Origin of the sequence: Phenylobacterium sp., from assembly GCF_004799515.1 — a bacterium.
Lineage (GTDB): Bacteria > Pseudomonadota > Alphaproteobacteria > Caulobacterales > Caulobacteraceae > Phenylobacterium.
The window spans coordinates 1-48,940 of record NZ_SSMX01000025.1 but is presented as its reverse complement, the minus strand read 5'-3'; the positions used below and the strand labels follow the sequence as shown (position 1 = coordinate 48,940).

Annotated in this window: 51 protein-coding genes; 35 read left to right on the top strand and 16 right to left on the bottom strand. The window is 69.6% G+C overall.

Annotated features, from left to right (window positions below):
- Window positions 1-794: aldehyde dehydrogenase family protein (locus E8A49_RS09550; RefSeq protein WP_293379690.1), on the top strand; the 794-nt coding region annotated here is incomplete at its 5' end.
- A gap of 44 nt (window positions 795-838) precedes the next feature.
- Here the strand turns inward: E8A49_RS09550 and E8A49_RS09545 are convergent.
- Window positions 839-1,126: a hypothetical protein gene (locus tag E8A49_RS09545; protein ID WP_293379687.1), complete on the bottom strand. Its 288-nt coding sequence runs from the start codon at window positions 1,124-1,126 to the stop codon at window positions 839-841.
- A 100-nt stretch (window positions 1,127-1,226) separates the two neighbouring features.
- On the opposite strand from E8A49_RS09545, the gene zapE reads away from it, so the two are divergent.
- The gene (zapE, locus tag E8A49_RS09540) at window positions 1,227-2,360 is read left to right on the top strand and encodes a cell division protein ZapE (RefSeq protein WP_293379684.1); all 1,134 of its coding nucleotides are present in this window, start codon (window positions 1,227-1,229) and stop codon (window positions 2,358-2,360) included.
- A gap of 191 nt (window positions 2,361-2,551) precedes the next feature.
- Window positions 2,552-3,811 (top strand): hypothetical protein, encoded by a 1,260-nt coding sequence (locus E8A49_RS09535; protein ID WP_293379681.1) that lies wholly within the window; start codon window positions 2,552-2,554, stop codon window positions 3,809-3,811.
- 13 nt (window positions 3,812-3,824) lie between these two features.
- Here E8A49_RS09535 and E8A49_RS09530 read toward each other — a convergent pair whose 3' ends face one another.
- Complete coding sequence (locus tag E8A49_RS09530) at window positions 3,825-4,706, bottom strand: LysR substrate-binding domain-containing protein (RefSeq protein WP_293379678.1); 882 nt, start codon at window positions 4,704-4,706, stop codon at window positions 3,825-3,827.
- 199 nt (window positions 4,707-4,905) lie between these two features.
- Here E8A49_RS09530 and sdhC point away from each other — a divergent pair, with 199 nt between their 5' ends.
- The 10 genes from sdhC (at window position 4,906) to E8A49_RS09480 (ending at window position 15,504) form a co-directional block, all read left to right on the top strand.
- Window positions 4,906-5,337, top strand: coding sequence for a succinate dehydrogenase, cytochrome b556 subunit (sdhC, locus tag E8A49_RS09525; protein ID WP_293379675.1), 432 nt, complete (start codon window positions 4,906-4,908; stop codon window positions 5,335-5,337).
- Window positions 5,337-5,735, top strand: coding sequence for a succinate dehydrogenase, hydrophobic membrane anchor protein (gene sdhD, locus E8A49_RS09520; protein WP_293379672.1), 399 nt, complete (start codon window positions 5,337-5,339; stop codon window positions 5,733-5,735). The genes sdhC and sdhD overlap by 1 nt, the downstream gene beginning before the upstream one ends.
- A gap of 8 nt (window positions 5,736-5,743) precedes the next feature.
- On the top strand, window positions 5,744-7,531 hold the full coding sequence (sdhA, locus tag E8A49_RS09515) for a succinate dehydrogenase flavoprotein subunit (RefSeq protein ID WP_293379669.1): 1,788 nt from the start codon (window positions 5,744-5,746) through the stop codon (window positions 7,529-7,531).
- An 18-nt stretch (window positions 7,532-7,549) separates the two neighbouring features.
- The gene (locus E8A49_RS09510) at window positions 7,550-8,263 is read left to right on the top strand and encodes a methyltransferase domain-containing protein (RefSeq protein WP_293379666.1); all 714 of its coding nucleotides are present in this window, start codon (window positions 7,550-7,552) and stop codon (window positions 8,261-8,263) included.
- Window positions 8,250-9,002 (top strand): bifunctional 2-polyprenyl-6-hydroxyphenol methylase/3-demethylubiquinol 3-O-methyltransferase UbiG, encoded by a 753-nt coding sequence (locus tag E8A49_RS09505; RefSeq protein ID WP_293379663.1) that lies wholly within the window; start codon window positions 8,250-8,252, stop codon window positions 9,000-9,002. Before E8A49_RS09510 ends, E8A49_RS09505 begins: the two co-directional genes overlap by 14 nt.
- 6 nt (window positions 9,003-9,008) lie before the next feature.
- A complete protein-coding gene (locus E8A49_RS09500) occupies window positions 9,009-9,791 on the top strand; it encodes a succinate dehydrogenase iron-sulfur subunit (protein ID WP_293379660.1) in 783 nt (260 codons plus the stop codon).
- A gap of 212 nt (window positions 9,792-10,003) precedes the next feature.
- Complete coding sequence (locus E8A49_RS09495) at window positions 10,004-11,860, top strand: DUF885 family protein (RefSeq protein ID WP_293379657.1); 1,857 nt, start codon at window positions 10,004-10,006, stop codon at window positions 11,858-11,860.
- Between the two features lie 25 nt (window positions 11,861-11,885).
- Window positions 11,886-13,724 (top strand): DUF885 family protein, encoded by a 1,839-nt coding sequence (locus E8A49_RS09490; protein ID WP_293379654.1) that lies wholly within the window; start codon window positions 11,886-11,888, stop codon window positions 13,722-13,724.
- 175 nt (window positions 13,725-13,899) lie between these two features.
- The gene (locus E8A49_RS09485) at window positions 13,900-15,123 is read left to right on the top strand and encodes an FAD-dependent oxidoreductase (protein WP_293379651.1); all 1,224 of its coding nucleotides are present in this window, start codon (window positions 13,900-13,902) and stop codon (window positions 15,121-15,123) included.
- Window positions 15,124-15,183: 60 nt separating this feature from the next.
- The gene (locus E8A49_RS09480) at window positions 15,184-15,504 is read left to right on the top strand and encodes a 2Fe-2S iron-sulfur cluster-binding protein (protein ID WP_293379648.1); all 321 of its coding nucleotides are present in this window, start codon (window positions 15,184-15,186) and stop codon (window positions 15,502-15,504) included.
- A gap of 629 nt (window positions 15,505-16,133) precedes the next feature.
- On the opposite strand, the gene E8A49_RS09475 is transcribed toward E8A49_RS09480, so the two are convergent.
- Both E8A49_RS09475 and E8A49_RS09470 read right to left on the bottom strand, forming a co-directional pair.
- The gene (locus E8A49_RS09475) at window positions 16,134-16,856 is read right to left on the bottom strand and encodes a hypothetical protein (protein ID WP_293379645.1); all 723 of its coding nucleotides are present in this window, start codon (window positions 16,854-16,856) and stop codon (window positions 16,134-16,136) included.
- 132 nt (window positions 16,857-16,988) lie between these two features.
- Entirely contained in the window at window positions 16,989-17,759 is a 771-nt protein-coding gene (locus E8A49_RS09470; RefSeq protein ID WP_293379642.1) for an SDR family oxidoreductase, read from the bottom strand.
- 53 nt (window positions 17,760-17,812) lie between these two features.
- On the opposite strand from E8A49_RS09470, the gene E8A49_RS09465 reads away from it, so the two are divergent.
- The 3 genes from E8A49_RS09465 (at window position 17,813) to E8A49_RS09455 (ending at window position 19,636) form a co-directional block, all read left to right on the top strand.
- The gene (locus E8A49_RS09465) at window positions 17,813-18,607 is read left to right on the top strand and encodes a fumarylacetoacetate hydrolase family protein (protein WP_293379639.1); all 795 of its coding nucleotides are present in this window, start codon (window positions 17,813-17,815) and stop codon (window positions 18,605-18,607) included.
- Between the two features lie 87 nt (window positions 18,608-18,694).
- Entirely contained in the window at window positions 18,695-18,862 is a 168-nt protein-coding gene (locus tag E8A49_RS09460) for a Flp family type IVb pilin (protein WP_293379636.1), read from the top strand.
- A gap of 54 nt (window positions 18,863-18,916) precedes the next feature.
- Entirely contained in the window at window positions 18,917-19,636 is a 720-nt protein-coding gene (locus E8A49_RS09455; RefSeq protein ID WP_293379634.1) for a hypothetical protein, read from the top strand.
- On the opposite strand, the gene E8A49_RS09450 is transcribed toward E8A49_RS09455, so the two are convergent.
- From E8A49_RS09450 to E8A49_RS09425, 6 genes are all read right to left on the bottom strand, one after another.
- Window positions 19,633-20,688 (bottom strand): hypothetical protein, encoded by a 1,056-nt coding sequence (locus tag E8A49_RS09450; protein WP_293379631.1) that lies wholly within the window; start codon window positions 20,686-20,688, stop codon window positions 19,633-19,635. The genes E8A49_RS09455 and E8A49_RS09450 overlap by 4 nt on opposite strands.
- Window positions 20,685-21,440 (bottom strand): hypothetical protein, encoded by a 756-nt coding sequence (locus tag E8A49_RS09445; protein ID WP_293379571.1) that lies wholly within the window; start codon window positions 21,438-21,440, stop codon window positions 20,685-20,687. Before E8A49_RS09445 ends, E8A49_RS09450 begins: the two co-directional genes overlap by 4 nt.
- 60 nt (window positions 21,441-21,500) lie before the next feature.
- The gene (locus tag E8A49_RS09440; protein ID WP_293379568.1) at window positions 21,501-22,439 is read right to left on the bottom strand and encodes a hypothetical protein; all 939 of its coding nucleotides are present in this window, start codon (window positions 22,437-22,439) and stop codon (window positions 21,501-21,503) included.
- Window positions 22,436-23,299, bottom strand: coding sequence for an ABC transporter ATP-binding protein (locus E8A49_RS09435; RefSeq protein WP_293379565.1), 864 nt, complete (start codon window positions 23,297-23,299; stop codon window positions 22,436-22,438). Before E8A49_RS09435 ends, E8A49_RS09440 begins: the two co-directional genes overlap by 4 nt.
- 4 nt (window positions 23,300-23,303) lie before the next feature.
- Window positions 23,304-23,669 (bottom strand): GntR family transcriptional regulator, encoded by a 366-nt coding sequence (locus tag E8A49_RS09430; protein WP_293379563.1) that lies wholly within the window; start codon window positions 23,667-23,669, stop codon window positions 23,304-23,306.
- A gap of 230 nt (window positions 23,670-23,899) precedes the next feature.
- Window positions 23,900-26,224 (bottom strand): PAS domain-containing sensor histidine kinase, encoded by a 2,325-nt coding sequence (locus tag E8A49_RS09425; protein ID WP_293379560.1) that lies wholly within the window; start codon window positions 26,222-26,224, stop codon window positions 23,900-23,902.
- Between the two features lie 133 nt (window positions 26,225-26,357).
- Here E8A49_RS09425 and E8A49_RS09420 point away from each other — a divergent pair, with 133 nt between their 5' ends.
- The 7 genes from E8A49_RS09420 to E8A49_RS09390 all read left to right on the top strand — a co-directional run bounded on the left by E8A49_RS09420 (window position 26,358) and on the right by E8A49_RS09390 (window position 31,364).
- Complete coding sequence (locus tag E8A49_RS09420) at window positions 26,358-26,891, top strand: hypothetical protein (RefSeq protein WP_293379557.1); 534 nt, start codon at window positions 26,358-26,360, stop codon at window positions 26,889-26,891.
- Window positions 26,884-27,309 (top strand): metallopeptidase family protein, encoded by a 426-nt coding sequence (locus tag E8A49_RS09415; RefSeq protein ID WP_293379554.1) that lies wholly within the window; start codon window positions 26,884-26,886, stop codon window positions 27,307-27,309. Before E8A49_RS09420 ends, E8A49_RS09415 begins: the two co-directional genes overlap by 8 nt.
- 142 nt (window positions 27,310-27,451) lie before the next feature.
- Window positions 27,452-28,582 (top strand): ferritin-like domain-containing protein, encoded by a 1,131-nt coding sequence (locus E8A49_RS09410; RefSeq protein ID WP_293379693.1) that lies wholly within the window; start codon window positions 27,452-27,454, stop codon window positions 28,580-28,582.
- A 170-nt stretch (window positions 28,583-28,752) separates the two neighbouring features.
- Entirely contained in the window at window positions 28,753-29,889 is a 1,137-nt protein-coding gene (locus tag E8A49_RS09405; protein WP_293379551.1) for a ferritin-like domain-containing protein, read from the top strand.
- Window positions 29,890-30,017: 128 nt separating this feature from the next.
- A complete protein-coding gene (locus tag E8A49_RS09400) occupies window positions 30,018-30,545 on the top strand; it encodes a lipocalin family protein (protein WP_293379548.1) in 528 nt (175 codons plus the stop codon).
- Window positions 30,546-30,602: 57 nt separating this feature from the next.
- Complete coding sequence (gene mmcB / locus E8A49_RS09395) at window positions 30,603-31,061, top strand: DNA repair putative endonuclease MmcB (RefSeq protein WP_293379545.1); 459 nt, start codon at window positions 30,603-30,605, stop codon at window positions 31,059-31,061.
- A gap of 3 nt (window positions 31,062-31,064) precedes the next feature.
- Complete coding sequence (locus E8A49_RS09390) at window positions 31,065-31,364, top strand: GIY-YIG nuclease family protein (RefSeq protein WP_293379542.1); 300 nt, start codon at window positions 31,065-31,067, stop codon at window positions 31,362-31,364.
- A gap of 170 nt (window positions 31,365-31,534) precedes the next feature.
- Here the strand turns inward: E8A49_RS09390 and E8A49_RS09385 are convergent, their stop codons facing one another.
- Window positions 31,535-32,332 (bottom strand): LytTR family DNA-binding domain-containing protein, encoded by a 798-nt coding sequence (locus E8A49_RS09385; protein ID WP_293379539.1) that lies wholly within the window; start codon window positions 32,330-32,332, stop codon window positions 31,535-31,537.
- Window positions 32,333-33,445 (bottom strand): histidine kinase, encoded by a 1,113-nt coding sequence (locus tag E8A49_RS09380; RefSeq protein ID WP_293379536.1) that lies wholly within the window; start codon window positions 33,443-33,445, stop codon window positions 32,333-32,335.
- Between the two features lie 201 nt (window positions 33,446-33,646).
- Here E8A49_RS09380 and E8A49_RS09375 point away from each other — a divergent pair, with 201 nt between their 5' ends.
- Together E8A49_RS09375 and E8A49_RS09370 are read left to right on the top strand one after the other, a co-directional pair.
- The gene (locus tag E8A49_RS09375) at window positions 33,647-33,862 is read left to right on the top strand and encodes a hypothetical protein (protein ID WP_293379533.1); all 216 of its coding nucleotides are present in this window, start codon (window positions 33,647-33,649) and stop codon (window positions 33,860-33,862) included.
- A 7-nt stretch (window positions 33,863-33,869) separates the two neighbouring features.
- Complete coding sequence (locus E8A49_RS09370; protein ID WP_293379530.1) at window positions 33,870-34,241, top strand: MarR family winged helix-turn-helix transcriptional regulator; 372 nt, start codon at window positions 33,870-33,872, stop codon at window positions 34,239-34,241.
- Between the two features lie 33 nt (window positions 34,242-34,274).
- On the opposite strand, the gene E8A49_RS09365 is transcribed toward E8A49_RS09370, so the two are convergent.
- Entirely contained in the window at window positions 34,275-34,832 is a 558-nt protein-coding gene (locus tag E8A49_RS09365; RefSeq protein ID WP_293379527.1) for an ActR/PrrA/RegA family redox response regulator transcription factor, read from the bottom strand.
- A gap of 99 nt (window positions 34,833-34,931) precedes the next feature.
- On the bottom strand, window positions 34,932-36,380 hold the full coding sequence (locus tag E8A49_RS09360; RefSeq protein ID WP_293379524.1) for an ActS/PrrB/RegB family redox-sensitive histidine kinase: 1,449 nt from the start codon (window positions 36,378-36,380) through the stop codon (window positions 34,932-34,934).
- 70 nt (window positions 36,381-36,450) lie between these two features.
- On the opposite strand from E8A49_RS09360, the gene E8A49_RS09355 reads away from it, so the two are divergent.
- From E8A49_RS09355 to E8A49_RS09345, 3 genes are all read left to right on the top strand, one after another.
- Entirely contained in the window at window positions 36,451-37,068 is a 618-nt protein-coding gene (locus E8A49_RS09355) for an SCO family protein (protein WP_293379521.1), read from the top strand.
- Window positions 37,069-37,163: 95 nt separating this feature from the next.
- Window positions 37,164-38,462, top strand: a complete 1,299-nt coding sequence (gene phaZ, locus E8A49_RS09350) for a polyhydroxyalkanoate depolymerase (RefSeq protein WP_293379518.1) — start codon at window positions 37,164-37,166, stop codon at window positions 38,460-38,462.
- Window positions 38,463-38,534: 72 nt separating this feature from the next.
- Window positions 38,535-39,290: a SprT family zinc-dependent metalloprotease gene (locus tag E8A49_RS09345; protein ID WP_293379515.1), complete on the top strand. Its 756-nt coding sequence runs from the start codon at window positions 38,535-38,537 to the stop codon at window positions 39,288-39,290.
- Here E8A49_RS09345 and E8A49_RS09340 read toward each other — a convergent pair.
- The gene (locus E8A49_RS09340) at window positions 39,287-39,925 is read right to left on the bottom strand and encodes a methyltransferase domain-containing protein (protein WP_293379512.1); all 639 of its coding nucleotides are present in this window, start codon (window positions 39,923-39,925) and stop codon (window positions 39,287-39,289) included. The genes E8A49_RS09345 and E8A49_RS09340 overlap by 4 nt on opposite strands.
- Before the next feature lie 39 nt (window positions 39,926-39,964).
- Window positions 39,965-41,959: a transglycosylase domain-containing protein gene (locus tag E8A49_RS09335; protein ID WP_293379509.1), complete on the bottom strand. Its 1,995-nt coding sequence runs from the start codon at window positions 41,957-41,959 to the stop codon at window positions 39,965-39,967.
- Between the two features lie 217 nt (window positions 41,960-42,176).
- On the opposite strand from E8A49_RS09335, the gene E8A49_RS09330 reads away from it, so the two are divergent.
- From E8A49_RS09330 to E8A49_RS09300, 7 genes are all read left to right on the top strand, one after another.
- The gene (locus E8A49_RS09330; protein WP_293379507.1) at window positions 42,177-42,788 is read left to right on the top strand and encodes a thioredoxin domain-containing protein; all 612 of its coding nucleotides are present in this window, start codon (window positions 42,177-42,179) and stop codon (window positions 42,786-42,788) included.
- Window positions 42,789-43,186: 398 nt separating this feature from the next.
- The gene (locus tag E8A49_RS09325; protein WP_293379504.1) at window positions 43,187-43,531 is read left to right on the top strand and encodes a hypothetical protein; all 345 of its coding nucleotides are present in this window, start codon (window positions 43,187-43,189) and stop codon (window positions 43,529-43,531) included.
- 320 nt (window positions 43,532-43,851) lie between these two features.
- Window positions 43,852-44,406, top strand: coding sequence for a F0F1 ATP synthase subunit delta (locus E8A49_RS09320; RefSeq protein ID WP_293379501.1), 555 nt, complete (start codon window positions 43,852-43,854; stop codon window positions 44,404-44,406).
- 5 nt (window positions 44,407-44,411) lie between these two features.
- A complete protein-coding gene (gene atpA / locus E8A49_RS09315) occupies window positions 44,412-45,941 on the top strand; it encodes a F0F1 ATP synthase subunit alpha (RefSeq protein WP_293379498.1) in 1,530 nt (509 codons plus the stop codon).
- Window positions 45,942-45,973: 32 nt separating this feature from the next.
- Complete coding sequence (locus tag E8A49_RS09310) at window positions 45,974-46,840, top strand: F0F1 ATP synthase subunit gamma (protein WP_293379495.1); 867 nt, start codon at window positions 45,974-45,976, stop codon at window positions 46,838-46,840.
- A gap of 21 nt (window positions 46,841-46,861) precedes the next feature.
- Window positions 46,862-48,421, top strand: a complete 1,560-nt coding sequence (gene atpD, locus E8A49_RS09305; RefSeq protein WP_293379492.1) for a F0F1 ATP synthase subunit beta — start codon at window positions 46,862-46,864, stop codon at window positions 48,419-48,421.
- A 5-nt stretch (window positions 48,422-48,426) separates the two neighbouring features.
- Entirely contained in the window at window positions 48,427-48,690 is a 264-nt protein-coding gene (locus tag E8A49_RS09300; RefSeq protein ID WP_293379489.1) for an ATP synthase F1 subunit epsilon, read from the top strand.
- Window positions 48,691-48,940: the final 250 nt, after the last annotated feature.

Sequence of the window (48,940 nt, the reverse complement as noted above, 5' to 3'; positions counted from 1 at the left end):
CGCGCGGCACGGCGGCGGGCAAGCGCGTCCAGGCCATGGGCGGCGCCAAGAACCACGGCATCGTCATGCCCGACGCCGACCTCGACCAGGCGGTGAAGGACATCTCCGGCGCGGCTTTCGGCTCGGCGGGCGAGCGCTGCATGGCGCTGCCGGTGGTGGTGCCGGTGGGCGCCAAGACCGCCGAGGCCTTCCGCGAGAAGATGCTGGCCGAAATCGAGACCCTGAAGGTCGGCATCTCCACCGACGCCTCGGCCCAATACGGCCCGGTGGTCACCGCCGTCCATCGCCGCCGCGTCAGCGACTACATCCAGCTGGGTGTCGAAGAGGGCGCCGAGCTGGTGGTCGATGGCCGCGACTTCAGCCTGCAGGGCTATGACCAGGGCTTCTTCATCGGCCCGTCGATGTTCGACCAGGTGAAGCCGGACATGCGCACCTACAAGGAAGAGATCTTCGGCCCCGTGCTGCAGATCGTGCGCGCCGAGACCTTCGAGGAGGCCGTCGCGCTGCCGTCGCAACACCAGTACGGCAATGGCGTGGCGATCTTCACCCGCAACGGCCGCGCCGCGCGCGAGTTCGCGGCCCAGGTCAACGTCGGCATGGTCGGCATCAACGTGCCGATCCCGGTGCCGGTGGCCTACCACACCTTTGGCGGCTGGAAGCGCTCGGCCTTCGGCGACACCAACCAGCACGGCATGGAAGGTGTGCGGTTCTACACCAAGGTGAAGACCATCACCGCCCGCTGGCCGGAAGGCGCCGTCGAGGACAGCGCCTTCGTTATCCCGACGATGAAGTGAGCGCGTAGCGGCTCATCCCGGCGCAGGCCGGGATCCACCCACGGTCAGCTCCTACGGCTGATCTGGTCCTTGCTGGCCTGGCGGGTCTTGGGGCCGGAGGAGCGGTCGGGCTTGGCGCCGCGGTTGGCGTGGTTGGCGTTCAGCACCGCGCCCTCGTCGCCCGGCTCGCTGCGCAGCGGCTCGTCGTCGTTGTCGAGCTCCAGCGGCGTCTGCGGCAGCTGATCGGGATCGCGCTGCGCGTCGAGGTCGCGTTGGCCCACGCCCAGGCCCTGTTCGCGTCCGCGGTTCGCCTCGATCGAGTCGGGATCGTAGCTGCGGGGTTCGTCGGCCATGGTCGGTCTCCTTCAAGCAGACAACATCAACCCGTGGCGCTGGCGGCTGTTCCTCACGCCCCTTGCTTGCGCGCGCCGCCGCCGCCCGCTAGGCGGGGCCATGGCCTCCGCCCTGCAAGCCGCCTACGACGAGCGCCTCGCCGCGGGCGAGATCCGGCCGGACCCGGCCCAGGCCGCGGGCCTTGCAGCCCTGGCGCGGCTGGAGGGCGACCTGGCCGAGGCCGGCTCCGGCGGCGGGGGCTTGAAGGGCCTGTTCCGCAAGCCGCAGGCCGAGCGCGGCGTCTACCTCTGGGGCCCGGTGGGCCGCGGCAAGTCGATGCTGATGGACCTGTTCTTCGCCACGGTCCCGGTCGAGAAGAAGCGCCGCACCCACTTCCACGTCTTCATGGGCGAGGTCCACCGGCTGATCGGCGCCTGGCGCACGGGCGACGCGGCGGCGCGCAAGGCGAAGTTCGGCCAACATAAGGGGGACGATCCGATCCCACCCGTCGCCGACGTGGTCGCGGACGGCGCACGCCTGCTGTGCTTCGACGAGTTCCAGGTCACCGACATCGCCGACGCCATGATCCTTGGGCGGCTGTTCGAAGCCCTGTTCGCCCGCGGCGTCACCCTGGTCGCCACCTCCAACCGCGAGCCCGACGCCCTCTACAAGGACGGCATCAACCGCCAGCTTTTCCTGCCGTTCATCGACCTCTTGAAGGAGCGCCTGGAGGTGGTGACGGTGGCGGGCGGCCACGACTACCGGCTGGAGCGCCTGCGGGCGGCGGGGACCTGGTTCTCGCCCATCGACCCGGACAACGAGCGGTCCTTCGACGCCCTGTGGCGCGACATGCTGGACGGCGTGGAGGAGACCGGCGCGACCCTGGAGGTGCTGGGCCGCAAGATCGCCCTGCCGCACGCCCTGGGCGGCCAGGTCCGCGCCAGCTTCGCCAGCCTGTGCGCGGTGGCGCTGGGGCCGAACGACTATGTCGCCCTGGCCGAGCGCTTCCACACCGTCTTCCTGGAGGACGTGCCGAAGCTGGACCCCAGCCGGCGCGAGGAGGCGCGGCGGTTCGTGATCCTGATCGACGCCCTCTACGAGGCGCACGCCAAGCTGATCGTCCTGGCCGAGGCGCAGCCGTCCCAGCTCTATCCCACCGGCGACGGCGCCTTCGAGTTCGAGCGCACCGCCTCGCGGCTGGAGGAGATGCGCTCGGCCGACTGGCTGGCGGAGGAGGCCGCCCAGCCGGCCTGAGATTCATGGCCTACCAGTCACGGTTGAGTGACGAAGCGGCCTCGCGGCGCGGTTTCGAGCCTTTCCGGCGCGGCTGTTAACGAAGCGACAATCCCGAGGCCGCTCTCTAAGAGGCCGGCGTCTGTCCTACGCCCGCGAGCCCAGAACGGGCTGTCCCACCAGTCTTCCGTTCGCTCGCCTAAGGATCACCCATGTTGCAAGACGTCGCCGCCACCGCGTCGGGATCGGCGGAGCCGAAGAGGGTCCGGCTGGCTGCGAGCCAGGGCCTGGCCTTCCTGGGCCGCACGGTCTTCGAGGGCGTCCGGCTGCAGGCGGTCTGGGATGAGCTCAGCGCCCGCTTCATGGCCGACGCCAATGACGTGGGCGCGCTCATGGACCTGTCCACCCTGGTGCAGATGAGCGGCGACCGCGCCAAGGGCCTGGAGCTGCAGGCCGCGGCCATCGAGCAATGCCGGTTCTACCGCACCGTCCACGGGACGGGCGCAGGCCCGAAGATCCTGGCCTTCATGACTCCCGGCGACCTGATGGCCAACACCCCCATCGACTTCCTGCTGGAAGGCTCCGACGCCGAGCTCACCGTCTGCTACGTCGACGCTGGCCTGCCGGCGCCGTCCGAGGTCCCGGAGCATGACGTGGCCTTCCTGGCGATCGGCCAGTCCGACGACGGCTCCCGCGCGCTTTCGCACCTACGCGCCGCCTTCGACGCCTGGCCGCGCCCGGTGGTCAACGGCCATCCCGAACGGATCGCCGAGCTCAGCCGCGACGGGGTCGCCGACCGCTTCGCCGGCCACCCGAACGTGCTCTGCCCCGCCACGCGCCGGGTCGACCGCGCGACGCTGGCCGCAGCCGCCAGCGGCGAGACCCCGCTCGAGGCCCTGCACCTGGGCCTGCGCTTCCCGGTGATCGTGCGGCCCATCGGCTCGCACGCCGGCAATGGGCTGGAGAAGATCGAGACCCGCGAGGCGCTGGCGGTCTACCTGGTCACCCATCTGGCGGACGAGTTCTTCGTCGCCGCCTTCCTCGACTACAGCGGCCCCGACGGCCTGTTCCGCAAGCTGCGGGTGGTGTTCGTCGACGGCCGGCCCTTCGTCTCCCACATGGCGGTCTCCGGCCGCTGGATGGTGCACTACCTGAACGCCGACATGGGCGAGGTGGACAACCGCAACGCCGAGGCGGAGATGATGGCGAGCTTCGACGCGGGCTTCGCCCAGCGCCACGCAAGCGCCTTCCAGGCGCTGGTCGACGGTTTCGGCCTCGACTACTTCGGCATCGACTGCGCGGAGACCCAGGACGGCCGGCTGGTGGTGTTCGAGGTCGATGTGGCGATGATCGTCCACGCCATGGATCCGGCGGACCTCTATCCCTACAAGAAGCCCGCGATGGCCAAGCTGTTCGACGCGGTGGTCGGCGCCTTCTCGAAGTCCGCCCAGCGCCGCCGGCTCGCGGCCTAAGGGTTTTCGCAGCCTAGGCCTTCAGGCTCTCCACCAGCGCCTTGGCATAGGGGCGCAGTTCGGCGTCGGCGCGCACAACGATGGTGAGTTCGCGGACCGCCCAGTCGTCGGCCAGCTCCACCGTCGCCAGGTCCATGGTCCTGGCCGCCCGCGCCGCCGTAGTGGCCGGGACCACGCCGACGCCGACGCCCACCTCCACCAGCCGGCAGACCGCGTCGAAGCTGCGCAGCTGCACCCGCAGGCGCAGCGGCTTGCCCTCCCGCGCGGCCTTGCCGGCCAGGAAGCGTTGCAGGGAGCTGGCCCGGTCGAGACCCACCAGGTCGTAGTCCAGCACCTGGGCGAACCGCACCCGGGGCTTGTCCGCCAGCGGATGGCCGCGCGGGGCTGCGACCACGAAGCGGTCGGAGCGGAACGGATAGGTGGCGAGCGCGCCCACGTCGACGGTGCCCGCCACGATGCCGATGTCCGCCGCGCCCTCGGCTACCAGGCCCACGATCTCGTCGGAGAGCCGTTCCTCCAGGTCGACGCTGACGTGCGGATGCGCCGCCAGGAAGGACGACAGGGCCTCGGGCAGGAATTCGGTCAGCGCATTGGTGTTGGCCAGCAGGCGCACCTCGCCCGTGAGGCCGCCGGCGAAGGCGCTGAGGTCCTCGCGCAGCCGCGCGCTCTGGGCCAGCATGGCGCGGGCGTGCTTCAGGAGGGTGCGGCCAGCCTCGGTGAGGCTGATCCCTGAGCGCGACCGGACCAGCAGCGGCGCGCCCAGCGCGTCCTCCATGCCGCGGATCCGCGTCGAGGCCGCCGCGAGCGCCAGCGCGCTGCGCTCAGCGCCGGCGGTGATCGAGCCCGCGTCGGCCACGTCGCAGAACAGCTTCAAGTCGGTGAGGTCGAACCGCATCCTTCGTCTTTCGCGAAGCATCCCTACAGCAATTACGCATTGCGGCGGGCGGATTCCAGGGGGAATCTTCGGGTCTTGCGAAGGATGCCGCGTCTTGTGGGAGCCATCCGGCAGGGCGTCTCGCGCCCTTCGTTGACACCCCCCGCGTGGCGCTTAAAAGCGGACCCATCCAGGGACAGGACATGAGCGCGGGAGAGCCATGACGGACGCCCCCAAGACACGCCGCGAGCCGCCGGTTTCGCCGCACCTGATGACCGGCGGCTTCGGCTCGCCGCTGCTCTGGCGCTGGCACATCACCATGTGGACCTCGATCCTGCACCGGGCGACCGGCTGCGCCCTCTATGCGGGCGCGCTGATCGCCGCGGCCTGGGCGATCACCCTGGCCGGCGGGCCGGAGGCCTACGCCGGCTTCAAGAGCGTGATGGGCTCGATCCCCGGCAAGGTGGTGATGTTCGGCCTGACGCTCTGCGTCTTCTACCACCTGGCCAATGGCGTCCGGCACCTGGTCTGGGACTCGGGCCATGGCCTGGACATCAAGTCCGCCAACGCCTCGGCGATGGTGGTCTTCGCCTTCGCCGCCGTCGCCACCGTGGCGATCTGGGGGCTGGCCGGCATGACGGGGGCGCTCTGATGGTCAGCTACCGCACACCGCTCGGCCGCGCCCGCGGCCTGGGCTCGGCCAAGGACGGCGTCGGCCACTGGATCGGCCAGCGGGTCTCCGCCGTGGCCCTGGCGCCGCTGGTGCTCTGGATGGTCTACGGCGTGATCCGCCTGGCCGCCGGCGACTACGGCTTCGCCGTCCACTGGGTCCAGGACCCACTGAACGCGACACTGACGGTGCTGACGCTCGCCATCGCCTTCTTCCACATGCGCACCGGCATGCAGGTGGTGATCGAGGACTACGTCGACGAGGCGCTGGGCAAGTCGGTCCTGCTGATCCTCAACCTCTTCGTCTGCGGCCTGGCCGGTGCGCTGGCGATCTTTTCGATCCTCAAGGTCGCCTTCGGCGGCGTCGTGGGAGGCGCTTGAGACCCGACATGGCGACCTACAATTTCATCGATCACAAGTACGACGTGGTGGTGGTCGGAGCCGGCGGCTCGGGCCTGCGCGCGGCGCTGGGCTGCGCGGCGGTGGGGCTGAAGACGGCCTGCGTCTCCAAGGTCTTCCCGACCCGCTCGCACACGGTGGCGGCGCAGGGCGGCATCTCGGCCAGCCTCGGCAACATGGGCCAGGATGACTGGCGCTGGCACATGTACGACACCGTCAAGGGGTCGGACTGGCTGGGCGACCAGGACGCCATCGAATACATGGTCCGGAACGCGCCGGCCGCGGTCTATGAGCTGGAGCACTGGGGCGTGCCGTTCTCGCGGACGTCCGAGGGCAAAATCTACCAGCGCGCCTTCGGCGGCATGACCCGCAACTACGGCGAGGCGCCGATCCAGCGCACCTGCGCGGCGGCCGACCGCACCGGCCACGCCATGCTGCACACCATGTACGGCCAGGCGGTGGCCAAGAAGACCGAGTTCTTCATCGAGTACTTCGCCCTCGACCTGATCATGGACGAGGGAACGTGCCGCGGTGTCACGGCGTGGAAGCTGGACGACGGCACCCTGCACCGCTTCCAGGCGCAGATGGTCATCCTGGCCACCGGCGGCTATGGCCGCGCCTACTTCTCCTGCACCTCAGCCCACACCTGCACCGGCGACGGCGGCGGCATGGTCCTGCGCGCCGGCCTGCCCTTGCAGGACATGGAGTTCGTGCAGTTCCATCCGACCGGAATCTACGGCTCCGGTTGCCTGATCACCGAGGGCGCGCGCGGCGAGGGCGGCTACCTCACCAACTCCGAGGGCGAGCGGTTCATGGAGCGCTATGCGCCCACCGTAAAGGACCTGGCCCCGCGCGACATGGTCAGCCGCGCCATGACCATCGAGATCCGCGAAGGCCGCGGGGTGGGCCCGAAGAAGGACCACATCAACCTGCACCTGGACCACCTGGACCCCAAGGTGCTGCACGAGCGCCTGCCCGGCATCTCGGAAAGCGCCCGCATCTTCGCCGGCGTCGACGTCACCAAGGAGCCGATCCCGGTGCTGCCGACCGTGCACTACAACATGGGCGGGGTGCCGACGAACTTCTATTCCGAGGTGGTCACCAAGGTCGGCAAGGAGACGGACAAGGTCGTGCCGGGGCTGATGTCGGTGGGCGAGGCGGCCTGCGTCAGCGTCCATGGCGCCAACCGCCTGGGCTCCAACTCGCTGATCGACCTGGTGGTGTTCGGCCGCTCGGCGGCGCTGCGCTGCGCCGAGACCGTTAAGGCCGGCGCGACCCAGGTGGAGCTGAAGCCTGAGATGACCGATGGCCACCTGGCCCGCTTCGACCGCTTCCGCAACGCCGCGGGCAAGACCTCGACAGCGGCGCTGCGGCTGGAGATGCAGCAGGCCATGCAGGAGGACGCCGCGGTGTTCCGCACCGGCGAGACCCTGGTCTCCGGCGTCAAGCGCCTGGAGGCGGTGCAGGCCAAGCGCGCCGACCTGTCGGTCGACGACCGCGGCCTGATGTGGAACACCGACCTGATGGAGACCCTGGAGCTCGACAACCTGATCGGCCAGGCGGTGGTGACGGTGGTGGGCGCCGATACCCGCCAGGAAAGCCGTGGGGCGCACGCCCGCGAGGACTTCCCCAACCGCGACGACAAGACCTGGATGAAGCACACCCTCAGCTGGTTCGACGACGCCAGCGGCAAGGTGAAGATCGATTACCGGCCTGTCCACGACTACACCATGACCAACGACATCGCCCCGATCCCGCCCAAGGCGCGGGTCTACTAGCGCGCGATGGACGGCGCCTTGCCCGGACTGGACATGGACCCGACGCAGGCGCAGGCGCCGGCGGGCGGCTGGTTCCATTCGCTCAGCCTGCCGGGCGGCGAAACCACGGCGGGCGTGAAGCCGGCTGAGGTCCTGCGGACCGAGGCCGAGGTGGTCTTCAAGCACCCCGTAGCCGGCAAGCGGGTGTTGGATATCGGCGCCTGGGACGGCTTCTTCGCCTTCGAGGCCGAGCGGCGCGGCGCGGCCGAGGTGCTGGCCACCGACCACTTCTGCTGGTCGGGCGAAGGCTGGGGCACCAAGGCGGGGTTCGACTACGCCCACCGCCGTCTGGGCTCGCGGGTCATGAGCCTCGATATCGATGTGCCGCAGATCGCCCCTGAGACCACCGGGGTCCACGACGTGGTGCTGTTCCTGGGCGTGCTCTACCACGTGAAGGACCCGCTGCAGGCCCTGGAGCGCGCGGCCTCGGTGGCCGGCGAGCTCCTGGTGGTCGAGACCTGCACGGCGCTGGACGTCCTCCCCTGGCCGACGATGCGCTATTACGAAGGCCGCGAGCTCGGCGACGATCCCACGAATTTCTGGGCGCCCAACCGGCGCTGCCTGGCGGCCATGGCCCGCGACCTCGGGTTCAAGCGGATCGAGATGACCGGCCATCCGGTGACCAAGCCGCACTGGCGCGCGCCGGAACTCTACTGGAAGCACAACAGGGTCTTCATGCATGCCTGGCGCTGAAGCCGACACCACCATGATGGTGCGCGACACCGACGCCGACTGGCGCGAGCTCGGCAAGAGCAACCCCTATTGGGGGGTGATCAGCCATCCGGACTATCTGACCGAGAACCTGACGCCGGAGCGGATCGAGGCCTTCTACGCCTCGGGCGCCTTCCACATCGACCCAATCGCCGCCGACCTGAAGGCGCTGACCGGCGCCTTGCCGAAGGGCCGCGCGCTGGACTTCGGCTGCGGCGTCGGCCGCTTGGCCGAGGCCATGGCCAAGTACGCCGACCAGGTGACCGGCGTCGACATCTCGCCCGGCATGCTGGAGCTGGCCCGCAAGCGCGATAAGGGGATCACCTATGTCGACGCGATCCCCGACGGGCCCTTCGACTGGGTCAACAGCTTCATCGTCTTCCAGCACATCCCGCCGCCGCGCGGCGAGGCGATCGTCGAGGAGCTGCTGTCCAAACTGGCGCCCGGCGGCATGGCCAGCCTGCAGCTCACCATCTGGCGCGACGAGGACAAGGTCTGGGCCAAGCCCACCAACCTGAAGGACATCTGGCGCCAGCGGATCTGGATGAAGAACCTGCCGGTGGGCCACATCCACATGTACGACTACGACCTGTCGCGGCTGGTGCGGCTGTTCAACCTGGCCGGCATCGACGACATCCGGCTGGTCTCCACCAACCACGACGGCCACCACGGCGTCATCATCCTTGGGCGGAAAGCCGCCCCTGCGGTCTCGAAGGACTAGGCTTCCATGGTCGAACTCGCCCTGCCGAAGAACTCCCGCGTCACCAAGGGCCGCCAGCACAAGGCGCCGGAGGGCGCCAAGAAGACCAAGAGCTTCCGCGTCTACCGCTACGACCCCGAGGGCAGCGAGAACCCGCGCTGGGACACCTATGAGGTGGACGTCGAGGCCTGCGGACCGATGGTCCTGGACGTGCTGATCCACATCAAGAACACCATGGACCCGACGCTGGCCTTCCGCCGCTCTTGCCGCGAGGGCGTCTGCGGGTCGTGCGCCATGAACATCGGCGGGCGCAACACGCTGGCCTGCACCCACGGCTGGGCGGAAGTGCCCAGTAAGGACGTGCAGATCAGCCCCCTGCCGCACATGCCGGTCCTGAAGGACCTGGTCCCCGACCTGACCATGTTCTACGCCCAGTATTCCTCCATCGAGCCCTGGCTGCAGACCGAGACGCCGCAGCCGCAGAAGGAGTGGATCCAGTCGCCGGAGGACCGCGAGAAGCTGGACGGCCTCTACGAGTGCATCCTCTGCGCCTGCTGCACGACGTCCTGCCCCAGCTACTGGTGGAACGGCGACAAGTACCTGGGCCCCGCGGCCCTGCTGCACGCCTACCGCTGGCTGATCGACAGCCGAGACGAGGCCACCGGCGAGCGGCTGGACGCGCTGGAGGACCCCTTCAAGCTCTACCGCTGCCACACGATCATGAACTGCGCCCAGGTGTGCCCCAAGGGCCTGAACCCCGCCAAGGCCATCGCCGAGGTGAAGAAGATGCTGGTGGACCGGGTGACCTAGGAGCCCCCTCCTTGGTCCTCTCCCTCTCCGCTGCGCGGGGGGAGAGGAGAAAAATGCGGCGCCTCCGCCTCCTCTCCCCCGCGAAGCGAGAGGGAGAGGGTCGGGAGAGGGCCATGCGGCGGGGCTGAAATAATCCAGACGTCTCTGTAGATTCTGGATTCGGCTTGGATCCCCCGCGTCGTGGGGGCGAGCGGCTTTGGGGGCGAGGCGGGATGAAGGGGCTTTCGATCGCGTTGGCGCTGGCCTTGGCGGGAGCGCCGGCCACGGCGCTTCTGGCGGCCACGCCGGCTGCAGCCCAGACGAGCGGGGGGCAGACGGGCGGGGCGCAGCAGGCTGAGGCGGCGCGGTTCACCGCCTTCATCGACAATGAGTTCGAGCAGGAGCTGAAGCTTCGGCCGCAGCGGGCGACCGCCTTGGGGCGCAAGCAGGACAACGACAAGTGGGACGACATCAGCGACGCCGGCCAGCTCAAGGTGCTGGAATGGCGCCGCGGCAGCGTCGCGCGCATGAAGGCGGATTTCGACCGCGCGAAGCTGCCGCCCGACGCGCGCGCCAGCTACGACATGTGGGCGCTGGAGCTGGACCGGGCCGAGCTGACCTACAAGTACCGCCGCTACCAGCCGCCCTTCTATTCCTTCCTTTATTCGATCCATTCGGAGCTGCCGAACTTCCTGATCAACACCCAGGCGGTCACCGACGCGGCGGACATGAAGGGCTACAACGCCCGGCTGAAGAGCCTGGGCGCGGTGCTGGATGTCGGCATCGCCGAGAGCCGGCAGGCGACCGCCGCCGGGATCAACGCGCCGAAGTTCGAGATCGAGCGGGTGATCGGCGGCTCGAAGGTGATGATCACCGGCCAGCCGTTCACGGCAGGCGGGACGGATTCGCCGCTCTGGGCTGACGCCAAGGCCAAGGTCGCCAGGCTGAAGGCCGCGGGAAAGGTCACCGACGCCGAGGCCGACGCCCTGCTGGCCGACGCCAGGGCCGGCGTGCTGGGGATCAAGGCGCCGTATGAGCGGGTGATCGTCTGGGCGCAGGGTGAGCTGCCCAAGGCGCCGTCCGGCCGCACGGGCGCGGTCTCTCTGCCGAACGGCCTGGAGTGGTACGCCGCGGCGCTGAAGCTCAACACGACGACCGACCTCACGCCCGACCAGGTCCACGAATTGGGGCTCAAGGAGGTCGAGCGGATCCAGAAGGAACAGGACGCGCTCGCCCAGAAGGCCGGGTTCAAGGACCGCCAGGCCTTCTATGACGACCGCGCCAGCAAGTTCCCGCCGACGCCCTGGACCGACGCCATCCGCGCCGACTACCTGCGCCAGTACAACGAGACGATCGCGCGTAACCGCAGCCTGCTGCCCTCGGTGTTCAACAACCTGCCGGTCTATCGGGCCGAGGTGGTGCGCGAGCCCTCGTTCAGCGAGGTGGCGGGCGGCGCCGCCCACGCCTCGGGCCCCAACGCGGACGGGACGCGGCCGGGCCGGGTCTACATCCACATGCTGGGCGTCACCGACGACCCGGCCAACATCACCGACCTGATGTGCCACGAGGGCATCCCCGGCCACGTCATGCAAGGCGACATCCAGGTGCGCCAGAAGGGCGTGCCGAAGTTCCGCTCGGCCTACCGCTACGTGGCCTACGGCGAGGGCTGGGCGCTCTACACCGAATACCTGTGCAAGGAGATGGGCGCCTATCAGGACTTGGCGTCGGACTTCTTCCGGCTCGACGCCGAGCTGTTCCGCGCCGCGCGCCTGGTCACCGACACGGGCATCCATGCGAAGGGTTGGACCGAGGATCAGGCCATCGACTACATGATCAAGACCGGCCGCCGTCCGCCGAACCAGGCCCGCTCGGAAGTGCGCCGCTACATCACCCTTCCGGGCCAGGCCACCGGCTACAAGATCGGCATGCTGAAGATCATGGAGCTGCGCCACAAGGCCGAGCGCGAGCTGGGCCCGAAGTTCGACGTCAAGGCCTACGACGATCTGGTGGTCGGCGAAGGCTCGCTGCCGCTCAGCGTTCTGGAACGGGCCGTCGACGAATGGATCGCCAGCCAGAAGCCGGCCGGATAATCGCAGTCTCGAAGGAACGACGCCCATGAACCGCACGCTCGCCGCCGCCCTCGGGCTCACCCTGTTGGCGGCGCCCGCCGGCGCGGCGCTGACGTTCGCCGGCCCTGCTGCGGCGCAGACGCCCGCCGCAGGCCAGGCCGCCGAGGCCGAACGGCTGCGCGTCTTCCTCGACAAGGAATACGCCGAGGCCCTGAAGTTCAGCCCGCAGCAGTCCAGCTCCTTCGGTGAGAAGGAGGGCCTCGACAAGCTGAACGACCTCAGCGAAGCCGCCGATCTGCAGCGTCTCGAATGGCGGCGTGGCAGCGTGGCGCGGCTGAAGGCGCAGTTCCAGCGGGCCAAGCTGCCGCTGGAAGGCCAGATCAGCTACGACATGTGGATCGACGAGCTGGACTCCGCCGAACTCAGCTACAAGTACCGCGCCTACGACTATGTGGCGGGCAATACCGACACCGCGCTGCCCAACTTCCTGATCGGCTCGCACCTGGTCGAGCAGCCGTCGGACATGGCGGCCTACAACGCCCGCGTCATGGCCCTGGGCCACGCCATGGACCAGGTGCTGGAGCGCGCCAAGGGCTCCGCGGCCCAGGGCATCCGCATGCCGCGCTTCCAGTACGAGCGCGCCATCCGCGAGAGCACCAAGCTGATCAGCGGCCAGCCGTTCGACGCCAGCGGCGCGGATTCCCCGCTATGGGCCGACGCCAAGGCCAAGGTCGGCAAGCTGCAGGCCGCCGGCAAGGTCTCGCCCGACGAGGCGCAGAAGCTGCTGGACGGGACCAAGACCGCGCTGCTGACCGGCATGAAGCCCGGCTATGAGCGGCTGATCGGCTGGCTGCAGAGCGACGTGGCCAACGCGCCTTCAGGCAAGGTGGGCGCGGTCACCCTGCCCAATGGCCTCGCCTGGTACGCCGCGGCGCTGAAGCTGCAGACCCGCACCGACCTCACCGCCGACCAGATCCACGCGCTCGGCCTGTCGGAGGTGAAGCGCATCCAGGGCGAGATGGACGAACTGGCCAAGAAGGCCGGCTTCCCGGACCAGAACGCCTATTTCAAGGAGCTGCAGCGGCTCGACCCTGAGCAGCCGTACAACGACCAGAACCGCGCCGAGATCCTGAAATATTCCAACGACCTGATCGCCAACAACCGCACCCACCTGGGCTCGATGTTCCACGTCCTGCCGATCTATGCGATCGAGGTGGTGCGCGAACCCAGCTTCAGCGAGGTGGCCGGCGGCGCGGCCCACACCAACGGCGCCAGCCCCGACGGGAAGCGGCCCGGCCGGGTCTATCTGCACATGCTGGGCAAGACGCCGCTGCGCGCCAGCCTGCCGGACCTGATGTGTCACGAGGGCATCCCCGGCCACGCCATGCAGGGCGACATCCGGGTGCGCATGAAGGACGTGCCGAAGTTCCGCCTGGCGGCCCGCAACGCCGCCTTCAACGAAGGCTGGGGCCTCTATTCCGAGCTGTTGTGCAAAGAGATGGGCGTCTATCCGGACATCGCGTCCGACTTCATGCGGCTGGACGGCGAGCTGTTCCGCGCCGTGCGCCTGGTCACCGACACCGGCATCCATGCGCAGGGCTGGACCGAGGAGCAGGCGGTCGACTACCTGAAGACCGTCGGCCACCGCAGCGACGACACCGCCCGCGCCGAGACCCGCCGCTATATCGTGAACCCCGGCCAGGCGACGGCCTACAAGATCGGCATGATCCGCATCGTGCAGCTGCGCGACCGGGCCGCGAAGGCGCTGGGACCGAAGTTCGACATCAAGGCGTTCAACGACATGGTCATCGCCTCGGGCTCGCTCACGCTCTCGGTGCTCGACATGCGCGTGAACGCCTGGATCGCCGAGCAGAAGGCCAAATAGTCCAGGCGCGAAAATTCCTCCCCTTCGAGGGAGGTGGCGCGAAGCGCCGGAGGGGGTCGGCTCCAGGGCTGGTGAGGACCCCCTCAGTCAGCTTTGCTGACAACTCCCCCAAAAGGGGAGCAACTTATCGGATGTTGAAGTTGACGCCTCCGTCATTTTTGGGCATCGAGGCCGGATGAGCGGGCAGCATGTGGCGATCCTCGGCGCGGGCCATGCCGGCGGCACGGCCGCAGCCCTGCTGCGCCAGTACGGCCACGAGGGGCCGATCACGCTCGTGGGCGCGGAGCCGATCCCGCCCTACCAGCGCCCGCCGCTCTCCAAGGCCTGGCTGAAGGGCGAAGCCGACGCGGACTCCCTGGCGCTGAAGCCGTTGGAGTTCTACGCCGAGCACGGCATCGACTTCCGGCCCTCGACGACGGCGACCTCGATCAACCGGGGCGCGAAGACCGTGGCGCTCTCCGACGGGTCGAACGTCGACTACGATGTCCTGATCCTCGCCACCGGCGCGCGGGCCATCGCGCTGCCGATCCCCGGCGCGGATCTGGCCGGCGTGATGTTCCTGCGCACCGCCGCCGACGCCGAGCAGCTCAAGGCCACGGTCGGGCCGGGCAAGACCCTGGCCGTGGTGGGCGGCGGCTATATCGGCCTGGAGGTCGCCGCTTCGGGCCGGGCGCTGGGCGCGGAGGTGGTGGTGCTGGAGCGCGAGCCGCGGCTCCTGGCGCGGGTGGCCTGCGAGACGCTGTCGACCTTCTTCAAGGGCTATCACGAACAGCGTGGGGTGACCTTCGAGCTGGGCGCGACGGCAGCCGCCTTCGAAGGCCGGGACGGCCGCGTCACCGGCGTGCGCCTGGCCGACGGGCGGCTGATCGCCTGCGACGCGGTGGTGGTGGGCGTGGGCGCGGCCCCCAACGACGAGATCGCCCGCGATTGCGGCCTGGAGACCGCCCGCGGCGTCGTCGTCGACCTGGAGGCGCGCACCAGCGACCCCGCGATCTTCGCCATCGGCGACGTGGCCCACCGGCCGATGCCGATCTACGGCCGCATGTTCCGCATGGAGAGCGTGCCCAACGCCCTCGAACAGGCCAAGCAGGCGGCCAACGCCATCGTGGGCCGCCCGGCGCCGGCCGGCGAGGTCCCCTGGCAGTGGTCGGACCAGTACGATCTGAAGCTGCAGATCGCCGGCTACGCCTTCGACGTGGACGAGGTGCTGCTGCGCGGCGACCCGGCCAGCGGCAAGTTCGCGGTCTTCCACCTTCAGGGCGACAAGGTCCAATCGGTGGAGGCGATCAACGCGCCGCCGGAGTTCATGATGGGCAAGCAGCTGATCGGAAACCGCCGCGCCATCGACAAGGCGAGGCTTGCAGACCCGACTATTTCCATGAAAGAGGTCGCCGTCTAAACGGTGTTAAGTCACCCCTGAGAGACAGGGGGCGGCAAGTCGAGGGACTCCCGGGATCACATGGCCAAGATCACCTACATCGAGCACGACGGGACCGAACACGCCATCGACGTGAAGAACGGCCTTTCGGTCATGGAAGGCGCGGTGAAGAACAACATCCCCGGCATCGACGCCGACTGCGGCGGCGCCTGCGCCTGCGCCACCTGCCACGTCTATGTGGACGAGGCCTGGCGCGCCAAGACCGGCGAGAAGTCGGCCATGGAGGAGTCGATGCTCGACTTCGCCGAGAACGTCGAGGACAACTCCCGCCTCTCCTGCCAGATCAAGGTGACGGACGCGCTGGACGGCCTGGTGGTGCGCATGCCGGAGAGCCAGCACTAGGGGCTAGACGAAGCTCGAAGCCTGCTAACAAGCTCTCATCGTTGCATCCAGCCGAAGAGTTGATGGCCTAGGTGCAATATATCCACGACTAGGAAGAAGAGCGTCACTGCGGTGCAAAAGCAGCCCGCGACGTAGAGTCCTTTCCTGGGAATTGGCCTGCCCATCGATCTGGCCACCATGGTGAGCCATCCCGCCATCAGGACGAATGTCAGCAGCCCCAGTCCGACAACGAAGATTGCGTCTTTCACTGTCGACCTTTGAAGGCGTCGCCTCGACGCCACCCCGCCTTAAACCTCATGGTTGATGCGAGCCTTGGGGCCTCGGCTTGTCAAGGACCGGCCCTTGGCCGGCCGCGGGGCGGCGCGCGGAGCGCGTCCTTGAGAAGCCGAGGCCCCAAGGCAAACTGGCCGGCATGAGATTTAAGCCGACGCCTGCCTGATCCGCTCCTCTCCCAGGCGCGGCAGCGCCGTGGGAGAGGTTGGGTGAGGTCGGCGCGGGCGAGCGGCTTGGCGCTGACATTGGACCCGCGTCCGCAGCCATCGGGTCCAACGAAAAGGGCGGCCCGTCTCCGGCGCCGCCCTCTCCCAGCCTCTTCCTTCGCTCCGCGAGGGAGAGGAGCAGGTCAAACCTTACTGCGGGGTCACCTTGGTGGTTGTGGTGACCTGGTCCGAAGACGTCGCCGGCGCTGCGTTGGTGGTGGTCGTGGTGCGCTTGACGACGGTGTGGGTCACCGGGTGGTGGACCACGGCGTGCTGGTTCGTGGTCGTCACCGTGGTCTCGACCTGCGGCGCGGGCGGGGGCGTGGCGGCGGCGAGGGCCGCGGCGCTGCGCGCGGCCTGCGCATCAGCCGCCGAGGCGGCGGCGGCCTGCTGGGCGGAGTCGGCGCGGGCGTTGGCGTCAGCCGCCTGCTGCTGAGCCTGCGCGGCCTGTTGCTGAGCGGCGTCCACCTGGCCGCGGGCCGCCGCCTGCGTGGCCGCGACCTGATCCTGAGCGGCCTCAGCCGTGGCGCGCTCGTTCTGCCGCGCCGAGGCCAGGGCGTCGGTCCTGCGCTGGTGCGAGATGCCGATGGCGGTGTCGGCCAGGCCGGAGGCGCGGATGCCCTCCTGGATCGCCCGGTCGCGGTGGTCGCTGTCGAAATCGTTCTTGGCGTTGGCCAGGGCCTGGTGGGCCTCGGCGAGATCGCGCGGGTCGTCGTTCGGCGCGCCAAGGCTTTCGGCGGTGTGGATCTTGGCTTCCGCGGCGGCGATGGCCTCACGGGCGCGTTCGGTGGTGCCCGCCGCAGCCGGGCTGGCGATCGCCAGGACCACGGCGCTCGAGGCGAGCAGCGAAGCAAAAAGGGTCTTGCGGTACATGGTGTTCTCCTGCCCGCGGCGAGCCTGCCGCCAACGGGTCTCTCCATTTGTTGCTCGGCGGCAACGGCTGGCGTGGAGATGAGTTGCAGCGGCGCCACGGAATGTGAGGCGCCCGACAGTGTCGGGTTGCGGTCAGAACAGCCCCGGGAAGGCGCCGCCGTCCATCAAGAGGTTCTGGCCGGTGATGTAGCCCGCGTGGACGCTGCAGAGCACCGCGCAGATGGCGCCGAACTCCTTCGGGTCGCCGACCCGGCCGGTGGGGTTGCCGGCGGCGACCTGGACGCGGACCTCGTCCACCGGCGCGCCGCGGGCCTTAGCGAGGGCCGCGTAATAGGTTTCCAGCCGGGCGGTGGCGAAGTGGCCGGGCAGCAGGTTGTTGATCGTCACCCCGTCGCAGGCGACCTCCCGGGCGATGCCGCCGACCGCGCCGGTGAGGCCCGCGCGGGCCCCGTTCGACAGCCCGAGCATCGGCAGGGGCGCCTTAACAGCCCCCGAGGTGATGTTGACGATCCGCCCCCACTGGCGGCCGCGCATGCAGGGCAACACGGCGCGGATCAACAGCAGCGGCGCCAGCATGTTCGCGCCGACCGCGGCGGCCCATTCCGCCTCGCCCCAGTCCTCGAAGCGGCCGGGGGGCGGGCCGGCGGCGTTGGTCACCAGGATGTCGGGATTCGGGCAGGCGGCCAGCAGGGCCTCGCGGCCCGCCTCCGTGGTGACGTCACAGACCACAGCCGTTGCGCCGATGGCTTCGGCGGCGGCCTTCAGGGGGCCTTCGGTGCGCGCGCAGATGGTCAACTCCGCGCCCGCGGCGGCGAGGGCTTCGGCGCAGGCGCGGCCCAGGCCTTGGCTCCCGCCGCAGACCATGGCGCGGCGGCCTTCGAGGCCCAGCGGCAGTCCCGTCACCTTGGCCGGCCTCCATGCTATCGTCGCCACGCACCCGAGCCGAAGGAGGCCCTGTGACCGACGCCCCGAACACTGACGTCGAAGTCTTTGCAAAGGCCATCGCCGAGCGCCACCGCAATCGCGAGCGGTTCACGCTGGAGGCGCCCACCGGCCGGGCGGGCGACCTCGCCTTCGGCTACGCGGCCCAGGCCGCGCTGCTGCCGCTCTTGGCCGGCGGACCGCCGCAGATCGTCGGCTGGAAGATCGGGCTCACCACCAAACGGATGCAGCAGATGTGCGGCGTGGACGAGCCCATCGTGGGGGCGGTGCTGGCCGGCCGCATCCATCCCGCGCCGGCCCGCGTGGCGGTCGCGGCCTATGTGCGCCTGGGCGTCGAGAGCGAGATCGCGCTCAGGATCGCCAGGCCCTTTCCCGATGGCGAGGTCTCGCCGGAGGAGGCTTTGGCGCATGTCGATCAGGTCTGCGCCGCCTTCGAGCTGGTCGACGACAGTGGGGCCGACTATGCACATCTGTCGGCGATGACCCTGGTGGCCGACAACGCCTGGAACGCCGGCCTGGTGCTGGGCCCGCCCGGCGACGCCGCCGGGACCGGCGGGCTGGCCGGCCGCAAGGGCGTGCTGCGCCGCGGCGGCGAGGTGGTCGACGAAGGCTCCTCCAGCGACGTGTTGGGCGACCCGGCCAGGGCCCTCGCCTGGCTGGCGGCCCACCTCGCCCGCGCCGGCCAGCCGTTGCGGCCCGGCCAATGGGTCTCGACCGGCAGCATCGTCCCCACCAAGTTCGTAGAATCCGGCCAGGCTTGGCGCTTCGAGGTGGAGGGCCTGGCGCCCGTGGAACTCGCCCTCGACTAAGGCGAACACCGCGTTAGGGACGCCGTTTCATGACGCCTTAAGCCTCCGCTGACATCGTGGCGCACTCCGAGGACGAGGAGCGGCGCCATGCTAGCCTTCGCGAAGCGCTTCACGAACGACCGCTCCGGCGCGACCGCTGTGGAATACGCCCTGATCGCGGCCTTTGTCGTCCTGGTGATCGTCAGCGCCGTGGGCGCGCTGGGGACCCAGCTGTCCACCCTGTACAACCAGGTGACGGCAGCCTTCCCGACCTAACCCTCAAAGGTCCCGCCCCATTGTGGCCACGCCCGGCGGCTTGTAGGGCGGGGCATGGGCAAGGCCGCGCGGACGATTCTCTTGGTGCTGGCGTTCGCCCTGACGGCGGCCGCGCCCGCCGCCCACGCCCAGTATGCCCGGCCCGCCGCCCAGGTGCTGGCCCGCGCCCGCGCGGCGAGCGGCGGGAACGCCTGGAACTATCTTCGCGGCTGGCATGAGACCGGAACCCTGGACGGGGCGGCCTATGAGCGCTGGCTCGACCCCCTGCGCTACGGCATGCGCGAAGAGGACCATGACGCCGCGGGCGGGGTCGCCGTGCGCGGCTTCAACGGCGCCGGCGCCTGGCGCATCGACGCCGCCGGCCAGGCCACCGGCGGCGGCGAGCCGGCCCTGGTGCGGCCCGACCGCACCGAAGCGTTCTTCGGCGTCTACGCCTTCTTCTACACCAGCCGCTTCGACGCCCGCGGCCGGATGGTGGGCGCGCGCAAGGCCGACGGGCGGGCCTTCGACGTGGTCGAGGTCGAGCCCTGGGGCGGCACGCCGCGCGAGCTGTGGTTCGACCGCAAGACCGGGCTGCTCGGCCGCATCGTCGACCGCACGGGCGCCCGGCCGGTGACGACGGAACTCTCCGACTACCGCAAGGCCGGACCCCTGAAGGTCGCTTTCCGCTTCGTCAGCGACGACGGGACGCCGGCGGGGCGGTCGGTGCGCCAGGTCCAGAGCCTGGCCTTCACGCCGGCCGACCGCTCGATGTTCGGCCTGCCGAGGTCCTAGGGGGCCTTCGCGGGCGGATCCTTGTCGTGGGTCCGGGCGCCGGCCAGGATGTTGGGCAGGCTGTAGTTGCCCTCATGGCAGGCGTATTCGTAGATCGGCCCCTTGGCCGCGCGCATGGGCATCTCGCCCTTGAACACCTGGGTGAAGGTGTCTGGGTCGTCCACCGCGAACTGGTAGAGGATCTCGGTCGGCGAGGTGCGGGTGAACCGCTCGGTGATCCGCGCCCTGGGCGAGTAGCCGAAGCCGCCGCCGAGCGAGAAGACGTGCGCCCCCTTGGGGTTGAGGTTGGTGGTCTCGACCACCAGGGTGTCGCCTTCCCACCAGCCGACGCTGTCGCCCATCCAGGGCTGGATGGCGCCCGGCAGGTGGCGGCGGTCGCCGAGGCGGATGGTGCGCACCGCGTGGTTCATCTCCACGAGGATCGCCACCTCGTCCCGGGTCTGCAGGATCTGGTAGTTGGCGTTGAAGCCGGTGTTCATCATCGGCGGGCCTTCCGGCGTGCCGATGGCCTGCAGGCAGCGCTCCATGGTGTCGCGGTCTTCCGGATTGTCGAATTTCTCGGGCGCGGCGTCGTCGGCGGCGCGGGCCTTCTTCGCCGCGTCGTTGAAGGGGACATGGCCGTCGGCGGGTTCGACGATCCAGGAGGTGCGCCGCTGGCCGCCGATGGAGGCCAGGTGCAGGTCCATCTCGATGTAGTCGGACTGCGGCGCCTCATCGACCGGCGGCGGCGGGCCCAGCTTGGGGTCGATGGGGGCGGTGCTGATCAGGTCGCCCACCATCTTGCGGAAGCCCGCCTCCATCATCGCCGCCTCCTGGTCGCTGGCGACCAGGTTTTTGAACATCGGCGGCCGCTGCAGCATGGTCAGCGAGGAGTTGTTCCAGATCCCCTGCAGGTCCGGCTGGCCGAAGGCGTTGCGCGGGACGCGGTAGGGCTTCGCGGCCTTGGCCAGAATGGGAGGTTTGGCGGGCGCGGTCGGCGCGGGCGTGGCGGCGGCGTCCAGGGCGCAAGCCGTGGCGACCAGGACGCAGAGACTGCTGAGCGAGGCTCTCATTGGAAGACCCCTTGGGCTGAGGTTGTCAGGGCGGGACGGGACGGACGGGCGGGCCGATGCGCGGGCCGGCGCACCTTGACCAGCCAGTAGACGATGGTCGCGACCAGGGCGGCGACCGGGATCCACTGCAGGGCCGCGTGGCCGTGGAAGATCACGCCGCCCACCTTCGGCTGGGCGAGGCCCGACATCAGCGCGATCCACAGCCCCAGGCCCATGCGCCAGATGTGGCGCGCCAGCTTCCGGGGCCGCGTCAGCACCGGCCCGAGGATCAGCTTCAGGTCGAGCGCGCCGATCAGCGCCGCCATGGTCGCCATCACGAAGAAGGCGAAGGCCGGGACGCCGGCCAGCTCCCGCGCCGGGCTGGCCAGAGCCTGGCCGCCCAGCATCAGGACGGCCACGACCGCGACGCCGAGCAGGGCGACGCCCGCCATCTCGAACCGGCCGCCCTTGACCTCGCCCGCGCGGCCGGCCCGCCAGCCGGTGACCACCAGATAGGCGGTGATCGCTCCGGCGAAGGCCGAGCCCACGTCGCCGATCATCGGCGCCACCACCGCGCCGACGACCGACATGGCCAGCATGGCGAAGAGGAAGACGTTCCCCGCCAGGCGGTGCAGCCGCTGACCCTTGCGGGCGATCAGGGCGACGGTTCCGGCGCCGAGGCCCGCGAAGGCGCCGCCGATGTGGAAGGCCAGCGCGGCGTCGGCGATTTCGCGCAGCGCCCAGGGCGCCGTCGCAGCGACGTGCAGGATCATTGGGAAACTCCCAGCGGTGGTGAGGGTGAAGTCAGGGCCGGCCGGAGGGCCGGGGCAGGCTCAGATCGGTTCGCGTCGTCGGCGTAGCCAGACGCAGGCGGCCAGGGCCGCGGCGGCGAAGACCAGTCCGCCCCAGAAGCCGGGATCGGTCAGGAAGGGCATGGGGTCGATGTCGGAGAGCTTGCTGACCGCCTCCTTCCCCTTGCCGCCGGCGGTGAAGGCCGCAAGGCCGTCCACCAGGCGCGAGTGCACCAGCGTCCAGGCGTAATGGGAGCGGAAGGCCAGGAACTCGAAGAGGCAGATGGCGAGCGGCGGCGCCACGGCCCAGACGAAGGTCATCCGCTTGGCCCAGGCCGAAACCAGCATCAGCCAGCCGACGATGGGCGCGTACCACAGCATCAGCATGACCACCCCGTAGGCGAGCCCGACGATCACCACCGGCGTTGGCGTCAGCTGACGCCACAGGATACCGGTGTCCAGGCCGCTCGCGGCGACCACCGCTGTGGCCAGGCCCGCCGTGATCAGCTGGGTCACCACCATGATCGTCACGACGACGGGCGGCAGGACCGCCAGGGGAATGAAGGCCTTGGAGAGGACGGCGGTTGTGTCCGACACCGGCAGCGACTTCCAGAACAGCACGCTGCGGTCGCGGCGTTCGTTGTGCAGACAGGCCAGGCAGTAGAAGATCGCCACGATCAGGGCGGCCACCAGGATGGCCAGGATCCCGGCCTGGGACGCCATCACGGCCATGGCCTGCAGGCCGTGGGCGCGGTGCTCGGCCATCGGCGCATCGGGCGCGAGCGGCGTCCCCAGCACCCGGATCGCCTGCGGCAGGTCGCGCAGGCTGAAGAGGAAGCCGACCATCACGATGCCGGCGACGACCAGGGGCGCGAGATAGATGGCGCGGTTCTCCCACAGCTCGCGGCGCACCGACCAGTAGAAGGGCCGGACGTGGGCGCCGGAGGCGGGCGAGGCGGAGGCGAGGGCGGCGTCGCTCATGCGGAAGCTCCTTGCGCGGGGCCCATGACGGCTACGAACAGGTCGGCCAGGCTGGGCGCGCGCACCTCGCCCAGTTCGGCCAGGCGGGCGCGCTCGACGCCGTCGAACAGCAGGATGTGGCGGCCGAACACCTGCCGCGCCTGGATCGGCTTCAGCGCCAGGGCGGCGTCGAGCCGGTCAGGGCCCACCATCAGTTCGGCGTAGCGGGCCTCGAAGGCCTCCATGCTGGTGTTCAGCACGATCCGGCCGCGGTCGATGAAGGCCACGTCGGTCAGGATGTGCTGGATCTCCTCCACCTGGTGGGTGGAGACGACGATGGTTCGACTTTGGTCGAAATAATCGTTGAGCAGGCTGTCGTAGAACGACTTGCGGTAGACGATGTCCAGGCCGAGCGTCGGCTCGTCGAGCACCAGCAGCTGGGCGTCGATGGCCATCACCAGGGCGAGGTGCAGCTGGGCGACCATACCCTTCGACAGCTGACGAACCGTGCTCGCCGGCTTGATCGTGGTCTTGGCCAGGAAGGCCTCGGCCTTGGCGCGGTCGAAGCGCGGGTGGACGCCGGCCACATAGTCGACGGCGTCGCGGACCTTCAGCCAGCGCGGCAGGACGGCGACGTCGGCGACGAAGCAGACCTGCGCCATCAGCTTGTCGCGCTCGCCCCAGGGATCGAGCCCCAAGACCTTCAGCTCGCCCTCGTAGGGGATCAGGCCGAGGATCGCCTGCAGGGCGGTCGACTTGCCGGCGCCGTTGGGGCCGATCAGGCCGAGGATGCGGCCATCCTCCACCTGGAGGTCGATGCCGGCCAGGGCGAGCGTCTTTCCGTAGGCCTTGCGCAGGCCGCGGGCGTCTATGCAGGCCACGGGCTCAGCCCTCCCCAGGCTTGGGCGCGGCGCCCAGAAGCTGTCCCGCCAAGCCGAGCCGCTGGATGGTGGCCAGGATCTCCGGCCACTGCTCTTCCAGGAACCGCTTGCGCTCGCCCGCCAGCAGCAGGTCGCGCGCGCCCTTGTTCACGAACATCCCAAGCCCCCGCCGCTTTTCCACCAGACCATCGTCCGCCAGTTGCTGATAGGCCTTCAGCACGGTCAGCGGATTGACCCGCGAGTCCGTCGCCACCGTGCGCACGGAGGGCAATGGATCGCCCTCGCCCAGCAAGCCGTCCAGGATCATCGCGACCACGCGATCGCGGATCTGGCGATAGATCGGCTGGCTGTCGTTCCATTCCGGGTCCACGGCGTATCCTCGAGCTCCTGCCACCGGGCAGGATGTCGCTTTGGTGTTATACTAGACTATAACACTAGGCGGGAGTCAAGGCGATCCTTCAGACCGCCATCCCCCGGTCGCGCGGAGACGCGATCCGGGGGGGACCCAAGCGGCTCGCCCTATTTCGCAATTCGGCTTGGGTCCCCCGGATCAGCCTAGGGCCGACTGGAGGATGACGGCATGGGAGTCTGGGAGGGAAATTACCCCCTAAGCCCCAGCTCCGGCTGGGCGGCGGCGGCCATGGCTTCTTCGGGCAGATGGCAGGTGAAGGCGGCGCCCGCGCCGGGCTCGCTCTCCAGGGCGACCCAGCCGCCGTGCAGCTCGGTCAGCGCCTTGACCAGCGCCAGGCCCAGGCCCGGGCCGCCGCGCTCGCGGCCGATGAAGCGGTCGAAGATGTGCGCCTGGACATGGAAGGGTATGCCGCGGCCGGTGTCGGAGACCCGCAGCTGCACCTCGCCCAGGCCCTTGCGGGCGGCGAGCGTGACCGTGCCGCCGGCCGGGGTCTGGCCCATCGCGTTCTCCGCCAGATGGCTGAGGATCTGGGCCAGCCGGCGCGCGTCGCCGCGGATCAGGCCCACCTCGGGCGGGCAGTCGACCACCAGGGTGACGTTGGCGGCGGCCGCGTCGTCGGCCCAACGCTCGGCCTGGGCGCCCAACAGCTCGGAGACCCGGACGTCCTCCAGGTCCAGCGCCATCTCGTCGGCGTCGATCTGGGCCATGTCGAGCACGTCGTCGATGGAGCGCGCCAGCTGGGTGGCCGCCGATTTCACCGCCGCGGCGTGGCTTCGGCCGCGCTCCGACAGGGCCTCGCCGGAGCGTTCCAGCAGTTCGGAGTAGCCGATGATGGTCGTGAGCGGGGTGCGCAGCTCGTAGGAGACGTTGCCCACGAAGTCGCGTTTCAGCCGCTCGGCGTCGGCCAGGGCCTGTTCCTTGGCCTCCAGGGCGCCTTCCAGCTTGCGGGCGTCGGTGACGTCGGTGAAGGCGATCAGCGTCGCCCCATCCGGCAGCGGCCGCGACTGGTAGAGCACGATGCGGCTGTCCGAGGTCTTCACCTCGCCGGTGGTGGGCGCGCGGGCCTGCGGGTCGGGGTCGGCGACGCGGCCCTTCAGCTCCGCCCAGAACGCCCGGTCGTGCAGCTTGGGGATGCACAGCTCGACCACACCCTCGAAGTCGCCAGCCGCCTCGACCTGCAGCGGGGTCACGTTCCAGAAGGCGGAGAAGGCGTCGTTGTGAAGCCGCAGGCGCCCGTCGGAACCGAACACGGTGACCGCGTCGGACAGCTTGTCGAGGGTCGCCTGCTGCACCTGGATCAGGGCGTTGTACTGGCTGGTGAGCTTCAGCTCGTCGGTGATGTCGGAATAGAGCAGCAGGAGGCCGCCCATGGGGTGCGGCTGGCGCACCACCTTCAGCGTGCGGCCGTCGGGCACGCTCCACATCTCGTCCGGCGCGGCGGCGAGCTGTTCATAGCGGTCGAGCTCGCCGGCTTTCCACTTGGCGTAGTCGGCGGTCTCCGGCAGGCGCCGGCGCTGGCGCAGGCGGTCGAGGATCTCGCCGTGGCTGGGCTGTTCGGCGAGCCAGGCCGGCTCCAGGCCCCAGAGCTCGGCGAAGGCGGTGTTGTGGAACATCAGCTTCTTGGAGCGGTCGAAGACGGCGACCGCTTCTGCGATGTGGTTCAGGGTCTCGTCGTGCGCCTCGACGTTGCGCTGCAGGGTCTCGCGCAGGCCCTCCTGGTCGGTGACGTCGTCGGTCCAGACGCCCACGCCGCCGCCCTCCAGCGGCTGGGCGGTGACCTGGAAGGCGCGGCGCTTGCCGGCGACGGTCGCCCAGCGCACCGCCTCGCGCCGCTGGCCCAGGTTGGCGGCCTCGCTGGCGAGCGCGTCGGCGCCGCGGTCGAAGGCCGCGCCGCGGGCGGCGGCCTCGTCCAGGCTGGCGGCGTCCACGGCCTTCAGCCAGGCGGCGTTGACCCAGACGGGCGAGCCGTCGGCGGCGGCGATCCAGGCGGGCGTCGGGCGTGCGTTCAGGAAGGCGGCGAAGCGCGGCGCGGTGGGCAGGCCCGCGTCCTCCGTCTGGGCGGTGGAGATCCGGAGCCAGGCCATGGCGCCGGCCGCGCGGCCCTCCACCGCGATCAGCCCGCCCGCGCCCTGCACCTCGAAGGCGCAGGCCTCGCCGCGCTCGAACAGAGCGCGCAGGCGCCGGGCGTGATCCGGGTCGGCGCGCATCAGGGCGTTGACCACACCTTGCGGGTCGGGTTCGGCCAGGTTCAGCGCTTCGGCGCAGACCGCCAGGGACTCCTCGCCGGAGGCCAGCAGGGCGCGGCCGTCCTCGACGGCCAGCAGGGCGGAATCGAAGGCCTCGGCGGAGGCCTGGGCGGCGTCGGCGCGGGCCTCGACGGCGGCCAGCCGCGCGGTGATGGCGGCCACGCGGTCCTGCGCCTGGCGCCGCTGGGCCAGCGCCCAGAGCAGGGCGCAGATGGCCAGCGACACCGCGCCGGCCGCGGCGGCCAGGATCAGTTGGTGGGCGTCCATCCCTTCGCTTCGGCCCCGCTCCGGCGAATCAGCAATTCAGCACCCTAGGCCGCGCCGATGTTCGCCGCATCCGCGCCGCGGTCGTCAGGATAGGCTAAGTTGGCGGACGATCGGAGTGCGGAGCTTAAAGGGCGTGACGGCGATCCTCTATCCGGTGGCGGCGAACGCGGAGCTGGCGATGGCCGGCCCCCTGGGCCGCGCGGCGCGCGAGCGCGAGGCCCAGGGCGTGGCCGGCGAGGCGGTGGTGTTCACCACCGACCCGGTGGGCCCGGCCTTCGCCACCGAGGCCGCGGCGCAGGACGCCTATGCCGGCCCGCTGAGCGAAGCCTGGGCCAGGCTGGCCGAACAGATCCTGCCCGGCCAGAAGGTGGCCCACGCCGAGCCCAGCTTCGCCGACGGCCGCCGCTGGCCGGAGCCCACACAGGCCCCGCCGCGCACCGCCTGGCGCCTGATGGTCTCCTACTGGCGCATCGCCACCGCCGAGCGGCCGATCGAGGCCCCGCAGGCCCGCGCCGCCCGCCGCGCCCGTCAGGCGCTGGACGCCGAGACCGTGCGGGCCATGGCGCGGCAGCCCTTGCGCCCCATCGAGCCGCAGCAGCCGCTGGACATCGGGCTTTTCGAGGTGCGCCCGCCGGACGCCCCGCATATTGTCATGCCCGATGAGTGAGCGCCTGAACCTCGACCGTGAGGCGTTCGGCAAGGCGCCGTCCCTCGACGACATCGCAACCCTGGCCGAAGCCGCCTTCCAGGCCCTGCCGGCGGGCTTCCGCCGGGCCGCCGGGGACGTGGTCTTCCGCGTCGACGACTTCGCCGACGACCAGGTGCTGGACGACCTCGGCATCGAGGACCCCTTTGGCTTGAGCGGCCTCTACCAGGGCGTCGACATCGGCCACCGCGACCACATGGGCCCCGCGCCGGGTCCCTCGATGATCTTCCTCTACCGCCGCCCGATCCTCGACGAATGGGCCGAGCATGGGGAGGTGACGCTCGAGGAACTGGTCACCCACGTTCTGGTCCATGAAATCGGCCACCACCTCGGTCTGTCGGACGCCGACATCGACGCCATCGAGGCCAGCGCGGGCTGACAAGCCGCGGCGCGATTTCGCACCTGACGCGAGAAAGTGACGCAGCCGTCACCTTCGTTGACTAAACGCCGTTCAGATGAGATGGTCGCCGCCAGCCCAGGGCCGGGCCGCCAAGAGCCTGGCCATACCTCGCGAGGACGCCATGGCCGCCGACGGCAACATCACCAAGGACATTATCTACGACGCCGTCGCGCCCGACGACTTCGAGTCGATGCTGGAACTCGACCGCTACAACGCCCGCTCGACAGCCTTCGACAAGATCATCAGCGCCACCCACGACCACTTCTGGGATCCGCTGGACGCCAAGTACATCGACTTCTCGGCGCCCTTCGACATGGAAACGACCATGATCCTGCCGGAGAAGATGATCGGCGCCCTGCAACTCGACTACGTCAACGAGATCCTCGGCACCGAGGCGCGCCGCATCGCCTTCGCCAACGCCCAGACGCTGCGGACCTTCTCCTCCATCCTGCACGGCGAGCAGGGGGCGCTGAACCTGTCGGCCAGCCTCTGCCACGTCTTGAAGGACCAGGGCGCGCAGGAATACGCCGCCAACCAGACCCGCGAAGAGGCCCGCCATGTCACGGCCTTCGCCCGCTACATCAAGGCCCGCTGGGGCCGGCCGGTGGAATGCGGCCCGATCCTGAAGGACCTGCTGGTCGAGATCATCGGCGCGCCGGAGGTCTATAAGAAGATCATCGGCATGCAGATGCTGGTGGAAGGCCTGGCCATGGGCGCCTTCGCCACCATCTTCAACGAGACCAACGATCCGCTGGCCAAGAAGCTGACCCAGCTCGTCATGACCGACGAGGCCTTCCACCACAAGTTCGGGAAGATCTGGGCCGACCGCACCATCCCGCACCTGACCGAGGCCGAGCACGAGGTCATCGAGATGTGGGCGGCGCACTGCTTCCAGACGCTGCTGTTCAACCTGGTGGCGCCCACCCAGAACGTCGGCCTCTACGAGGAATTCGGCCTCGATCCGAACCGGGTGATCGAGGAGATGGGCAAGCTGGTCAACGACGAGACCCGCCGCGAGGAGATGAAGGAAGCCACCAACATCTTCCGCGTGCTGGTGAAGACCCTGGTCAACGCCGGCATCATCACCGACCGCACCAAGGGCTTCTACGCGATGTACGTCGACATCGACGAGCTGAAGGCCGAGGGCGACAAGATGGTCGGCGACGACATCGCCGAAGAGGGCATCAAGTACCTCCAGGAGATCAACTTCAAGGACCGCGCGCTCTCGAAGATCCTGATCGCCGCGGAATAGGCTGAAGCCGCCAAGGACCGCGACGCCCGCCGAAGTTCATTCGGCGGGCGTTTCGATTCTGGAGCATGCTTTCCTTTGACGCCGCGCCCGCCCGGCGCGATCCTCTCCTGAACGCCGATCAGGTCCGCATCAGACGGGCCGGGGCGGGAGGTGGACGAAGGGAGCCGGCGATGGCCGACGGCAATATCACCAAGGACGCCATGTACGGGGCGGTGGCCCCGGACGACTTCGAAGCCATGCTGACGCTGGACCGCTACGGCGAGCGCTCGGCGGCCTTCGACAAGATCATCAGCGCCACCCACGAGCATTTCTGGGATCCGTTGGACCCGAAATACATCGACTTCTCCGAGCCCTTCGACCTGGAGAACGAGGCGATGACGCCGGAGGAGCTGAACCCGCTGCTCCGCCTGCCGCACATCGCCGAGACCCTGACCGACCCGAAGCAGAAGATCGCCTTCATCAACTATATGCAGCTGCGCAGCTTCTCCTCGATCCTGCACGGCGAGCAGGGGGCGCTGAACCTGTCGGCCAGCCTGTGCCATGTGCTCTACGACCAGGGCGCCCAGGAATACGCGGCGAACCAGACCCGCGAGGAGGCGCGCCACGTCACCGCCTTCGCCAAGTATATCAAGGCCCGCTGGGGCCGGCCCACGGAGTGCGGGGCGGCGCTGAAGAGCCTCCTGGTCGAGATCATCGAGGCGCCGGAGGTCTATAAGAAGATCGTCGGCATGCAGATGCTGGTGGAGGGCCTGGCCATGGGCGCCTTCGCCAACGGCTACAAGCACAACCGCGATCCGGTGGCCAAGAAGCTGTTCCAGCTGGTGATGACCGACGAGGCCTTCCACCACAAGTTCGGGAAGATCTGGGCGGACCGGACGATCCCGCGGCTGACGCAAGCCGAGCGCAACCTGGTGGAGGACTGGACCGCCCACTGCGCCCAGTCCCTGTTGTTCGACCGCGGCGATCCTCGGCAGATGTCGGAGATCTATGGCCGCTTCGGCCTCGATCCCGAGCGCGTGGTGGCCGACATCATCCAGCGGCGGGCCGAGCGCGATCCCAACCGCAAGTTCCGCGGCGAAACCAACGTCTTCCGCGTCCTGATCAAGACCCTGTTGAACGCCGGACTGATCACGTCGCGCACCCGCAGCTTCTACGCCGCCTACGTCGACACGGACGAGCTCGCCGCCGAGGGCGAGCGGATGGTCGGCGACGACATCGCCGAGGAGGGCATCCGCTACCTGCAGGCGATCAATTTCAAGGACCGCGCCAAGGATTCGTCCCGGGCGGTTTCCATCGCCGCCGAATAAGGGCAAGAAGCCTTTTTGAAGGCCGCGCCCTGAAAAGGGCACGGTTCCGTGGTTGCGTCCTTATGCAGCGCCCGCGATCGCCCCGCGGGCGTTTCCTTTACCTCCAGACGAAGCTAATCACCCGGCCCATGCTGAAACGCCTGACCGTGATCCTGGCCGCCGTGGCCGCCTTCGCCGTGCCGGCCGCCTCCCTGGCGGACGTCCAGCCCGTCGCCCACATCGAACTGACCAAGATGATGGGCCGCTGGTACGAGGTGGCGCGGCTGCCCAACATCATCCAGCGCGGCTGCCAGGCCGGCGCCTCGGATTGGACCCGGGTCGCCGACGGCTTCGCCGTGGTGCAGACCTGCCACAAGGGCGCCCCCGACGGCCCGCTTTCCGAGTGGAAAGCCCACGCCCGGGTCGAGGACCCGGTCTCCAACGCCAAGTTCCGCATGACCTTCTTCGGCGGCCTGGTGACCCAGGAATATGTGGTCGTCGACCAGCATGAAGACGAGGGCTGGCTGATACTGGCCACCCACGACGGCAAGTACCTTTGGCTGATGTCGCAGAAGCCGACCCTGGCGGCGCCGATCCGCAGCGAGGCCGTCGCGCGGATCAAGCAGCTCGGCTTCGACATCGCCCGCCTGGAATTCCCGCTGCCCGCCCACGGCTGAAGGCGCGATGGGGCTGAGGCCTTGACGGCCGGAACGTAGCCGGAACATTCTGGCGGCATGGACGTCAGCGTCACCCTCGTCGCCAGCTCCCGGCCGGAGACCACCGCCGCCGTCACCCGGGGCGCGGGGCGGCTCCTCACCGCGCTCGGCTATGCGCCGCTCGCCGAAGTGACGCTCCCGAACGGGCGGCGCGCCGACCTGATGGCGCTCGGGCGCCGCGGCGAGATCTTCATCGTCGAGGTGAAGTCCAGCCTCGAGGACTTCCGCACCGACCAGAAGTGGCAGGAATACCGGCCCTATTGCGACGCCTTCGCCTTCGCCGTGGGTCCGGAGTTCCCGCGCGAGATCCTGCCGCAGGAGCCGGGCCTGATTGTCGCCGACGGCTTTGGCGGCGCGGTGCTGCGCGAGGCCCAGGCGGTGCCGTTGGCCGGCGCGCGGCGCAAGGCGCTGACCCTCGCCTTCGCCCGCTTGGCGGCGATGCGCGCGGCGGGCGCGCCCGCGGTGGTGTTGGAGTAGGGCTTGGGCGGCTGGACCTACATCCTGGCCAGCGCGCCGTATGGAACCCTCTACGTCGGGGTCACCAGCAACATCTCGCGGCGGGTGTTCGAGCACCGCGAGGATGCCGGCAGCGCCTTCTGCCGGAAGTACGGCGTGCGCCGGCTGGTCCACTCTGAACCGTTCGAGAATATCAGCCACGCCATCCATCGCGAGAAGCGGCTGAAGAAATGGCCGAGGGCTTGGAAGATCAGACTGATCGAAGAGACCAACCCCACCTGGAGCGACCTCTACGAGACGATCCTGGAGTGGGGGCCGCTCTGATCGCCATCCACTCTCCCGCCGTCATCCTCCGGTCGCCCGAAGAGGCGATCCGGGGGACCCAAGCGGCGTCGCTAGGTCGAGCACCTCAGCTTGGGTCCCCCGGATCAGCCTGCGGCTGACCGGAGGATGACGATCTTTTTTTTGATGACCCGGTCGGTGGCCGTCGGCCGTTACCGCCCCGCGCGCGTCATGGCTTTCAGCGCGCCCATGTGGCGGCGGGAGACGGCGACTTCCGCGCCGGTGGAGAGCACCACCGCTCCGCGGCCGCCGGCGTGGCGGATGCGCACGATGCGGTCGAGGCGCACCAGGCTGGAGCGGTGGACGCGCACGAAGAGCTGCGGGTCGAGCCGGCCCTCCAGCGCCCCGATCGACTGGCGCACCAGGAAGCTCTTGGCCTGTGTGTGGATGCGCACATAGTCGCGCTCGGCCGCCACCCAATCGATGGCCCCTACTGGTATCGCGAGCCGCCCGCCGCGCTCCTGGATCCAGATCTCGCGGTCATAGGGGCTGGCCGGCGCCGCCGGGACGCCCGGCGAGGGGGTGGCGGGCGCGCTGCGCAGGTTGCGAAGGATCTCCTCCAGCTCCTCCGTGCGCTCAGCGGCGGCGCGTTCGGCGAGCGCCTGGCGGGCGCGGCCGAGGGACGCGGCCAGCCGCTCCGGCTCCACGGGCTTCAGGAGGTAGTCGAAGGCCGCCCGGTCGAAGGCGTCGAGGGCGAAACGGTCGAAGGCGGTGACGAAGATCACGATCGGCGCGCTCGGCCCCAGCGCGTCCAGGAGCTCCAGCCCGGTCAGCCCGGGCATCTTGATGTCCAGCAGGACCACGTCCGGCGGCCGCTCGGCGATCATCCGTCGCGCGGCGGCGCCGTCGGAGGCCGCGCCCGCCAGCTCGATCCCCGGCTGCTCGCGCAGCAGGATCTCCAGCCTGCGCCGGGCCAGGGGCTCGTCGTCGACGATCAGCACCCGCAGCATTCAGCGCCGCTCCAGGGGCAGCTCGATGGTGGCCGCGAAGCCGCCGCCGTCGCGGGCGCCGCTGACCAGCCGCCCGGCCTCGCCGTAGAGCACCTCCAGGCGGCGGCGCACATTGGCCAGGCCCACGCCCAGCGCCGCCGGCGCGCGCTTGCCCTCGCCGCCGGCGTCCGGGCAGCCGTCGTCCTGCACGGTGACCGATAGCGTCCCGCCGCGCGCTTCGGCCAGGATCTCCACGCGCACCGGCCGGGCCGAGCGGGCCACCCCGTACTTCACCGCGTTCTCGATCAGGGGCTGCAGGATCAGGCCGGGCACGATGGCGTCGAGGAGCTCGCCCGGCGCGGCCTCGCAGAAGCGCAGGCGCTCGCCGAACCGCTCCTGCTCGATGGCCAGGTACTGGCGCTGGGCGGCCAGCTCCTCGGCGAGGGTGATGCGTTCGCCCGGGGTCTTCTCCAGCGAGGCGCGCAGGAAGTTGGACAGGGACAACACCATCCGCTCGGCGCGGTCGAAGTCCTTCTGCAGGATCAGCGAGGAGAGCGCGTTCAGGGTGTTGAACAGGAAGTGCGGGTTGATCTGGTAGCGCAGCATCTGGTTCTGGCTCTCGGCCGCCAGGGCCTGGGCCTCCACCAGCCTGAGTTTCTGCTCACGCACCTCCTGGTCGTAGGACAGCGCGAAGACCACCGCGCACCAGGCGATGAAGGACCAGACCACCAGCGAGAAGTTGCCGACGTTCTCCCAGAAGAGGGAGGTCATGGCCTCGCTCTCCGGCCAAAGCGGGGCGAGGATGTTGAAGACCGTGTAGTTGACGCCGGTGTAGATCGCTCCGCCGGCGATGGAGAGGCCCGCCGCCAGCAGCAGCCACCGCCGCCTCGGCCAGTCGCGGGTGCGCAGCAGGATCCGCTGGACGAGGGCGCAGAGCAGGAGGCCCACGCCGCAGGTGACCGCGCGGCGAAGACACATGCCGATGATCTCGGCGTGGGTCGCCTCGCCCCCGAAGGTGCGCACGGTGAGCAAGAGGTAGGTGAAGATCCAGAGGATCAGGTTGGCCGCCAGGTAGCGGTCGAGATGCCGCCGCCATCCGCCCGCGGGATCGGGCCGGCCGGGAACGCTGTCCAAGGACGCCCCTCCGCGCCGTTGCAAAACGGCAGACTAGGCCGAAGAACCCTGTAAGGCGACGCCGCTTGTCGTGCGAAACCAACCGTTTGCAGCGCCGGCTACGGTTAGGCCCGCAACCTCCAACCTTCATCGCATACGGCGTGATCGGCGCCGGTCGCGGTCCGATGCTGGTCTTCGGCAGGCAGACCGAAGGGTGCGGACATGATGTTGTGCGGTCAGATCTCCATCGAACTGACGGTCGACGACTTCGTCGAGGCGGCGGATCACCAGCGGCGCATCGAGGATCTGCTGGCCAGGGTGCGGGAGAGCTATCCGGAAGCGACGCTCACCATGCGCGAGCGGCGCCAGCGCAAGGCGCTGGGGCTGGCGGTGGCCGACCGGGCGCCGGCCGGCCTGGCCCGTTACGGCGAGGCGTGAGGCGGCCATGCGGACCCGCAACGCCCTGCTGCAGGGCCTGCACCTGATGAAGCGGCTCGACCCGCGGATCAGCGTCAACGAGGCGATCGCCTTCCTCTATGTCGCCGAGAACGAGGGCCTGACGGTGCAGGAGCTGGCCGATGTGGCCGGCTTCACCCAGTCGACCGCCTCGCGCAGCCTGCGCGCCCTGGGGCCCGTGGACTCGCCCTGGTCGCAGGGCCTGTCCCTGGGCCTGGTCGAACCCTTTCTCAATCCAAACGACGGGCGCAGCCACGTGGTGCGGCTGTCCGCCCAGGGGCGCGAGCTGCGTGACCGGCTGGACGCGGTCATCCGCCAGGCGGCGACCATCGCCCCGGCGCGCATGACCTTCGCGGCCTAGGGTCAAATTCCTTTTCCCCCTAATGCCGGAAATTCAGCGCGGGGCCCGCTTGGCCAGGATGCGCTGCAGGGTGCGCCGGTGCATGTTGAGCCGGCGCGCGGTCTCCGAGACGTTGTGGTTGCAGAGCTCGTAGATGCGCTGGATGTGCTCCCAGCGCACCCGGTCGGCGCTCATCGGATTGTCCGGCGGGGCGGGCGAGGCGTCGCCGCGGGCCAGGAGGGCGCGGGCCACGTCGTCGGCGTCGGCGGGCTTGGAGAGGTAGTCCACCGCGCCGGCCTTCACCGCTTGCACGGCTGTGGCGATGTTGCCGTAGCCGGTCAGCATGATGATCTTGGCGTCGGGCCGGGCGTCGCGCACCGCCTCCACCACCTTGAGGCCGGTGCCGTCTTCCAGACGCATGTCCAGCACTGCAAAGGCCGGCGCATGGCTCCTCACCGCCGCCAGGGCCTCGGACACCGATCCCACCAGGGTGGGCTCGAAGCCGCGTTGCTCGAGCGCGCGGCCCAGGCGGGTGCGCAAGGGGGCATCGTCATCCAGCACCAACAGGGTGCGGTCGGGCAGGGCGGCGATGTCGGCGGAGAGGTCGGTCATGCTGTGATCCCAAGCAAGCGGGTTCCGTAGGCTCTGACGTGTGCGGCATCCTGTCGCAGGTTTCGCCTGTTCGGCAAGCCGGAACTCGCACCTCCACATCTAGGGCGAGACCGCCTCGATTTTCGAGCGCGGCCAGCGAGCCGACACGACGGCGCCGTGCGGCCTGCCGTTCTGAAAGGTCACAAGGGCCCCGGTTCGTTCCAAAAGCGTCTTGGAGATGAAGAAGCCGAGCCCCATGCCGATGTGGCCGGTGCGCGAGCCTTCCGCCCCCGGACGGCTGGTCACATAGGGCTCGCCGAGCTTGGCCAGCACCTCGGGCGCGAAGCCCGGGCCGTCGTCGCGCACCTCGATGGAGATGGTCTCGGCGTCGAAGCGGGCCGACAGCAGGATCTCCGAGGCGGCGAAGTCGACGGCGTTCTCCACGAAGGAAGTAAAGGCGTGGGTGATCTCCGGCAGGCGGCGGATGTCGGGGGTCTTCATGCCCTTGGCGCCGGTGACGATGGCCTCGACGCGGACGCCCTTCACGCCGGCATGCGGCTCGATCACCTCCTGCACCAGCTGGCGCAGCGACAGGCGCTCGTGCACCTCGTCGGAGGCCGCGTCGGGGGTCTCGGTCAGCCGCCGCAGTATCTCGCGGCAGCGCTCGGCCTGGGAGGTCAGCAGCTCGGCGTCTTCCCGCACCTGCGGTGTCGGCGCCTCGCGGCTCATCTCCTTGGCGACGATGGCGATGGTGGCGAGCGGGGTGCCAAGCTCGTGGGCGGCGGCGGCGGCCAGCGCGCCCAGGGCCGACAGCCGCTGCTCGCGGGCCAGCACCGCCTGGGTGACGTCCAGCGCCAGGGCCATGCGCGCCGATTCCACCGCCGCCTGGCGCACATAGCCGGCGGTCAGCGCGATGCCGGCGATGTTGGCCAGCGCCGCCCCGATCCGGAAGCTCAAGGGGATCGCCACCACCATCTCCGGCGCCTGGGGCAGCGGCAGGGCGGCGAAGGCCATCACCGCGGAGAGCAGGCCGGCCATGGCGCCTAGGATCAGCACGGGCCGCAGCGGCAGGGTGGCGGCCGCGAGCGTCACCGGGGCGATCAGCATCAGGATGAAGGGGTTCGACGACCCGCCGGTCAGGAAGACGAGCGCGCTCATCAACAGGATGTCGAGGGAGAGCTGGGCGGCGGCCTCGCGGTCGCCGAACACCCGCTGGCCCGGCGAGGCGACGCCGGTCAGGAGGTTCACCCAGGCGCCGGCGCCCACCAAGGCGAAGGCCAGCGGATAGGGCAGGGAAAAGCCCAGCGCCATGACCAGCAGCAGCAGGGCGAGCTCGCCGGCCACCACCAGCCAGCGCAGGGTGACCAGGGTGCGGACCCTGAGGCGCCCGCGGTGGACCGCGCCCTCCGCCCAATCCTCGCCGAGCTTGGCGTCCCCGAGCGTGGGGTCCCCGAGGCCGATACCGTCGCGCGCGAGCGTCCCTTGCGCGGCGGCGGCCCCGGTCCTATCGAGGCCCCTGGGGGTAATTTCCGGCGAGCTTGGGCCGTTCGGCGTCCTGGGCTTGGCCATGGTCCGCTAGGATCGCGCGGCTGACGCGCCCTGGCGAGCCCCAAAGCGGCGAGGTTTTAGAGGAACCCTCATGAGCAGGACCGTCTGGGTCATTCTCGCCATCCTGGCCCTGGCCTTCGCCGCCATCACCGGCCTGGCCGTGCGGCGCGGCATGCTGGGCCCGCAGGCGCAAACCGCCGCCATCGGCGGGCCGTTCCGCCTGACCGACCAGACCGGCAAACCCACCGACCAGAAGGTGCTGAACAAGAAGTGGAGCGCGGTCTTCTTCGGCTACACCTATTGCCCGGAGGCCTGCCCGACCACGCTCCTGGCGCTCGGCCAGACCGAGAAGCTGCTGGGGCCCAAGGCGGACGACTTCCAGACGGTGTTCATCTCCGTCGATCCGGAGCGCGACACGCCCAAGGTCCTGACCAACTATCTGTCGAACACCAGTTTTCCGCGCCGCACCATCGGCCTGACCGGCACGCCGCAGCAGGTGGCCGACGCCGCCCACGCCTACCGGGTCTACTACCAGAAGGCCGGAGCGGGGCAGGACTACCAGGTCAACCACTCGACCATCACCTATCTGATGGGCCCGGGCGGCGACTTCGTCTGCGTGATCGCCTACGGCGAGACGCCGCAGGTCATGGCCGGCCAGATCCAGGCAGCGATGAAACAGGGGCCGCACGCGACCTCCTGCCAGGCCTGAGCCGGTCTCATGCTGACGGTTCCGTGAATTGAACCCCAGGTATGGACCCGGTTAAGGGTTCGGGTGTTATGCTGCGGCGCACAAAAGGATGGGGCATGCTCTACTCCCTCTATGAAGCCGGTTTCTACGCCGCCTCGCCGCTGCGCGAGGCCGCGCGGCTCACCCGCGACTTCTGGTCCTCGCCGCTCAATCCGGCGCGCGACAGCGATATCGGCCGCCGGCTCTACGCCAACGCCGACCTGTTCGCGAACCTGACGCGCCGCTACGGCAAGCCGGCCTGGCACATCGACAGCGTCGAGATCGACGGCCATCCGGTGCGGGTGCGCCCCACCGAGGAATGGTCGAGCCCCTGGTGCAAGCTCACCCACTTCGCCCGCGACATGGCCGACATGCGCCGGGCCGGGCGCCGCACGCGGGAGCCCGCGGTGCTGATCGCCGCCCCGCTCTCCGGCCACTACGCCACCTTGCTGCGCGGCACGGTCGAGGCCTTGCTGCAGGACCATGAGGTCTACATCACCGAGTGGACCAACGCCCGCGACGTGCCGGTGATGGAAGGCCGCTTCGATTTCCACGATTACATCGACCACATCCGCACGATGTTGCAGGTGCTGGGCCCGCGGGCGCACGTGGTGGCGGTCTGCCAGCCGGGCCCGCCGGTGCTGGCCGCCGCGGCCCTGATGGCCGAGGACGGCGACGAGAACCGCCCGGGCTCGATGACCTTCATGGGCTCGCCGATCGACGCGCGCCTGTCGCCCACCGTCACCAACAAGCTGGCGGAGGAGCGGCCCTTCACCTGGTTCCAGTCGCACATGATCGACACCGTGCCGCCGCCCCATCCGGGCATGGGCCGGCGCGTCTATCCGGGCTTCGTCCAGCTCGCCAGCTTCATGTCGATGAACGCCGAGAAGCACCAGGAGGCGCACCAGCGCTACCTGCGCCAGCTGATGGAGGGCGACGGCGACGGCGCCGAACGGCACCTGGAATTCTACGACGAGTACCTGTCGGTGCTGGACCTCACCGAGGAGTTCTATCTCCAGACGGTGGACGTGGTCTTCCAGCGCTACCTCCTGCCGAAGGGCGAGCTGGAGCATCGCGGACGCCTCGTGCGGCCCGAGCTGATCAAGGACATCCGCCTGCTCACCGTCGAGGGCGAGAACGACGACATCTCCGGCATCGGCCAGACCCAGGCGGCGCACGACCTCTGCTCAGGCCTGACGGCGGCGTTCAAGCACGACTACGTGCAGCCGCACGTCGGACACTACGGCGTCTTCAACGGCGCCCGCTTCCGCGACCAGATCTATCCGCGCGTGCGCGACCTGATCTGGGAGGCGGAGCTGGCGCTGTCGCGCACGCCGGCCAACACCGGCAAGGCCAAGGACGAAAAGGCCGCATAGGCCTCCTGTCCGGCGGCCTTTCGTGCGGGGGCCTCTCCCGCCGAGGGCCGAAGCCTCCTAGATTCAGCGGCGATGAGTCTCTTCGGCCGCGCCGGCATCCTTGGGAAGACCTGGTCCGACGGCGACCGGCTGGAAGTGGCCGGCGCGCCCGTCACCCTGAAGGTCAACCGCCGCGCGCGCCGGGTCTCCCTGCGCCTCGACCGCACCAAGCGCACCATCGTGGCCACCGCGCCCTCGCTGCGCCGCCTGCCGGAAGCCGCCGCCTTCGCCCGCGAGCGCGCCCACTGGATCGCCGAGCGCATGGCCGAGCTGCCGGCCGCCGCCCCCGTCCATCCGGGCCTGACGCTGATGGTGTTCGGCGAGCCCGTGCGTCTGGAGGCCGGGACCGGCCGGGCGAAGTGGCTGCCGGCCGAGGGCGGCGAGCCCGCCCGCATCACCGCCATGGGCGAGGGCGAGGGCTATGCGCGCGCGGTGATGTTGATGCTGAAGAAGCGGGCCCGCGCCGTGCTGGGCGAACGGACCGAGGTCTACGCCGCCATGCTGGGCGCGCCGGCCCCCAGCGTGACCATCGCCGACGCCAAGGGCCGCTGGGGCTCCTGCCGCCCCGGCGCGCGCGGGGCGCCCGCGGCGATCCGCTACAGCTGGCGCCTGGCGCTCGCCCCGTTCGAGGTGGCCGACTATGTGGCGGCGCACGAGTGCGCCCACCTCCTGGAGATGAACCACGGGCCGCGCTTCTGGGCCCACGTCCGCGCCCTGGTGGGCGATCCCGCGCCGCACCGCGCCTGGCTGAGAGCCGAGGGCGCGCGCCTGCACGCCTTCGGAAGCTAGCGGTAGACGCCCCAGTAGCTGAAGCTGGCGATGTGGTCGCCGACCACGCCGGGGTCGAGCCCCTCCGTGCGCCCATCCGGGAACTGCGCCCGCACCAGGGTGTCGACGTCGAGGCCGTCGCTGGCCCAGCCGCGCTCCTGGGTCGGCACGGCGCGGCCGCGCATGTTGACCAGGCCCAGCGGGGCGCCGTCCGGCAGGGCGCGGCGCAGGCGGGCGATGTCGTCCTGCGGCGTCACGCAGTGCTGCAGCACCCAGACGCTGATCGCCGCGTCGCCTTGGAAGCCGTCGGCGATCATCTGGTCCAGCGTCTGCGGCGACACCGCCGAGAAGGCGGGCCAGCCGACGTAGCCGGGGGCGAGGCTGCGCATCTGCTCGCTGATGTCGACGCCGACCACCCGGCAGTTGAACTGCTCCATCAGGGCCTTCGACAGGCGGCCCACGCCGCAGCCGTAGTCGATCACCGTCTGGCCGAGCTTGAGGTTCAGCGCCTTGCCGAGCAGGTCGGCCAGGTAAGGCGTCTCGCGCTCCCAGCGCAGGTCGGTGGTCTGGTCGCGCTCGGTGGTCAGGATGATCCGGCGCGCCGCCTCGAGGTCGCGGGCTTCGAAGACGCTGGGATTGTAGGTCAGTTTCGCCATGCCGCCTCCTAGCACGACGCCGGCCGCGCACTCCATCCGCTAGTCGTGCGGCGCCTCGTCCGGCGATGGCGCCGGGCCCTCGGCCTCGTGGTCGCCGTGCAGCAGGTCGTTCACCCCGTTGATGATCTGGCCGATGGCGTCGGGGGGCTGGTCGGCCTCGGGGGCGTCGGCGCCGGGGATCGGCCCGGTCTTCAGCCGCGGCAGGGCCTGGGCCATGTAGGCGTGCCAGATGCCGGCCGGGGCGCCGCCGCCGGTGACCTTCTTCATGGGCGTGTTGTCGTCCTTGCCGACCCAGACGGCGGTGACGAAGCCGCCCGTGTAGCCGATGAACCAGGCGTCGCGGTAGTCGCTGGTGGTGCCGGTCTTGCCCGCCAGGTCATAACCCTTCACCGCCGCACGCGTGCCGGTGCCGGACGCGATCACCTGGCGCATCATGCGGATCATATAGGCCAACGCCGGCTGGCCGATCACCGTGCGCCGCGCGTCGCCGGCCACGCTGTGGTCGTAGAGCACCCGGCCCGACGCGGTGCGGATGCGCTCGATGCCATAGCCCTTGGCGAACACCCCGCCGTTGGAGAAGGGCGCATAGGCCTGGGCCATCTCAAGCGGACTCACCTCGACGGCGCCCAAGGCCATGGAGGGATCGAGCTGGATCGGCGAGGTGATGCCAAGCCGGCGCGCCGTGGCCGCCACATTGGAGGTGCCGACCTCGCTGGCCAGCCGCGCGGCCACGGTGTTGATCGATTCCTTGAGCGCGATCTCCAGCGTGATCGGGCCGAGGTATTGGCCGGTGTAGTTGCGCGGGGTCCAGTTGCCGATGGTGATCGGCTCATCCACCACCGGCGTGTCCGGCGTGCGGCCGGCCTCCATCGCGGTCAGGTAGACGAAGGGCTTGAAGGACGAGCCGGCCTGGCGCCGCGCGCTGGTGGCGCGGTCGAACTGGCTCTGCAGATAGTTGACCCCGCCGACGTAGGCGCGCACCCGGCCCTCGCCGTCCAGCGAGATCAGCGCCGCCTGCTTGACGCCCAGGTTCTGGGCCGCGGCGACGCCGGTCTGCACGGCCTGCTCGGCCGAGGCCTGCAGCGGCAGGTCGAGGGTGGTCTCCACCACTAGGTCCTCGGTCGGCTGGCCCACCAGGCGGCGGACCTGGTCGTCCACCCAGTCGGTGAAGTACTGCGCCCGCTGGTTGGCCAGCACCGGGTTGACCACCACCGGGGTCTTGATCGCCTGGTCGCGCTGCTCGGGCGTGATGGCGTGGATGCGCACCATCTCGTCCAGCACGATGGTGGCGCGCCGCTCGGCCCGGTCGGTGGCCGCCACCGGCGAATAGCGCGAGGGGCCCTTCATCAGCCCGGCCAGCAGGGCGGCCTCGCCCACGGTGAGCTGGGCGGCGGGCTTGCCGAAATAGCGCTGGCTGGCGGCCTCGATCCCATAGGCCCCGGCCCCGAAATAGACCCGGTTCAGATAGAGCTCGAGGATCTGCTTCTTGGAGAACTTGGCCTCCAGCCAGATGGCCAGGATCAGCTCCTGGGCCTTGCGCCGGTAGGTCTGGTTCGGCGTCAGGAACAGGTTGCGCGCCAACTGCTGGGTGATGGTCGAGCCGCCGCGCAGAGGCCCCGCGCCATGGTGGGTCCAGTCGTAGAGCTGGCTGCGGGCGATGCCCCAGGGGTTGAAGCCGAAGTGCCAGTAGAACCAGCGGTCCTCGATGGCCACGAAGGCCTTGGGCACGTAGGGCGGCAGCCGGTCGAGGTCGACGGGCGGGGCGTACTGGCTGCCGCGCACCGCCACCAGCCCGCCGGAACGGTCCAGGTAGGAGATCGAGGGCTGGCGCTTGACGTCGTAGAGCTTGGAGGTGTCCGGCAGGTCCACCGAGAAGACGGCGAAGAAGGCGACGACGAAAATCAGCGCCCAGACGCCGGCCACCAGGGTCCAGTAGATGGCCGCCTGCAGGGGCGAACGCCCCGGCCGGGGCCCGCCCGGTCCGCCCGGCTGCCCCCCGCCTTCGCCACGGGACGGCGGCTGCGCGTTGGCCATGTGCTCCTCGTCCTTGGCCCCTGCCGGCCGCGTCGGGCGCGACCCATAGCCTAGGGCAGACAAGCACGCGACAAGATTGACGAGATATGAACGCCGGGCTTTGAGAAGCGCCGAAGCGTCACGCCGCTTCCGTCGCGGCCCAGCTTAGGTCACATTCCGCGCCGAGCTTTTCCGGCCGCTGGGCCGGCGCCCTGGAGGACGTTTGACGATGTTGCGGATGAAGGTTGCGCTGCTGCTGGCGCTCACGGTGTTCGGCGCGGCGGCCTGTTCCCCCAAGGCGGGCGGCGGCGGCTCCGCCAACCTGAAGGACGACATGGACCTGGGCAGCGCCGCGGCCAAGGTCTCGGTGGTGGAATACGCCTCCGTGGGCTGCCCGATCTGCGCCAAGTGGCAGAAGGAGGTCTTCCCCGCCTTCAAGGCCAAGTACATCGACACCGGCAAGGTCCACTACGTGTTCCGCGAGATGCTGGTGGGCCAGGGCCCCGAGATCGCGGTCGCCGCCTCCGGCTTCCTGGTCGCCCGCTGCGCCGGGCCGGGCAAGTACTTCGCTGTCACCGACGCCATCTTCAAGGACCAGGAGCAGGCCTTCCAGGCCCCGCGCGAGACCCTGCTGGACGTGGCCAAGTCGGTGGGCATGACCGAGGACCAGTTCAACAAGTGCATCAATGACGAGAAGGCCATCCAGGGCCTCAACGACCGCGTCGAGCACCACAGCCGCGACGACCATGTGAACTCCACGCCCACCTTCGTGATCAACGGCAAGGGCATGGAGCCGGGCTACCACTCGCTCGACGAGATCGACGCGGCGATCAAGGCGGCCGGGGGCTAGGTTCCCCGCGCGTCCCGGCGAAGGCCGGGACCCAGATGGGTTGGCTCGGCTTCGGGCTCTATGAGCTCAGAGTCCGTCCAGCCGACCGTTCAGCTTCAAGAACTGGATCCCGGCCTTCGCCGGGATGAGCGGTAATCCGCCCTGCGACATAATGACGGGCCAGGATCGTTTTGCGGCGCCGAGATCGCACTGCAACATGGATGCAACGGGAGCTCTGCATTCCTGCATAGCCGCCTAGCGAAAATAACGGTTGCAGACGATCTTAACACTGTTATCTTAGCGATGCTCAGTTCGTGGCGCACCTAGGGTGGGGATACCCGAAGTGATCCACGCGGCGGACCGGGCCGGCGCCTTTGAGCAGGGGCGCCGCCACTCCCCGAACGATAGGAAGAGCTCCAATGAAACTCCTGACCGTCGCGGCCGCTTGCGCCGCCTTCGCCACCCTGTGCGCCGCTCCGGCGTTCGCCGCCGATCCGGTGGTTGTGAAGCTGGCGCAACCCATCGCCCAACCGACCAAGTTCATCGCCGGCGAGGCGGTGTTCAACTGCGAGGGCGACACCTGCACGGCCATCACTCCGCAATCGCAAACCTTCACGACCTCGGCCTGCAAGACCATCGCCGCCAAGCTTGGCCCGATCGCGTCCTACACCGAGACCAAGTCGTTCGACGAAACCAAGCTGGCCGCCTGCAACAGCGTCGCCGTGGCCCGTTCCGCGGCCGGCCCGCAGATGGCCAAGCAGTAAGCCACAGCTTTTACGGTCTCCCAGCAGCTCAGTTGTCGAGCTTCTGAAACTACGGGCGTCGGTCTTTTGGCCGACGCCCTTTTTCTTTTGCGCGGTTTCCTCCGCGTAAGGCGCAAAGCCCGTGACTATTCGTCGGGACCCAGGTAGGTCCCTCCGTGTTGCGGCGCGTCAGGTCGCGTGCTATCAGGCGCGCGGCTTTGGACGAGGGGTTCTTTCGGCTCCTGTGTTCGATGTGCTTTTTCCAAGCGCTTTCAAGCCTTTAAGGCCGCTGCGGAGACCTCCGTCGCGGCTCTCTAGACGCACCGGGCGGACGTTCAAAAGTGGCCGAAGATTCCAAGGTGTCGAATGTGGGCGGGCGCTACGCTCAGGCCCTCTTCGATCTGGCGACCGATCAGAAGGAAGTGGCGGCCGTCGAGGCTGACCTGAAGTCGCTGAAGGCGGCGTTGGCCGACAGCCGCGACCTGCGCGTGCTGGTGGGCTCGCCAGCGTTCAGCGCCGAGGACAAGGCCAAGGGCCTGGCCGCTATCGCCGCAAAGGCGAAATTCAAGCCCACCACCCAGAAGTTCCTGGGGCTGCTGGCCGCCAACGGCCGGGCCTCGGAGCTGGCAGGCGCCATCGCCGGCTACGAGGCCCTGTCCGCCAAGGCCCGCGGCGCGGTCTCCGCCCAGGTGACCACCGCCGCCCCGCTCAGCGCCGCCCAGTCCAAGGGCCTCGCCGCAGCGCTGCGCCAGGCGCTCGGCAAGGACCCCGAAATCGAGACCCGCGTCGACCCCGCCATCCTGGGCGGGATCAAGGTGCAGGTCGGCTCCCGTCTGTTCGATGCTTCGCTCAAGTCGCAGCTCGACTCCCTGAAATTCGCCCTCAAGAGAGCGTAAGATCCATGGATATCCGCGCCGCCGAAATCTCGGCCATCCTCAAGTCGCAGATCGCGAACTTCGGCCAGGAAGCTGACGTCTCCGACGTCGGCCAGGTGCTGAGCGTCGGCGACGGCATCGCCCGCGTGTTCGGCCTCGACAACGTCCAGGCCGGCGAAATGGTGGAATTCCCCAAGGCCGGGGTGAAGGGCATGGCCCTGAACCTGGAGCGCGACAACGTCGGCGTCGTGATCTTCGGCGAGGACCGCGCCATCTCCGAAGGCGACGAAGTCCGCCGCCTGGGCGAGATCGTGGACGTGCCGGTGGGCAAGGGCCTCCTGGGCCGCGTCGTCAATCCGCTGGGCGAGCCGATCGACGGCAAGGGCCCCATCCAATTCACCGAGCGCCGCCGCGTGGACGTCAAGGCGCCCGGCATCATCCCGCGCAAGTCGGTGCATGAGCCGGTGCAGACGGGCCTGAAGGCGATCGACACCCTGATCCCGGTCGGCCGCGGCCAGCGCGAGCTGATCATCGGCGACCGCCAGACCGGAAAGACCGCCGTGGCGATCGACACCATCCTGAACCAGAAGTCGATCAACGCCACGGGCGACGAGAGCCAGAAGCTCTATTGCATCTACGTGGCCATCGGCCAGAAGCGCTCCACCGTCGCCCAGATCGTCAAGACGCTCGAGGAGCGCGGCGCGCTGGACTACACCATCGTGGTCTCGGCCACGGCGTCGGAGCCGGCCCCGCTGCAGTTCCTGGCGCCCTTCTCCGGCTGCGCCATGGGCGAGTTCTTCCGCGACAACGGTATGCACGCGGTCATCATCTACGACGACCTTTCCAAGCAGGCCGTCGCCTACCGCCAGATGTCGCTGCTGCTGCGCCGCCCGCCGGGCCGCGAAGCCTATCCGGGCGACGTCTTCTACCTCCACTCCCGCCTGCTGGAGCGCGCGGCGAAGCTGAACGAGGACAATGGCTCCGGCTCGCTGACCGCCCTGCCGCTGATCGAGACCCAGGCCAACGACGTGTCGGCCTACATCCCGACCAACGTGATCTCCATCACCGACGGCCAGATCTTCCTCGAGACCGACCTCTTCTTCCAGGGCATCCGCCCGGCAGTGAACGTCGGCATCTCGGTGAGCCGCGTGGGGTCGTCCGCCCAGATCAAGGCGATGAAGACCGCCGCCGGCCCGATCAAGGGCGAACTCGCCCAGTACCGGGAAATGGCCGCCTTCGCGAAGTTCGGCTCCGACCTCGACGCCACGACGCAACGCCAGCTGGCGCGCGGCGAGCGCCTGACCGAGCTCCTGAAGCAGCCGCAATACTCGCCGCTGTCCGTCGAGGAGCAGGTGGCGGTGATCTACGCCGGAACCCGCGGCTATCTGGACGGCATCGCCACCAACCAGGTGCGCCGCTTCGAGAGCGAGCTCCTGTCGCACCTGCATTCCAAGCATCAGGCCCTGCTGGACACGATCCGCACCACCAAGGACATCAAGACCGTCGAGGACGATCTGAAGTCCGTGCTGGCCGCCTTCGCCGCGTCGTTCGCTTAAGCTGCTGACCCAGAGGATCAGGATCTAGGCGAATGGCCAGCCTCAAGGAGATGCGCAATCGGATCGGAAGCGTGAAAGCCACGCAGAAGATCACGAAGGCGCTGCAGATGGTCGCGGCGGCGAAGCTGCGCCGCAGCCAGGACGCCGCCCAGAACGCGCGGCCCTATGCCGAGCGCATGGCCGCGGTGATCGCCAACCTGGCGTCGGGCGTGTCCGGCGAGGGCGCGCCGAAGCTCTTGGTGGGCACGGGCTCCGACAAGCGCCACCTGATCGTGGTGGCGACCTCGGACCGTGGCCTGGCCGGCGGCTTCAACTCCTCCATCGTCCGCGCGGCGCGCGAGCGCATCAACCGCCTGCGCAACGAGGGCAAGGACGTCCAGATCCTCACCGTCGGCCGCAAGGCCCGCGACCAGCTGCGCCGGATGGGCAACGCCGCGGGCGCCTTCGAGGCGGGGGCCAACCCGTCTCTCGCCGTGGCCGAAGAGGTTTCGCTGAAGGTGCGTGAGCTGTTCGAGACCGGTCAGGTCGACGTGGTCACGCTGTTCTTCTCGCGGTTCAAGTCGGTGATCTCGCAGACCCCGGTCGGCGTGCAGCTGATTCCCGCCGAGGTGCGCGCCGGCTCGACGCCGGTCGACCTGAAGGGCGCGAGCTACGAGTACGAGCCGGACGAGGAGACCATCCTCGAGACCCTGCTGCCGCGCAACATCACCACCCAGATCCTATCCGCCATGCTGGAGAACCAGGCCGGTTTCTACGCCTCCCAGATGACGGCGATGGACAACGCCACCCGCAACGCCGGCGACATGATCGCCAGCCTCACCCTGCAGTACAACCGCTCACGCCAGGCGCAGATCACCAAGGAGCTGATCGAGATCATCTCCGGCGCCGAAGCGCTCTAGACCCGAAGAGAGTCAGGAACCATGGCCACCACCACCGCCGCCGCCAAGAAGCCCGCCGCGAGGAAGCCCGCGGCTCCGAAGGCGCCCGCCAAGGCCGCCGCCGCCAAGACCCCGGTCGCCGCCGTCCAGGCGGTCGCCACCGGCAAGCTGGTGCAGATCATCGGCGCCGTCGTCGACGTGGAGTTCGAAGGCCACCTGCCGGCGATCCAGAGCGCGCTGGAGACCACCAACACCGACCAGCGGACCGGCCAGACCTTCCGCCTGGTGCTCGAGGTCGCCCAGCACCTGGGCGAGAACACCGTGCGCGCCATCGCCATGGACACCACCGAGGGTCTGACCCGCGGCCAGCCGGTGCACGACACCGGCCGCCCGATCACCGTGCCGGTGGGCCCGGCCTGCCTCGGCCGGATCATGAACGTCATCGGCGACCCGATCGACGAAGCCGGCCCGATCGCGCTGACCCACACCTCGCCGATCCACCGCGAGGCGCCGTCCTTCGCCGAGCAATCGACCTCGGCCGAGGTGCTGGTCACCGGGATCAAGGTGATCGACCTGCTCTGCCCCTACACCAAGGGCGGCAAGATCGGCCTGTTCGGCGGTGCGGGCGTCGGCAAGACCGTGACCATGCAGGAGCTGATCAACAACATCGCCAAGGCCTACGGCGGCTACTCCGTGCTGGCGGGCGTGGGCGAGCGGACCCGCGAGGGTAACGATCTCTACCACGAGATGATCGAGTCCAAGGTCAACGTCGACCCGAAGGAAAACAACGGGTCCACCGAGGGCTCCAAGTGCGCCCTGGTCTACGGCCAGATGAACGAACCTCCGGGCGCCCGCGCCCGCGTGGCCCTGACGGGCCTGGCCCAGGCCGAGTACTTCCGCGACGTGGAAGGCAAGGACGTGCTGCTGTTCGTGGACAACATCTTCCGCTTCACCCAGGCGGGCGCGGAAGTGTCGGCGCTCTTGGGCCGCATCCCCTCGGCGGTGGGCTACCAGCCGACGCTGGCCACCGAGATGGGCAACCTGCAGGAGCGGATCACCTCGACCAACAAGGGCTCGATCACCTCGGTGCAGGCCATCTACGTGCCCGCCGACGACATGACCGACCCGGCGCCGGCCACCTCCTTCGCCCACCTGGACGCGACGACCGTGCTCAGCCGCGACATCGCCGCCCAGGCCATCTTCCCGGCCGTTGACCCGCTGGACTCGACCAGCCGGATCATGGACCCGCTGGTGATCGGCGAAGAGCACTACCAGGTCGCCCGCCGGGTGCAGGAGACCCTGCAGGCCTACAAGGCGCTGAAGGACATCATCGCCATCCTGGGCATGGACGAGCTGTCGGAAGAGGACAAGCTGACCGTGGCCCGGGCGCGGAAGATTTCCCGCTTCCTCAGCCAGCCCTTCCACGTGGCCGAGCAGTTCACCAACACGCCCGGCGTGCTGGTCAGCCTGGAAGACACCATCCGCTCGTTCAAGGCGGTGGTGGACGGCGAATACGACCACCTGCCGGAAGCCGCCTTCTACAACGTCGGCACCATCGAAGACGCGGTCCGCAAGGCCGAAAAGCTGGCGGCGGAAGCCTAGGGGTCATGGCCGAGAAGCTGCACTTCTCCCTGGTCTCGCCGGAACGCGAGCTGTTCGCCGGCCTGGTGGACCAGGTCGACGCGCCGGGCGCCGAGGGCGACTTCGGGGTCCTGGCCGGCCACGGCCCGTTCATGACCACCCTGAAGGAGGGGCCGGTCACCGTGCACAACGACGGCAAGACCACCGTCTACAACGTGCGCGGCGGTTTCGCGGATGTCACGCCGGCCGGCTTGACCGTGCTCGCGGAGCACGCGGTTGAGGCAGTCTGAATTATAGTTGTAAATTCGGCGGTGGGAGGTCTTGCCTCCGCGGGCTCGCTCCCGTTTTATGACGCGCTGAAAAGTCAGGGGAACCTTTGATGCGGACTGCCCTCCTTAGCCTGCTCGCCGCCACGGCGCTGGTCGCCGTGGCCCAGGTCACCGTGGCCGAGGCGCAGACGCCTTCCCCTTCGGCTCCGGCCGACCAGCCGGCCGCGCAGCCGCCGGCCGCGCCGGCGCCGCCCGCCGCGCCGCCCGCGCC

Excerpts from the sequence above, each read along its gene's own strand:
- E8A49_RS09545 (WP_293379687.1), bottom strand. The coding sequence starts at position 1,126 with ATGGCCGACGAACCCCGCAGCTACGATCCCGACTCGATCGAGGCGAAC.
- zapE (WP_293379684.1), top strand. The coding sequence starts at position 1,227 with ATGGCCTCCGCCCTGCAAGCCGCCTACGACGAGCGCCTCGCCGCGGGC.
- E8A49_RS09535 (WP_293379681.1), top strand. The coding sequence starts at position 2,552 with ATGTTGCAAGACGTCGCCGCCACCGCGTCGGGATCGGCGGAGCCGAAG.
- E8A49_RS09530 (WP_293379678.1), bottom strand. The coding sequence starts at position 4,706 with ATGCGGTTCGACCTCACCGACTTGAAGCTGTTCTGCGACGTGGCCGAC.
- sdhC (WP_293379675.1), top strand. The coding sequence starts at position 4,906 with ATGACGGACGCCCCCAAGACACGCCGCGAGCCGCCGGTTTCGCCGCAC.
- sdhD (WP_293379672.1), top strand. The coding sequence starts at position 5,337 with ATGGTCAGCTACCGCACACCGCTCGGCCGCGCCCGCGGCCTGGGCTCG.
- sdhA (WP_293379669.1), top strand. The coding sequence starts at position 5,744 with ATGGCGACCTACAATTTCATCGATCACAAGTACGACGTGGTGGTGGTC.
- E8A49_RS09505 (WP_293379663.1), top strand. The coding sequence starts at position 8,250 with ATGCCTGGCGCTGAAGCCGACACCACCATGATGGTGCGCGACACCGAC.
- E8A49_RS09500 (WP_293379660.1), top strand. The coding sequence starts at position 9,009 with ATGGTCGAACTCGCCCTGCCGAAGAACTCCCGCGTCACCAAGGGCCGC.
- E8A49_RS09495 (WP_293379657.1), top strand. The coding sequence starts at position 10,004 with ATGAAGGGGCTTTCGATCGCGTTGGCGCTGGCCTTGGCGGGAGCGCCG.
- E8A49_RS09490 (WP_293379654.1), top strand. The coding sequence starts at position 11,886 with ATGAACCGCACGCTCGCCGCCGCCCTCGGGCTCACCCTGTTGGCGGCG.
- E8A49_RS09485 (WP_293379651.1), top strand. The coding sequence starts at position 13,900 with ATGAGCGGGCAGCATGTGGCGATCCTCGGCGCGGGCCATGCCGGCGGC.
- E8A49_RS09480 (WP_293379648.1), top strand. The coding sequence starts at position 15,184 with ATGGCCAAGATCACCTACATCGAGCACGACGGGACCGAACACGCCATC.
- E8A49_RS09475 (WP_293379645.1), bottom strand. The coding sequence starts at position 16,856 with ATGTACCGCAAGACCCTTTTTGCTTCGCTGCTCGCCTCGAGCGCCGTG.
- E8A49_RS09460 (WP_293379636.1), top strand. The coding sequence starts at position 18,695 with ATGCTAGCCTTCGCGAAGCGCTTCACGAACGACCGCTCCGGCGCGACC.
- E8A49_RS09455 (WP_293379634.1), top strand. The coding sequence starts at position 18,917 with ATGGGCAAGGCCGCGCGGACGATTCTCTTGGTGCTGGCGTTCGCCCTG.
- E8A49_RS09450 (WP_293379631.1), bottom strand. The coding sequence starts at position 20,688 with ATGAGAGCCTCGCTCAGCAGTCTCTGCGTCCTGGTCGCCACGGCTTGC.
- E8A49_RS09445 (WP_293379571.1), bottom strand. The coding sequence starts at position 21,440 with ATGATCCTGCACGTCGCTGCGACGGCGCCCTGGGCGCTGCGCGAAATC.
- E8A49_RS09440 (WP_293379568.1), bottom strand. The coding sequence starts at position 22,439 with ATGAGCGACGCCGCCCTCGCCTCCGCCTCGCCCGCCTCCGGCGCCCAC.
- E8A49_RS09425 (WP_293379560.1), bottom strand. The coding sequence starts at position 26,224 with ATGGACGCCCACCAACTGATCCTGGCCGCCGCGGCCGGCGCGGTGTCG.
- E8A49_RS09415 (WP_293379554.1), top strand. The coding sequence starts at position 26,884 with ATGAGTGAGCGCCTGAACCTCGACCGTGAGGCGTTCGGCAAGGCGCCG.
- E8A49_RS09410 (WP_293379693.1), top strand. The coding sequence starts at position 27,452 with ATGGCCGCCGACGGCAACATCACCAAGGACATTATCTACGACGCCGTC.
- E8A49_RS09405 (WP_293379551.1), top strand. The coding sequence starts at position 28,753 with ATGGCCGACGGCAATATCACCAAGGACGCCATGTACGGGGCGGTGGCC.
- E8A49_RS09400 (WP_293379548.1), top strand. The coding sequence starts at position 30,018 with ATGCTGAAACGCCTGACCGTGATCCTGGCCGCCGTGGCCGCCTTCGCC.
- mmcB (WP_293379545.1), top strand. The coding sequence starts at position 30,603 with ATGGACGTCAGCGTCACCCTCGTCGCCAGCTCCCGGCCGGAGACCACC.
- E8A49_RS09385 (WP_293379539.1), bottom strand. The coding sequence starts at position 32,332 with ATGCTGCGGGTGCTGATCGTCGACGACGAGCCCCTGGCCCGGCGCAGG.
- E8A49_RS09375 (WP_293379533.1), top strand. The coding sequence starts at position 33,647 with ATGATGTTGTGCGGTCAGATCTCCATCGAACTGACGGTCGACGACTTC.
- E8A49_RS09370 (WP_293379530.1), top strand. The coding sequence starts at position 33,870 with ATGCGGACCCGCAACGCCCTGCTGCAGGGCCTGCACCTGATGAAGCGG.
- E8A49_RS09365 (WP_293379527.1), bottom strand. The coding sequence starts at position 34,832 with ATGACCGACCTCTCCGCCGACATCGCCGCCCTGCCCGACCGCACCCTG.
- E8A49_RS09360 (WP_293379524.1), bottom strand. The coding sequence starts at position 36,380 with ATGGCCAAGCCCAGGACGCCGAACGGCCCAAGCTCGCCGGAAATTACC.
- E8A49_RS09355 (WP_293379521.1), top strand. The coding sequence starts at position 36,451 with ATGAGCAGGACCGTCTGGGTCATTCTCGCCATCCTGGCCCTGGCCTTC.
- phaZ (WP_293379518.1), top strand. The coding sequence starts at position 37,164 with ATGCTCTACTCCCTCTATGAAGCCGGTTTCTACGCCGCCTCGCCGCTG.
- E8A49_RS09345 (WP_293379515.1), top strand. The coding sequence starts at position 38,535 with ATGAGTCTCTTCGGCCGCGCCGGCATCCTTGGGAAGACCTGGTCCGAC.
- E8A49_RS09340 (WP_293379512.1), bottom strand. The coding sequence starts at position 39,925 with ATGGCGAAACTGACCTACAATCCCAGCGTCTTCGAAGCCCGCGACCTC.
- E8A49_RS09335 (WP_293379509.1), bottom strand. The coding sequence starts at position 41,959 with ATGGCCAACGCGCAGCCGCCGTCCCGTGGCGAAGGCGGGGGGCAGCCG.
- E8A49_RS09330 (WP_293379507.1), top strand. The coding sequence starts at position 42,177 with ATGAAGGTTGCGCTGCTGCTGGCGCTCACGGTGTTCGGCGCGGCGGCC.
- E8A49_RS09325 (WP_293379504.1), top strand. The coding sequence starts at position 43,187 with ATGAAACTCCTGACCGTCGCGGCCGCTTGCGCCGCCTTCGCCACCCTG.
- atpA (WP_293379498.1), top strand. The coding sequence starts at position 44,412 with ATGGATATCCGCGCCGCCGAAATCTCGGCCATCCTCAAGTCGCAGATC.
- E8A49_RS09310 (WP_293379495.1), top strand. The coding sequence starts at position 45,974 with ATGGCCAGCCTCAAGGAGATGCGCAATCGGATCGGAAGCGTGAAAGCC.
- atpD (WP_293379492.1), top strand. The coding sequence starts at position 46,862 with ATGGCCACCACCACCGCCGCCGCCAAGAAGCCCGCCGCGAGGAAGCCC.
- E8A49_RS09300 (WP_293379489.1), top strand. The coding sequence starts at position 48,427 with ATGGCCGAGAAGCTGCACTTCTCCCTGGTCTCGCCGGAACGCGAGCTG.